Annotated in this window: 50 protein-coding genes, 1 tRNA gene, 2 rRNA genes and 3 pseudogenes (1 of these 56 running past the window's edge); 42 read left to right on the top strand and 14 right to left on the bottom strand. The window is 65.5% G+C overall.

What is annotated here, in order from left to right; genetic code table 11:
• Both C795_RS0102370 and rrf read left to right on the top strand, forming a co-directional pair.
• Positions 1–1765 (top strand): 23S ribosomal RNA (locus C795_RS0102370) (it extends 1339 nt beyond the left edge of the window).
• 142 nt (positions 1766–1907) lie between these two features.
• Positions 1908–2024 (top strand): 5S ribosomal RNA (gene rrf, locus C795_RS0102365).
• Positions 2025–2159: 135 nt separating this feature from the next.
• Here rrf and C795_RS16420 read toward each other — a convergent pair.
• Positions 2160–3158 (bottom strand): hypothetical protein, encoded by a 999-nt coding sequence (locus C795_RS16420; protein WP_157486924.1) that lies wholly within the window; start codon positions 3156–3158, stop codon positions 2160–2162.
• On the opposite strand from C795_RS16420, the gene C795_RS17380 reads away from it, so the two are divergent.
• The 19 genes and pseudogenes from C795_RS17380 (at position 3144) to C795_RS0102270 (ending at position 24042) form a co-directional block, all read left to right on the top strand.
• On the top strand, positions 3144–4226 hold the full coding sequence (locus C795_RS17380) for a hypothetical protein (protein ID WP_017792158.1): 1083 nt from the start codon (positions 3144–3146) through the stop codon (positions 4224–4226). The two genes, C795_RS16420 and C795_RS17380, sit on opposite strands and share 15 nt — an antisense overlap.
• Positions 4223–5263 carry an HAD-IIA family hydrolase gene (locus C795_RS0102355; protein WP_017792157.1) on the top strand — a complete coding sequence of 347 codons (1041 nt, stop codon included), beginning with the start codon at positions 4223–4225 and terminating at the stop codon, positions 5261–5263. Before C795_RS17380 ends, C795_RS0102355 begins: the two co-directional genes overlap by 4 nt.
• Before the next feature lie 45 nt (positions 5264–5308).
• On the top strand, positions 5309–5512 hold the full coding sequence (locus C795_RS14920; protein WP_017792156.1) for a hypothetical protein: 204 nt from the start codon (positions 5309–5311) through the stop codon (positions 5510–5512).
• Positions 5505–6383, top strand: a complete 879-nt coding sequence (locus C795_RS0102345) for a TlyA family RNA methyltransferase (RefSeq protein WP_017792155.1) — start codon at positions 5505–5507, stop codon at positions 6381–6383. Before C795_RS14920 ends, C795_RS0102345 begins: the two co-directional genes overlap by 8 nt.
• Complete coding sequence (locus C795_RS0102340) at positions 6380–7327, top strand: NAD kinase (RefSeq protein WP_017792154.1); 948 nt, start codon at positions 6380–6382, stop codon at positions 7325–7327. The genes C795_RS0102345 and C795_RS0102340 overlap by 4 nt, the downstream gene beginning before the upstream one ends.
• On the top strand, positions 7324–9009 hold the full coding sequence (recN, locus tag C795_RS0102335) for a DNA repair protein RecN (protein ID WP_017792153.1): 1686 nt from the start codon (positions 7324–7326) through the stop codon (positions 9007–9009). The genes C795_RS0102340 and recN overlap by 4 nt, the downstream gene beginning before the upstream one ends.
• 51 nt (positions 9010–9060) lie before the next feature.
• Complete coding sequence (locus C795_RS0102330) at positions 9061–10320, top strand: AI-2E family transporter (RefSeq protein WP_017792152.1); 1260 nt, start codon at positions 9061–9063, stop codon at positions 10318–10320.
• A gap of 46 nt (positions 10321–10366) precedes the next feature.
• Entirely contained in the window at positions 10367–12064 is a 1698-nt protein-coding gene (locus C795_RS0102325) for a CTP synthase (RefSeq protein WP_017792151.1), read from the top strand.
• Complete coding sequence (locus C795_RS14915) at positions 12051–12845, top strand: NUDIX domain-containing protein (RefSeq protein WP_017792150.1); 795 nt, start codon at positions 12051–12053, stop codon at positions 12843–12845. The genes C795_RS0102325 and C795_RS14915 overlap by 14 nt, the downstream gene beginning before the upstream one ends.
• Before the next feature lie 52 nt (positions 12846–12897).
• Positions 12898–13884, top strand: a complete 987-nt coding sequence (locus tag C795_RS0102315) for a site-specific tyrosine recombinase XerD (RefSeq protein ID WP_017792149.1) — start codon at positions 12898–12900, stop codon at positions 13882–13884.
• Positions 13885–13976: 92 nt separating this feature from the next.
• Positions 13977–14831 carry a ParA family protein gene (locus tag C795_RS0102310; RefSeq protein ID WP_017792148.1) on the top strand — a complete coding sequence of 285 codons (855 nt, stop codon included), beginning with the start codon at positions 13977–13979 and terminating at the stop codon, positions 14829–14831.
• A gap of 11 nt (positions 14832–14842) precedes the next feature.
• Entirely contained in the window at positions 14843–15694 is an 852-nt protein-coding gene (locus tag C795_RS0102305) for a segregation and condensation protein A (protein ID WP_017792147.1), read from the top strand.
• Entirely contained in the window at positions 15687–16304 is a 618-nt protein-coding gene (gene scpB / locus C795_RS0102300) for an SMC-Scp complex subunit ScpB (protein ID WP_017792146.1), read from the top strand. The genes C795_RS0102305 and scpB overlap by 8 nt, the downstream gene beginning before the upstream one ends.
• A gap of 201 nt (positions 16305–16505) precedes the next feature.
• Positions 16506–17234: pseudogene (locus tag C795_RS17505) on the top strand (pseudouridine synthase); the annotation flags it as partial.
• A 1346-nt stretch (positions 17235–18580) separates the two neighbouring features.
• Positions 18581–19675, top strand: coding sequence for a prephenate dehydrogenase (locus C795_RS0102290; RefSeq protein ID WP_017792144.1), 1095 nt, complete (start codon positions 18581–18583; stop codon positions 19673–19675).
• On the top strand, positions 19660–20412 hold the full coding sequence (gene cmk, locus C795_RS0102285) for a (d)CMP kinase (protein ID WP_017792143.1): 753 nt from the start codon (positions 19660–19662) through the stop codon (positions 20410–20412). Before C795_RS0102290 ends, cmk begins: the two co-directional genes overlap by 16 nt.
• Positions 20412–21998, top strand: a complete 1587-nt coding sequence (gene der, locus C795_RS0102280) for a ribosome biogenesis GTPase Der (RefSeq protein WP_017792142.1) — start codon at positions 20412–20414, stop codon at positions 21996–21998. Before cmk ends, der begins: the two co-directional genes overlap by 1 nt.
• 282 nt (positions 21999–22280) lie before the next feature.
• The gene (locus C795_RS0102275; protein WP_017792141.1) at positions 22281–23120 is read left to right on the top strand and encodes a CPBP family intramembrane glutamic endopeptidase; all 840 of its coding nucleotides are present in this window, start codon (positions 22281–22283) and stop codon (positions 23118–23120) included.
• A 19-nt stretch (positions 23121–23139) separates the two neighbouring features.
• The gene (locus C795_RS0102270; RefSeq protein ID WP_017792140.1) at positions 23140–24042 is read left to right on the top strand and encodes a DUF817 domain-containing protein; all 903 of its coding nucleotides are present in this window, start codon (positions 23140–23142) and stop codon (positions 24040–24042) included.
• Here C795_RS0102270 and C795_RS17500 read toward each other — a convergent pair.
• The 3 genes from C795_RS17500 to C795_RS0102255 all read right to left on the bottom strand — a co-directional run bounded on the left by C795_RS17500 (position 24007) and on the right by C795_RS0102255 (position 26646).
• A complete protein-coding gene (locus C795_RS17500) occupies positions 24007–24417 on the bottom strand; it encodes a DUF4190 domain-containing protein (RefSeq protein WP_017792139.1) in 411 nt (136 codons plus the stop codon). The two genes, C795_RS0102270 and C795_RS17500, sit on opposite strands and share 36 nt — an antisense overlap.
• 64 nt (positions 24418–24481) lie before the next feature.
• Positions 24482–26014: an MFS transporter gene (locus tag C795_RS0102260; RefSeq protein ID WP_017792138.1), complete on the bottom strand. Its 1533-nt coding sequence runs from the start codon at positions 26012–26014 to the stop codon at positions 24482–24484.
• 53 nt (positions 26015–26067) lie between these two features.
• Positions 26068–26646 carry a TetR/AcrR family transcriptional regulator gene (locus C795_RS0102255; protein ID WP_017792137.1) on the bottom strand — a complete coding sequence of 193 codons (579 nt, stop codon included), beginning with the start codon at positions 26644–26646 and terminating at the stop codon, positions 26068–26070.
• 228 nt (positions 26647–26874) lie between these two features.
• Here C795_RS0102255 and rraA point away from each other — a divergent pair, with 228 nt between their 5' ends.
• Entirely contained in the window at positions 26875–27357 is a 483-nt protein-coding gene (gene rraA / locus C795_RS0102250; RefSeq protein ID WP_017792136.1) for a ribonuclease E activity regulator RraA, read from the top strand.
• A 6-nt stretch (positions 27358–27363) separates the two neighbouring features.
• Here the strand turns inward: rraA and C795_RS0102245 are convergent, their stop codons facing one another.
• The gene (locus tag C795_RS0102245) at positions 27364–28278 is read right to left on the bottom strand and encodes an NUDIX domain-containing protein (RefSeq protein ID WP_017792135.1); all 915 of its coding nucleotides are present in this window, start codon (positions 28276–28278) and stop codon (positions 27364–27366) included.
• Positions 28279–28323: 45 nt separating this feature from the next.
• Between C795_RS0102245 and C795_RS0102240 the strand changes: the two genes are divergently transcribed.
• From C795_RS0102240 to C795_RS17090, 3 genes are all read left to right on the top strand, one after another.
• The gene (locus tag C795_RS0102240) at positions 28324–28761 is read left to right on the top strand and encodes a pyridoxamine 5'-phosphate oxidase family protein (protein ID WP_017792134.1); all 438 of its coding nucleotides are present in this window, start codon (positions 28324–28326) and stop codon (positions 28759–28761) included.
• A gap of 113 nt (positions 28762–28874) precedes the next feature.
• Positions 28875–28948, top strand: a tRNA-Pro gene (locus C795_RS0102235).
• 138 nt (positions 28949–29086) lie between these two features.
• Positions 29087–29212, top strand: coding sequence for a TMEM175 family protein (locus tag C795_RS17090; protein WP_017792133.1), 126 nt, complete (start codon positions 29087–29089; stop codon positions 29210–29212).
• A 196-nt stretch (positions 29213–29408) separates the two neighbouring features.
• On the opposite strand, the gene C795_RS14900 is transcribed toward C795_RS17090, so the two are convergent.
• Together C795_RS14900 and C795_RS0102220 are read right to left on the bottom strand one after the other, a co-directional pair.
• On the bottom strand, positions 29409–31037 hold the full coding sequence (locus tag C795_RS14900; protein WP_232225411.1) for a BCCT family transporter: 1629 nt from the start codon (positions 31035–31037) through the stop codon (positions 29409–29411).
• Between the two features lie 443 nt (positions 31038–31480).
• Positions 31481–31939 carry a MarR family winged helix-turn-helix transcriptional regulator gene (locus C795_RS0102220; protein WP_017792131.1) on the bottom strand — a complete coding sequence of 153 codons (459 nt, stop codon included), beginning with the start codon at positions 31937–31939 and terminating at the stop codon, positions 31481–31483.
• Positions 31940–32353: 414 nt separating this feature from the next.
• Here C795_RS0102220 and C795_RS0102215 point away from each other — a divergent pair, with 414 nt between their 5' ends.
• Positions 32354–32920 (top strand): DUF2127 domain-containing protein, encoded by a 567-nt coding sequence (locus C795_RS0102215; protein WP_017792130.1) that lies wholly within the window; start codon positions 32354–32356, stop codon positions 32918–32920.
• 148 nt (positions 32921–33068) lie between these two features.
• Positions 33069–34367, top strand: a complete 1299-nt coding sequence (chrA, locus tag C795_RS0102210; protein ID WP_026139388.1) for a chromate efflux transporter — start codon at positions 33069–33071, stop codon at positions 34365–34367.
• Positions 34368–34402: 35 nt separating this feature from the next.
• Here the strand turns inward: chrA and C795_RS14895 are convergent, their stop codons facing one another.
• Complete coding sequence (locus C795_RS14895; RefSeq protein WP_017792128.1) at positions 34403–36286, bottom strand: heavy metal translocating P-type ATPase; 1884 nt, start codon at positions 36284–36286, stop codon at positions 34403–34405.
• Between the two features lie 306 nt (positions 36287–36592).
• Here C795_RS14895 and C795_RS17795 point away from each other — a divergent pair.
• The 3 genes and pseudogenes from C795_RS17795 to C795_RS0102195 all read left to right on the top strand — a co-directional run.
• A pseudogene (locus tag C795_RS17795) lies at positions 36593–36901 on the top strand (ATP-binding cassette domain-containing protein); the annotation flags it as partial.
• Between the two features lie 6 nt (positions 36902–36907).
• A complete protein-coding gene (locus tag C795_RS17790) occupies positions 36908–37387 on the top strand; it encodes a hypothetical protein (RefSeq protein WP_408605750.1) in 480 nt (159 codons plus the stop codon).
• Positions 37384–38976, top strand: a complete 1593-nt coding sequence (locus tag C795_RS0102195; RefSeq protein ID WP_017792126.1) for an ABC transporter permease — start codon at positions 37384–37386, stop codon at positions 38974–38976. Before C795_RS17790 ends, C795_RS0102195 begins: the two co-directional genes overlap by 4 nt.
• Positions 38977–38995: 19 nt before the next feature.
• Here the strand turns inward: C795_RS0102195 and C795_RS0102190 are convergent, their stop codons facing one another.
• Positions 38996–40270, bottom strand: a complete 1275-nt coding sequence (locus tag C795_RS0102190; RefSeq protein ID WP_017792125.1) for an MFS transporter — start codon at positions 40268–40270, stop codon at positions 38996–38998.
• A gap of 243 nt (positions 40271–40513) precedes the next feature.
• Between C795_RS0102190 and C795_RS0102185 the strand changes: the two genes are divergently transcribed.
• The 3 genes from C795_RS0102185 to arfB all read left to right on the top strand — a co-directional run bounded on the left by C795_RS0102185 (position 40514) and on the right by arfB (position 42302).
• Positions 40514–41404, top strand: a complete 891-nt coding sequence (locus tag C795_RS0102185) for a formylglycine-generating enzyme family protein (RefSeq protein ID WP_017792124.1) — start codon at positions 40514–40516, stop codon at positions 41402–41404.
• A 68-nt stretch (positions 41405–41472) separates the two neighbouring features.
• The gene (locus tag C795_RS0102180) at positions 41473–41820 is read left to right on the top strand and encodes a YciI family protein (protein WP_017792123.1); all 348 of its coding nucleotides are present in this window, start codon (positions 41473–41475) and stop codon (positions 41818–41820) included.
• A 59-nt stretch (positions 41821–41879) separates the two neighbouring features.
• The gene (gene arfB / locus C795_RS0102175; protein WP_017792122.1) at positions 41880–42302 is read left to right on the top strand and encodes an alternative ribosome rescue aminoacyl-tRNA hydrolase ArfB; all 423 of its coding nucleotides are present in this window, start codon (positions 41880–41882) and stop codon (positions 42300–42302) included.
• A gap of 39 nt (positions 42303–42341) precedes the next feature.
• On the opposite strand, the gene C795_RS0102170 is transcribed toward arfB, so the two are convergent.
• On the bottom strand, positions 42342–43037 hold the full coding sequence (locus C795_RS0102170) for a DsbA family protein (RefSeq protein WP_017792121.1): 696 nt from the start codon (positions 43035–43037) through the stop codon (positions 42342–42344).
• Positions 43038–43305: 268 nt separating this feature from the next.
• Between C795_RS0102170 and C795_RS0102165 the strand changes: the two genes are divergently transcribed.
• Positions 43306–44943, top strand: coding sequence for an amidohydrolase (locus C795_RS0102165; protein ID WP_017792120.1), 1638 nt, complete (start codon positions 43306–43308; stop codon positions 44941–44943).
• A 3-nt stretch (positions 44944–44946) separates the two neighbouring features.
• Here C795_RS0102165 and C795_RS14890 read toward each other — a convergent pair whose 3' ends face one another.
• Positions 44947–45930 carry an endonuclease/exonuclease/phosphatase family protein gene (locus C795_RS14890; protein ID WP_017792119.1) on the bottom strand — a complete coding sequence of 328 codons (984 nt, stop codon included), beginning with the start codon at positions 45928–45930 and terminating at the stop codon, positions 44947–44949.
• A 250-nt stretch (positions 45931–46180) separates the two neighbouring features.
• On the opposite strand from C795_RS14890, the gene C795_RS0102155 reads away from it, so the two are divergent.
• Genes C795_RS0102155 through C795_RS0102145 form a run of 3 tightly spaced genes read left to right on the top strand, consistent with a single transcriptional unit; the run spans position 46181 to position 48065 of the window.
• Positions 46181–46666 (top strand): carboxymuconolactone decarboxylase family protein, encoded by a 486-nt coding sequence (locus tag C795_RS0102155; protein ID WP_017792118.1) that lies wholly within the window; start codon positions 46181–46183, stop codon positions 46664–46666.
• Positions 46667–46673: 7 nt separating this feature from the next.
• Complete coding sequence (locus tag C795_RS0102150) at positions 46674–47669, top strand: pirin family protein (RefSeq protein WP_026139387.1); 996 nt, start codon at positions 46674–46676, stop codon at positions 47667–47669.
• A gap of 42 nt (positions 47670–47711) precedes the next feature.
• A complete protein-coding gene (locus C795_RS0102145; RefSeq protein ID WP_017792116.1) occupies positions 47712–48065 on the top strand; it encodes a GNAT family N-acetyltransferase in 354 nt (117 codons plus the stop codon).
• Between the two features lie 71 nt (positions 48066–48136).
• Here the strand turns inward: C795_RS0102145 and C795_RS0102140 are convergent, their stop codons facing one another.
• On the bottom strand, positions 48137–49699 hold the full coding sequence (locus C795_RS0102140) for an SDR family NAD(P)-dependent oxidoreductase (protein WP_017792115.1): 1563 nt from the start codon (positions 49697–49699) through the stop codon (positions 48137–48139).
• A 241-nt stretch (positions 49700–49940) separates the two neighbouring features.
• On the opposite strand from C795_RS0102140, the gene C795_RS0102135 reads away from it, so the two are divergent.
• A complete protein-coding gene (locus tag C795_RS0102135; RefSeq protein ID WP_051053731.1) occupies positions 49941–51446 on the top strand; it encodes an amino acid permease in 1506 nt (501 codons plus the stop codon).
• A 49-nt stretch (positions 51447–51495) separates the two neighbouring features.
• Here the strand turns inward: C795_RS0102135 and C795_RS17495 are convergent, their stop codons facing one another.
• Positions 51496–52221: a GntR family transcriptional regulator gene (locus C795_RS17495; RefSeq protein WP_017792113.1), complete on the bottom strand. Its 726-nt coding sequence runs from the start codon at positions 52219–52221 to the stop codon at positions 51496–51498.
• 152 nt (positions 52222–52373) lie between these two features.
• Between C795_RS17495 and C795_RS14885 the strand changes: the two genes are divergently transcribed.
• From C795_RS14885 to phnE, 4 genes are all read left to right on the top strand, one after another.
• Positions 52374–53111, top strand: a complete 738-nt coding sequence (locus tag C795_RS14885; RefSeq protein WP_017792112.1) for an HAD family hydrolase — start codon at positions 52374–52376, stop codon at positions 53109–53111.
• An 82-nt stretch (positions 53112–53193) separates the two neighbouring features.
• Positions 53194–54141: a phosphate/phosphite/phosphonate ABC transporter substrate-binding protein gene (locus C795_RS0102120; protein ID WP_017792111.1), complete on the top strand. Its 948-nt coding sequence runs from the start codon at positions 53194–53196 to the stop codon at positions 54139–54141.
• A 126-nt stretch (positions 54142–54267) separates the two neighbouring features.
• Positions 54268–55119, top strand: coding sequence for a phosphonate ABC transporter ATP-binding protein (gene phnC / locus C795_RS0102115; RefSeq protein ID WP_017792110.1), 852 nt, complete (start codon positions 54268–54270; stop codon positions 55117–55119).
• Positions 55120–55190: 71 nt separating this feature from the next.
• Positions 55191–56936: a phosphonate ABC transporter, permease protein PhnE gene (gene phnE, locus C795_RS16410; protein ID WP_017792109.1), complete on the top strand. Its 1746-nt coding sequence runs from the start codon at positions 55191–55193 to the stop codon at positions 56934–56936.
• A 262-nt stretch (positions 56937–57198) separates the two neighbouring features.
• Here phnE and C795_RS17370 read toward each other — a convergent pair.
• Positions 57199–57671, bottom strand: a pseudogene (locus C795_RS17370) (hypothetical protein); the annotation flags it as partial.

The raw sequence follows: 57671 nt of genomic DNA, 5'->3' as shown, positions 1-57671 counted from the left end.
GCCGTGGATGCTACACGAGTGAGAATGCAGGCATGAGTAGCGAAAGACGGGTGAGAAACCCGTCCTCCGGAAGACCAAGGGTTCCAGGGTCAAGCTAATCTTCCCTGGGTAAGTCGGGACCTAAGGCGAGGCCGACAGGCGTAGTCGATGGACAACGGGTTGATATTCCCGTACCGGCGGTAAACCGTCAAAGGCCTAACGAGTAGTGCTAAGCAAACCAAGATTCACGTGGATCCTTCGGGTGATGTGTGGGTGGCGGCTGCGAACCCAGACTCGGGTGGTGAGCGTGAGGTGTGACGCAGGAAGGTAGCCTGTGCCGGGCGATGGTTGTCCCGGTGTAAGTGTGTAGGCCGAGTGATAGGCAAATCCGTCACTCATATAGGTTGAGACACGATGCGGACCCGTTTGGGGAAGCAGGTGATCCTATGCTGCCAAGAAAAGCATCGACGCGAGGTTTACTGTTGCCCGTACCCCAAACCGACTCAGGTGGTCAGGTAGAGAATACTCAGGAGATCGAGATAATCATGGTGAAGGAACTCGGCAAAATGCCCCCGTAACTTCGGGAGAAGGGGGGCCATCCACTTATTAGGACTTGCTCCGAAAGGGTGTGGTGGCCGCAGAGACCAGTGGGGAACGACTGTTTACTAAAAACACAGGTCCGTGCTAACACGCAAGTGGACGTATACGGACTGACGCCTGCCCGGTGCTGGAAGGTTAAGAGGAGAGGTTAGACTTCGGTCGAAGCTTTGAATTTAAGCCCCAGTAAACGGCGGTGGTAACTATAACCATCCTAAGGTAGCGAAATTCCTTGTCGGGTAAGTTCCGACCTGCACGAATGGCGTAACGATTCCCCAGCTGTCTCCACCGTGAACTCGGCGAAATTGCAATACGAGTAAAGATGCTCGTTACGCGCAGAAGGACGGAAAGACCCCGTGACCTTTACTACAGCTTGGTATTGGTGTTCGGTGTGGCTTGTGTAGGATAGGTGGGAGACTGTGAAGCTGTGACGCTAGTTATGGTGGAGTCGTTGTTGAAATACCACTCTGGTCATATTGGATATCTAACTATGGACCCTGATCGGGTTCTGGGACAGTGCCTGGTGGGTAGTTTAACTGGGGCGGTTGCCTCCTAAAATGTAACGGAGGCGCCCAAAGGTTCCCTCAACCTGGTTGGCAATCAGGTGGCGAGTGTAAGTGCACAAGGGAGCTTGACTGTGAGACTGACAGGTCGAGCAGGGACGAAAGTCGGGACTAGTGATCCGGCAGTGGCTTGTGGAAGCGCTGTCGCTCAACGGATAAAGGTACCTCGGGGATAACAGGCTGATCTTGCCCAAGAGTCCATATCGACGGCATGGTTTGGCACCTCGATGTCGGCTCGTCGCATCCTGGGGCTGGAGTTGGTCCCAAGGGTTGGGCTGTTCGCCCATTAAAGCGGTACGCGAGCTGGGTTTAGAACGTCGTGAGACAGTTCGGTCCCTATCCTCTGCGCGCGTTGGAAATTTGAGAGGATCTGACCCTAGTACGAGAGGACCGGGTTGGACAGACCTCTGGTGTGCCAGTTGTTCTGCCAAGGGCATGGCTGGTTGGCTACGTTTGGGATGGATAACCGCTGAAAGCATCTAAGCGGGAAGCCGGCCTCAAGATGAGATTTCCGTACACTTTCGAGTGTGTGAGGCTCCCAGTAGATTACTGGGTTGATAGGCCAGATGTGGAAGCATGGTAACGTGTGGAGCTGACTGGTACTAATAAGCCGATGGTTTGATTTCACCCCCACCTTTGGGTTGGGGGATGTAAGTTATAGATTCTGTATGTAACGATGTTCGCGTCTACTTTGTGGTTCCCAACGGACGGCCACACCCAGAAGACTCCTGTACGGGGAGTTGGGGTGGCTGGTGATGTTGATAGAGTTACGGTGGTTATAGCGTCAGGGAAACGCCCGGTCACATTCCGAACCCGGAAGCTAAGACTGACTGCGCCGATGGTACTGCACTCGGGAGGGTGTGGGAGAGTAGGTCACCGCCGGACACCTTTTATAGGGGTCGTGGGGGTTTACGCGATGATCGCGTAAATCTCTACGGCCCCTTTTTTATTTTGTAGACTCAAACTAAACAGTGTTTCCGGGAGGCACCCATGAACGAACGTCCAGATCGGCGCGATCACTCAGATCGAGGCCCCCGGAAACCCCAGAACTCGCGCGGCGACAGCGGCCAGCGTCGCGACGGCGAATTCAAGCCCCGTCGCGATGGTGAGTTCAAGCCGCGCAACGACGACCGCGGCCGCGCTCCGCGCCGTGATGGTGAGTTCAAGCCCCGTAACGATGATCGTGGTTACGCTCCGCGTCGCGATGATCGTGACCGTGGCCCGCGCCGCGACGGTGAGTTTAAGCCCCGTCGTGACGGTGAGTTCAAGCCCCGTCGTGACGGTGAGTTCAAGCCGCGCAATGACGACCGCGGCCGCGCTCCCCGTCGTGACGGTGAGTTCAAGCCGCGCAATGACGACCGCGGCCGCGCTCCCCGTCGTGACGGTGAGTTCAAACCCGGTAATGACGATCGTGGCTATGCTCCGCGTCGTGACGATCGAGATCGCGCTCCGCGCGGCGATGGCGAGTTTAAGCCCCGTAATGGCGATCGTGGCTATGCTCCGCGTCGTGACGATCGAGATCGCGCTCCGCGCCGCGATGGCGAGTTTAAGCCCCGTAACGATGATCGCGGTTACGCTCCGCGTCGCGATGACCGTGACCGTGCTCCGCGCCGCGATGGCGAGTTCAAGCCCCGTAATGACGATCGTGGCTACGCTCCCCGCCGCGACGATCGTGACCGCGGCTTTATGCCCCGCCGCGACGGTGACTTCAAGCCCCGCCGTGACGAGGGCGATCGCGGACCCCGTCGTAACGACGATCGAGGCTACGCCCCGCGTCGTGACGACCGTGACCGCGGCCCGCGCCGCGATGGCGACTTCAAGCCGCGTCGCGACGGCGACTTCAAACCCCGTCGTGATGACCGCGGCTTCGGCGACCGCCGCGACGATCGCGAGCCCAAGAAGGACTACGGCCGTGGCGGCACCCGCGGTGGCGGACGCAGCGACCGCGGTGGCGCAGACCGCGAGTTCACCGAGGCCGAGCGTCTCCAGCACGCACTGCGCCCCGTGCGCAGTGAGCACGACGATCCGGTACTGCCCGAGGAGATTCAGGCGAAGGACCTGCACCCTTCAGCACGTAACGAGCTGAAGACGCTGCAGGCTGACGTGCAGGATCGCGTTGCGAAACACCTCGCAATGGTCGCGTACCTGATCGACGAGGAGCCCGAGCTTGCTCACCAGCACGCGCTGTCGGCGAGCCGTCGCGCGGGCCGTATCCCGGTCGCTCGAGAGACGCTCGCGATCACGGCCTACCGCACCGGTGACTTCGCGCTCGCACTGCGCGAGCTGCGCACCTACCGCCGGCTGAGCGGCCTCGACGGCCACCTGGCTCTGATGGTCGACTGCGAGCGCGGTCTCGGCCGCCCCGAGAAGGCCATCGAGACGGCACAGGAAGCCGATGTGTCGAAGCTCGACACGCAGGAGCGTGTCCACCTCGCGATCGCCGTTTCGGGCGCGCGCCTCGATCTGGGCCAGACCCAGCAGGCCCTCTTCGAACTTGAGATCCCCGAGCTGAACCCGAAGAAGGCATTCCCGTGGAGCCCCGAGCTCTTCGGCGCATACGCCGCGGTGCTCGAAGATCTGGGACGCGATGCCGAGTCCGCGCGCTGGTATGCGCGCGCCGATCAGGCCGCGGGCGCGCTGCGCTCGCTCGAGGTCGGATTCGACGAGGTCGAGGTGTTCGAGGTACACGAGGAGTACGTCGATCTCGAGGACGATGCGCCCGAGGGCGAAGCTCCCGAGGTAACCGCTGTTGAGGTGTCGACTGACGAGACCGCAGAGACTCCGGCCCCCGACGAGGCTCCTGAGGTCGATCAGGCGCCGGATCAGGCTGCTGCGCAGGATCCGGAACCGACGGTCGTAGAGCCCGCTGTGGCTACCGAGGAGGTTGCTGCTGAGGAAGCTCCCCCTGAGGAAGCAGCCGAGACCGCTGAAGCGACGGAGGCTACTGACCTGCCCGATGCCTCGACTGCCACTGTGTCGGTTGAGGACGAGGTTGCCGAGTTGCTCGCCGATGCGGGCATCACGGACACGAGCGACGAGGGCGCCGACCAGGCTGAAGGGGAGTCTGGCGAGGAGGCCGCCAAGTGAGGCTCTTCGGGCCCAAGGCCACCCCACTGGGGGCTGCTCCGATCGAGGGTTTCGACCTGCTGCTGAGCGACCTTGACGGTGTTGTATACCGGGGTCACCTTGCTATTCCCGGCGCGATTGACTCCCTGACCCGGGCCGCCGAGCGTGCCCGGGTGGCCTACATCACCAACAACGCCGCGCGCACGGACGAGACCGTCGCCGGGCAGCTGCGCGGATTTGGGTTGCCGGTCACGGCCGACGACATCGTGACATCGCCGCAGGCCGCGGTCGCGTTGCTCGCAGAGACGATCGCGCCTGGATCACGCGTGCTTGTTATCGGCGGGGACGGCCTGGTCGACGAGCTCGGCAAGGCCGGGTTCGAGGTGACCCGCAGTGCCGACGACAACCCGGCCGCGGTGATTCAGGGCTTTGCCCCCGACGTAGGGTGGCCGCAGCTCGCGGAGGCAGCGTACGCGCTCGCCGAGCGTCCCGATGGCAGCCAGCTACCCTGGATCGCAACGAACACCGACTGGACTATGCCCACCGACCGGGGGCTCGCGCCTGGCAACGGTGTGCTCGTTTCTGCGGTGCACACGGCGGTACAGCGGCTGCCGGTGTTCGCCGGCAAGCCCGAGACTCCCATTTATGAGGCGGCGTTCAACCGCTTCGGCACACGCGCGGCCCTCATGCTGGGTGACCGGCTGGACACCGACACCAAGGGCGCCCGGGCCGCCGGTATCGCGTCGCTGCACGTGCTCACGGGGGTCGACCGGCCCAAGCAGCTGGTTGCAGCTTCCAAGGACATGCAGCCCGACTACATCGTCGAAAACCTCGACGGTCTGCACACCCCCTACCCGACGGCTGTGAAGCTCAAAGACGGCACAATGCAGGTCGGCACCGCCAAGGTGCGCATGGACGGACACGTCGCAAAGGTCGTTGACGAGGGCGACTCTGCTCTCAACTTGTTGCGCGCCGGATGCATGGCCATCTGGGGCTCGGGGCTCGCAATCTACGGGCTCAAGGTGCCAGAGATTCTCTACGAGGATCACTGGAACTGAGGCTCGCGCAGGCGCTGCGTCGGTGGTGCTCGTTAGGCTAAGAGCATGACAGTTCACAACGAGGCCGCTTCGGCGGTCAGCGATCTCTCCGACGAGAGCATCGCTGACCGCATCGAGCTCATTGGTGCGTTGGCGCTTGCGCAGCACGCCTCCGGCTTCTTGCAGCTGCACGACGAACTACTCGTCGAGCTTGAGCGAAGTGACGTGCCGCGATCCGGCACAGAGGAAGTAGGCAACCCGCATGCCTAAGGCAGTTTGGGAGAGCGCGCCTGCGCGCCTCGATCGTGCGCTGGCCGAGACCGGCATTGCGCGCTCACGCACGCAGGCCGCCGAGCTGATCGACCGGGGCGAAGTGCTCGTGAATGGCACCCCCGCGTCGAAGCCCAGCCTGCGCCTCGCCCCCGGTGACGAAGTCGAGGTTACCGCGACCGAACGCTACGTCAGCCGTGCAGCGCACAAGCTCGTCGCGGGCCTGAACGAGTTTCAGATCGACCCCTCCGGGCGCATCGCGCTCGATCTGGGCGCTTCGACCGGCGGCTTCAGTCAGGTGCTCGTGGAACGCGGGGCCGCGGCGGTACTCGCGATCGACGTGGGGCACGGCCAACTTGCCCCCGAGCTCGCGCACGAGACCCGCATTCGCCTGGTCGAGGGACGCAATGCACGCGACCTCGACGCCGCGAACCTGGCTCAGGATACCGGCATCAGTGAGCCACCCTCGCTGGTTGTCGCGGACCTGTCGTTCATCTCGCTGCGTCTCATCTTTCCCGCCATCGCGCGCAGCGCGTCGGCCGAAGCCGAGCTTGTGTTGCTCGTAAAGCCGCAGTTCGAGGTCGGGCGCGTGCGCGATGGGGTCGTCACCAATCCTGCCCAGTGGGCAGAGGCGCTCCAGGTCGCCATTGCTGCCGCGGCCGAGAACGGCTTCACCGTGCAGGGGCTCGCGAACTCGCCCATCACGGGCGGGCACGGCAACCGAGAGTTTCTTGCCCACTTTGCGCGCGCGGATCGCGTGGGCGAGCCGGATCAGCCAGAATGGGAGGCGCGCATCGCTGCGCTATGCCAGCGCGCATCCGCTACAGAACCTGCGGGCCCGAGCACTGCCGAGAGAAACGAGAACTCATGAGCAGGGACAGCACGAGCAAAGAACTCAACGATGCCGGCGAGGTTCGCCGGATTCTCATCGTGTCGCACACCCACCGTGATGAAGCCGTAGCTGCCACTGTGCAGGTGGTTTCTGCGCTCACCCAGGCTGGGGTGACGCCGGTCATGGATGCGCAAGACCTCGACGAGTTTTCGCCCCACATCGATGTTGAGCAGATCGAACGGCTCGGTACTGACGTCTCGGCGACGCAACTCGAGGTCGCGATTGTGCTCGGCGGCGATGGCACGATCTTGCGCGCTGCCGAACTTCTGCGTGGCTCGGAGTGCCCCATCGTGGGTGTCAACCTGGGGCACGTGGGCTTTCTCGCGGAGATGGAAAGCTACGACCTCGCCACCACGATCGAACGGGTGCTGCGCCGCGACTACACGGTGGAGGAGCGACTCACGCTCGACGTGGTGGCAACCTGCAACGGTGAAGTGATCGCCGAGACCTGGGCCCTCAACGAGGCCAGTGTCGAGAAGCGCCGCCGCATGCTCGAGGTCGAGATCGGCATCGACGGATTGCCCGTCTCCACGTTTGCATGTGACGGCATGGTGCTTGCCACCCCGACGGGCTCTACGGCCTACGCCTTTTCTGCCGGCGGCCCTGTCGTCTGGCCCACCGTGAAGGCCATGCTGATGGTGCCCATCGCGGCCCACGCCCTCTTCGACCGGCCACTCGTCACCGGCACCGACTCTGAGCTGAGCGTGCGCATCTTGCCCGAAAACATCGGCCCCGGTGTGCTGTGGTGCGATGGCCGCCGGCGCACCGAGCTGCCCGCCGGATCAATCGTCCGGGCGCGTACCTCGTCTCAGTCGGTGCGCATCGCACGTCTGAACGCCGCAGAGTTCTCCAATCGGCTCGTGCAGAAGTTTCACCTACCTGTGTCGGGCTGGCGCGGTGCGCGTCGTGAAGGGACAGTATGATCGAGCAACTCCAGATCCGCGACCTCGGAGTGATCGCGGACACCACGCTGCCGCTGGGACCGGGTTTCACCGCGATCACCGGTGAGACCGGCGCGGGCAAGACCATGGTGGTTAGCGCGCTCGGGCTCCTGATGGGGGAGCGCTCTGACGCAGGCGCGGTGCGCAACGGCGCGAAGCAAGCGCGCGTGAGCGGCATCGTGCGTACGAACGACCCCAGCGTGTTCAGTATCGTTGACGAACTGGGTGGCGACATCGAGGACGAAGAGCTCGTGCTGACGCGCACGGTGAGCGCTGAGGGGCGCAGCCGGGTGAGCGTGGGCGGCACGAGCGCGACGGTGGGCGGGCTGTTGCGACTGGCAGACCGACTCTTCGCAGTGCACGGGCAGTCCGAGCAGCTGCGGCTCAAGTCACTTGCCGCGCAGCGCGATACCCTCGATCGTTTTGGCGGAGACTCGCTCGCGACGGTCCTCGGCGACTACCAGTCCGTACACGCACGGCGTCGGGCGCTGACCGAGCAGGTCGAGTCCCTGCGCGAGGCACTTGACGAGCGTGCAGCCGAAGCGGCCCGTACCCGCGCCGAGCTCGAAGAAATTGAAGCGATCGACCCGCAGCCCGGCGAAGAGACCGAGCTTGCCGAGCGCATCGACCGGCTCAGCAACATCGAACAGCTGCGCACCGCGACCTCTGCGGCGCATGAGGCGCTCGCGAGCGACTCAGATGACCCCATGTCCCGCGACGCCGCGGGTCTCGTCGATGACGCCGTACGTGAGGTTGAGCGGGCCGCCGTGTTCGACCCGCGGCTCACCGCAATCGTCGAGGCGCTGCAGAGTGCCAGCTTTCAACTCGCTGACGCGGCGCGCGAGCTCGCGGTCTACGCCGGCGACCTCGATCAGGAGGGGCCGGGGGAGCTGGCCGCGGCGAACGAACGACTGGCCGCGCTCAACGCCCTGTTCCGGTTGTATGGCGTGGACGCCGCCGCGGTCATCGTCTATGCGCAACAGGCTGCCGCGCGCCTGGACGAGCTCGATGGCGACGACGAGCGCATCGACTCGCTCACGGCGGAGCTCTCCGAGGCAGCAACGCGCGAGACCGAGCTCGCGCGCGAGCTCACGGCGCTGCGTAGCGCCGCCGCCGAGCGCATTTCGGTGCTCGTCAGCACGGAGCTGTGGCAGCTCGCGCTTCCCGACGCCGAGTTTGTGGCAAGCGTGACCCCGCTCGACACCCTCACCGCGTCTGGCGGCGACGAAGTGCAGTTTCTGCTGGCCCCGCACCCGGGGTCAGAGCTCCGCCCCGTCGCCAAGACGGCATCGGGTGGTGAGCTCTCACGCGTCATGCTGGCGCTTGAGGTGGTCGTGGCCGGGGTCGACCCCGTTCCCACGTTTGTATTCGACGAGGTAGACGCCGGGGTGGGCGGTGCCGCCGCCATCGAGATCGGGCGCAGGCTCGCACAGCTTGCGCAAACGTCCCAGGTCATTGTCGTGACGCACCTCGCACAGGTCGCCGCATTTGCCAACAACCATCTGCGCGTGCAGAAGGACTCGAGTGGCGGGTTTACCGAAAGCAGCTGCGTGCGGCTCGAAGGGCAAGATCGGCTCGCAGAAATGGCCCGGCTGCTCTCGGGGCTGTCGGACTCGGACAGCGCGCTCGAACACGCCGCCGAGCTGCTCGCGCTGCGCGGGTGAAATTGGATCGAAACCGCCGCGACGTCTGACCCAGGTGCTACGCTCCCACACATGACCAAGATGTTTGGGCGAGCCCGTTCGCGCCGCAACAAAGCAGACGTGACAAGCGATCCAGTCACACAGGCTGAGTTTCTCGAATCGCACCCGGCGGTCGTGCACGCCGATCTCGAGCAAATGGACGCCGAGACACGCGCGATGTATCGCGAGTCGCGCGATGCGAACCGCGACGCGCAGGCTCAAGAGGCGAAGCGACTCACACGTGATTTCGTAGTGAAGAGCCCGTTCCAGCTCGGCTTCACGGTCACTCTGGGCGTGCTCGTGGCGATCCTGTTCGGCGCGATGATTAACCAGCTCAGCACCATCGTGATGTACGTGGCTGCGGCGCTCTTCGTGTCGCTCGGCCTCGATCCGGTCGTGCGCATGCTCGAACGACGCAATATTAAGCGCCCGCTCGGCATCGGCATCGTGTTCGGCGGATTCGTCGTGATCATCGGGATCCTGCTTGCGATCATCATTCCGATGATCGCGACCCAGATCAACCTGCTGATCAGAAGCGCCCCGACGCTCTTCACCGACCTCGCGCACCAGCCCTGGTACCGCGACTTGGACACTCGGTTTGGCAGCTTTGTCGACTTCAACGGCCTGCTCAATATGGGCAGAGATTTTGTCAGCAAGCCCGAGAGCTGGGCACAGCTGGCTGGCGGCGTCTGGCAGGCCGGCATTGGCATTGCGAACGGCCTTACCGCTGCGCTCATCATTCTGATTCTGTCGCTGTACTTCCTCTCCTCACTGCGCATCATCAAGCACGCGTTCTACTCGCTTGTGCCCAAGACCGGCCGCGCAAAGGTCATTGACATTACCGAGCAGGTCACCAAATCCGTGGGCGGCTATGTCAACGGCATGGTCGTGCTCGCCTTCATTAACGCGACCCTTGGGTTCATCATGATGACCATCGTGGGAGTGCCGTTCGCGGGGCTGGTCGCGGTCGGCGTATTCATGCTCGCGCTAATCCCGCTCATCGGTTCGGTGCTCGCCACCGTGCTCGTGACGATCGTCGCACTGTTCAACTCGCCGACGACCGCAATTATCGCTGCGATTTACTACCTCGTGTACATGCAGCTCGAATCGTACCTCCTCACACCCAAGGTGATGAACCGGGTGGTGTCGGTGCCGGGTGCCCTAGTCGTGATTGGTGCATTGGCTGGCGGTACGCTGCTCGGACTCCTGGGCGCACTGATTTCTATCCCTGTGACGGCCGCTGTTCTGATGATCATCAAACAGGTGTGGGTACCACGCCAAGAGCTGAGATAACCAGTTCACGCCAACCTGACGAATTCAACTGATAGGATCGAAGCCCGTGGGAACGAAGCAGAGCGCGGCACAGCCGAAAACGACCAAGCACATCTTTGTTACCGGGGGCGTTATCTCGTCGCTCGGTAAGGGCCTGACGGCCGCCAGCCTGGGTAATCTGCTCACCGCACGTGGTTTGCACGTCGTGATGCAGAAACTTGATCCATATCTGAATGTGGATCCGGGCACCATGAATCCGTTTGAGCATGGCGAGGTCTTTGTGACCGACGACGGTGCCGAAACGGATCTCGATATCGGGCACTACGAGCGGTTCCTCGGCATTAATCTGTCGCAGGCCGCCAACGTGACGACCGGGCAGATCTACTCGACCGTGATCGCCAAGGAGCGCCGCGGCGACTACCTCGGCGCCACCGTGCAGGTGATCCCGCACATCACGAACGAGATCAAGCGTCGCATGCGGCTGCAGGCGTCTGAAGACCCGCAGCCCGACGTCATCATCACCGAGGTCGGTGGCACCGTCGGCGACATCGAGTCGCAGCCCTTCCTCGAAGCCGCACGCCAGGTGCGCCACGAGCTCGGCCGCAAGAACGTGTTCTTCGTGCACGTGTCTCTCGTGCCGTTCATGGGCGCCTCGGGCGAGCAGAAGACCAAGCCCACCCAGCACTCGGTGGCAGCCCTGCGCTCGATCGGCATTCAGCCCGACGCGCTCGTGCTGCGCAGTGACCGCCCGGTCACCGACGACAACATGCGCAAGATCGCGCTGATGTGTGACGTCGAAGAGAACGCGGTCATCAACGCGATCGACGTGCCCAGCATCTACGACCTGCCCACGCTGCTCAACGATCAGGGCCTCGACAGCGTCATCGTCGAGAACCTGGGCCTGTCCGAGGTTTCGCACGACGTCGACTGGACCGGCTGGCAGCCGGTGCTCGACGCCGTACACGAGCCCAAGGGTGAGGTTACGGTCGCGCTCGTGGGCAAATACATCAACCTGCCCGACGCCTACCTCTCGGTCACCGAGGCGCTGCGTGCTGGCGGCTTCGCTCACGCCCAGAAGGTCCACCTGAAGTGGGTGCCCGCAGACGACTGCGAGACCCACGACGGCGCGAAGGCTGCGCTCGGCGATGTCCACGCCATCTGCGTGCCCGGCGGCTTTGGCGTGCGCGGCATCGAGGGCAAGCTCGGCGCACTGCGCTTTGCCCGCGAGAACGGGATCCCCACGCTGGGTCTGTGCCTTGGCCTGCAGAGCATGGTCATTGAGTACGCACGCAATGTCGTTGGACTCGAGGGTGCCTCGTCAACCGAGTTCGATCCCGAGACCCCCGTGCCCGTCATCGCGACGATGGCCGAGCAGGTCGACATCATCGAGGGCGGCGACCTGGGCGGCACCATGCGCCTGGGCTTGTACGAGGCAAAGTTCACGGCGGGCTCGCTCGCTGAGCGCCTGTACGGTGCACCGACCGCGAGCGAGCGTCACCGCCACCGCTACGAGGTAAACAACACCTACCGCGACGAGATCGCTGCGGCCGGCCTGTCGTTCTCGGGCACGAGCCTGGACGGCTCGCTCGTCGAGTACGTCGAGCTGCCCGTCGAGGTGCACCCGTTCTACATCGCCACGCAGGCGCACCCCGAGCTGCGCTCGCGCCCCGGCACGCCGCACCCGCTGTTCGCGGGTCTCGTCGAAGCCGCGATTGGCCGCCGCGAGGCCGCCCGCCTCTTCGAGGTCGAGGGTGACGACAACTAACGCACGCGATACGGGCGCGGGGGCTGAGGCTCCCGCGCCCGTTGGCGTATCTGCTGATCCCAGGGTCTCCGCTGGGCTCACGGGCGCTGCCAGCCTCACGGTGCCCGCGGGCACTACGCCGGGGGATCCGGATCGAGACTCCTCTGGCCACGAACTCTCCGATGCTCCCGCACACATCACCGTGCTTGAGAGCGAGCTGCTCGTGCGCGGAGCCGTCTGGGACGTGCGCCGCGACCGGTTCGAGTTTCGCGGCACCGAGCTGGTGCGCGACTACATTGATCACACGGGCGCCGTCGCGGTGCTCGCGCTCGATGATGCGGGTCGGGTGCTGCTCATGCGACAGTACCGGCACCCCATCGCGCACCGCGATGTTGAGATTCCCGCCGGGCTGATGGACGCTCCCGGTGAATCGGGCCTCGCCGGCGCGCAGCGCGAGCTGGCGGAGGAAGCCGACCTCGCGGCGGGCCAGTGGGATCTACTGCTCGACCTGTTTCTGTCGCCGGGGGGCTCGAGCGAGACCATGCGGATCTTCCTCGCGCGCGACCTGAGCCCCGTCGCGCACGATTTCGTGCGCGACGGCGAAGAGGCTGAGCTGCACCCTGAATGGGTGCCGCTCGAGGACGCGGTGGCCGCGGCGCTGACGGGCCGGATCGGCAACGCCGTCACCGTCAGCGCCGTGCTCGCAGCTCACGCGGCTCGCGCACAGGACTGGGCAACGCTGCGGGATCCGGAGTCTCCGTGGGTGTTTCGGGAGGGCGTGCGCGGGGAGCGCTCGCGATGAACGAAGCGCTCGCGATGAACGAAGCGTTCGCGATGAACGGAGCGCGCTCGCGATGATTACCCTCGGCGTCGATGCCGGCATCGACCGGTTCTTACGCCACGTCGCGATCGAGCGAGGTCTCGCGCAGAACAGCTTGAGCGCCTACCGGCGCGACCTCACCGCCTACGCGCAGTGGCTCGCGGAGCGCGGCATCGATGATCTCGCGCACGTCGGCCCCGACACGCTTTCGGCATATGTCGCCGACCTCGCTAGTACCGACGGCGAGCGTGCGCCGCTCGCGGCCGCGTCGATCACGCGTCGCGCATCGACCGTGCGCGGCATGCACCGGTACCTCTTCGAGGAGGATCTGCTTGAGGGGTATGCGGGGCGGGGGCTGCGCACGCCGAAGAAGGCGTTGCGGCTGCCCAAGGCGCTGGCTGTTGAAGAAGTTGAGGCGCTGCTCGCCCACGCGGGCGGGGACGACCCGGTGGGGTTGCGCGACCGTGCGCTCCTGGAACTGCTCTACGGCAGCGGGGCGCGCGTGAGCGAGGCCTGCAGCCTTGACCTCGATGACCTGCTGCTCGAGGGTGGGCGAAGCGACGCAACCAACGGGGCAGCGAGCGAGGCGACCCAACACGCGCTCGCGGCGGGCGGGTTTCTGCGCGTGATCGGCAAGGGCTCGAAGCAGCGCGTCATCCCATACGGCAGCTACGCCGGGGCCGCCCTCGCGGCCTACCTCGTGCGTGCGCGCCCCGCAATGGTAGCGAGGGGACTGGGTACCCCCGCGCTGTTCGTCGGCCCGCGCGGCGGACGCCTCTCTCGCCAGAGTGCTTGGCTCGTGATCCGGGCTGCCGCCGAACGCGCGGGCATCACCCGGGAGGTCTCGCCGCACACGCTGCGCCATTCTTTTGCCACGCACCTGCTCGCGGGCGGAGCCGACGTGCGCACGGTGCAGGAGCTGCTTGGACACTCCTCGGTCACCACCACGCAGATCTACACCCAGGTCACGGCCGACACCCTGCGCGAGCACTATCTGACCTCGCATCCGCGCGCGACCTAGGGGCGTATTGGCGAGGCGTTGATCCGGCACCGCAGATTCGCGAGCCCAGACAGCGATAGGATGAATCGTTAGTAACCCAGGAGGAGGCCTTGATGGCGAACGTGGAGGAGAAGATCGGACCGACCGGCAGGCCGGATCGGGTAATTCCGCCACCCGCTTTCCTCGAGAGCCACGGCCCCGCGCGCATCATCGCGATGTGCAACCAGAAGGGCGGCGTCGGTAAGACGACGAGCACGATCAACCTGGCCGCAGCGCTGGCGCGCTACGGTCGCAAGGTCCTCGCGATCGACTTTGACCCGCAGGGTGCGCTCTCCGCGGGCCTCGGGGTGCCCGCTCATGACGTCCCCACGATCTACGACCTGATGCTCGGCAAGGTGAAGGATCCGCGCGACGCGATCCAGGCCACCGCCACCCTCGGGCTCGACGTGATTCCCGCCAACATTGACCTGTCTGCGGCCGAGGTACACCTCGTCACCGAGGTCGCCCGCGAGCAGATTCTCGGCGGCGTGCTGCGCAAGGTCGTGGACGACTACGACGTTATCCTGATCGACTGCCAGCCCTCGCTCGGGCTGCTCACCGTGAACGCGCTGACGGCCAGCCACGGTGTGCTGATTCCGCTCGCGTGCGAGTACTTCGCGCTGCGCGGCGTTGCGCTGCTCGTCGAGACGATCGACAAAGTGAAGGACCGGCTCAATCCGGCCCTCGAGCTCGACGGCATACTTGCGACGATGTACGACTCGCGCACACTGCACGCGCGCGAGGTGCTCGAGCGCGTCGTCGATACCTTCGGCGGCAGCGTGTTCGACACCGTGATCGGGCGCACCGTGAAGCTGCCCGATGCGCAGATTGCCGCGATGCCCGTGCTCGACTACGCGCCAGCAAACCCCGCGTCAGAGGCCTACCTCAAACTTGCCCGCGAGCTCATGCAGCGCGGGATCGTCGCCTGATCGAAGCATCCATGACCCGTGCGAGCGAACCCGTCGAGGCTCGCCCGAGCGAGTTTCGGGTGAGTCTGGACGTCTTTGACGGCCCGTTCGATCTGCTGCTGAGCCTCATCGGCAAGCACGAGCTCGACATCACCGAGGTGTCGCTCAGTCTCGTCACCGACGAGTTCATCAGCTACCTGGCCGCGCTCGACGCCCAATTCGACGCCGAGCACGACCCCGCGGGCTCCCAAGCGGCGGCGCACCTCGACCGCGCCAGCGAGTTTCTCGTCGTTGCCACGACGCTGCTCGACCTCAAGATCGCGAGTTTGCTGCCGCAGGGCGAGGCCGTCGACGCCGAGGACATTGCGCTACTCGAAGCACGAGACCTGTTGTTCGCGCGGCTGCTGCAGTACCGCGCTTTTAAGCTCGCGAGCGCCTGGTTTCACGAGCGCCTCGTCGCGGAGAGCGGACGGCACGCACGCCAGCTTCCTCTTGATGCGAAGTACCGGTCAACGGGCCCCGAGCTCGACCTGCAACTTTCGGCCCATGACTTTGCGGCGATAGCCCAGCTGGCGTTCACCCCGCGCGAGATTCCGGTCGTGGGGCTCAGCCACCTGCATGCACCGGCTGTGTCCATCCGGGAACAGGCGGCGATCGTTATCTCGCTGCTGCGCACGACCGCAGCCCAGACGTTTCGCGAGCTCATCGTGGGGGTCGGCGAGCGGGGAGTCATCGTCGCGAGGTTTCTCGCGATCCTCGAACTGTATCGGCGAGACGCCGTGAGTTTCACTCAGGCCGAACCCCTGGGAGAATTGATCGTGCAGTGGACCGGCGAGAGCTGGTCTGATGACGAACTAGCCACCCTGGGGAGCGACTATGACTGAGCCCGTGCTCGAGCCGGAGCTCGACGCGATCGACGAACTCGCGACCGTGCGCGCGACCCACTCGCTCGCGCAGCAGCTCGAAGCGTTGCTCATCGTGGCCGAGGAGCCACTCGACGAATTCGCGCTCGGGGTTGCGCTCGACCGTCCGGTGCGTGAGGTGCGGGCGGCGCTCGGCGCGTTGCGCGCCGATTACGATGGCAATGAGGTCTCTGAGCCTCGCGGTTTCGAGCTGCGCGAGGTGTCTGGCGGGTTCAGATTTTATGTACGGGCTACTCTCGACCCACTTGTGGCAGACTTTGTACAGCAGGAACGCAGCGCGAAGCTTTCGCAAGCAGCGCTCGAGACGCTCGCCGTGATTGCATATCGGCAGCCCGTCACCCGCGGTCAGGTCGCCCAGATTCGAGCCGTGAACGTCGATTCGGTAGTTCGCACGCTGCTCAGCCACAACCTCATCGAGGAAGCTGGGCGGCACGAGGAGACGGGCGCGACGCTCTATGGCACGACTGCGGTGCTGCTCGACCGGCTCGGAATTGGAGACATTTCTGAGCTGCCCCATATTTCACCGTTGCTTGACGACGGTGCCGAAGGTTTTGAACATGAAGTTTTGTAGGCGCGCTTTCGCGCCAGGGTGGAAGGTATACACATGAATGGCGATAGCGGAGGCCTCGGCGGCTCGTTCTCAGTCGACGGCGAAAATGTAGAGGTTGATCTCGCGGAGTTCGGCTGGACCGGCGGCGCAGCTGCGGGCGAAGAGGATGCCGGATCCGGCGCGTACGAAGGTGAAGAAGCCACCGATCCCGATGACGGTCGCATTCGGCTGCAGAAGGCGCTCGCGCACGCGGGCGTCGCTTCGCGGCGCGCGTGCGAGTCGCTCATCACGAGCGGTCGCGTGACGATCAACGGTCAGGTCGAGCACGAGCTCGGTTCACGAATTGATCCCGCTACCGACGAAGTGCGCGTGGACGGTGTCGTCGTGCAGCTTGACGTGTCGAAGCGCTACTTCGTGTTGAACAAGCCCACGGGCGTTGTCTCGACCATGAGTGATGAGCACGACCGCTCTGACCTGCGGGAGTTCACAAAGAAGGTGAAGGACCGCCTTTACAACGTGGGCCGTCTCGACACCGACACGAGTGGTCTGCTGATTCTCACGAACGATGGCGAGCTGGCACACAAGCTGGCGCACCCGAGCTTCGAGGTTTCAAAGACCTACGTGGCGCACGTGCGCGGACGCATGACTGGCGCCGTGATTCAGCAGTTGAAGTACGGCGTCGAGCTGAAGGACGGCATGATCAAGGCCGACCGGGCTCGCATCCTCTCGGACGGCGGCGGCAAGTTCTCACTCGTCGAACTGACCCTGCACTCGGGCCGCAACCGCATTGTGCGGCGCATGCTCGCGGAGGTTGGCTTTCCCGTTATCGAACTCGTACGCCGCCAGTTTGGCCCGCTGAGCCTGGGTACGCTCGGCATCGGCGAGATGCGTGAGCTGTCTGCCGGTGAGCGCGGAGCTCTGCTCTCTGCCACGGGGGAGGCTCCCCGCGAAGAGGGTGCTGAGGCAGGTGCCGAGGGAGGCAAGCAGAGCCGTAAGGGCTGGGCGAAGAGCTCTCGGGTGAAGAACGCTGGTGCAAAGGGCGGGCGCGGCGCGGTAAAGCGTCGCGACGAGATCACGGCCGGTCGCCCCGGCGACGGCAAGGGTGCACGCGGCATGCGCGGCGTCGCCGCGCGCGGCAACCCGCACGGCCGTCGTTCGGCAGAGGATGCCGGGCAGTGGCAGAGCCGCAGCGATGCGGTGGGCGACGAGCGTCGCGCGAGCTACGAGCGCGGAGCCGGCCGTGACGCTGATCGTGGCGCGAGCCGCGGTTCAGGCTACGGTGCAGACCGCGGCAGCGACCGTGGTGCCAGCCGAGGTGCAGGCTACGGTTCGGATCGCGGCGCTGGTCGCGCAGACCAGGGACGCGGCGGGTTCGACCGCGACAACCGTGGTGCGCGTGATGCTGGTCGCGGTGGGTTCGACCGCGATAACCGCGATAACCGCGATAACCGTGATAACCGTGATAACCGCGATAACCGCGATAACCGTGGCGGCCGCAGCGGCGAGCAGCGCGGCGGGTTCGACCGGAGCGAGCGCTCCGATTGGAACAACCGCGCCGGCTTTAGCGGCGGCACTGGTAAGGCACGGGTCTGGTCCGACCGCGCTGAGCGTGCGGACCGCGGAGAGCGTAGCGATCGCAATGAGCGTCCCCGTTACGATCGCCCCCAGGGTGACCGCAACGACCGCCCCAGCCGGAGCTACGACCGCAACGATCGTGGCAACGACCGCAACTTTAGCGGACGCAACGACCGTAACGACCGTAACGATCGCAACGATCGCAACGATCGCAGCGATCGCAGCGATCGTAGTCACGGTGGCGCTCGCGCAGAGCGTGGTGGGTACTCAAACGATCGCGGTAACGACCGCAACTTTGGTAGCCGCAACGATCGCAACGACCGTGGCGATCGCAACTACGGTGGCGAGCGCGCTGAGCGCGGCGGGTACTCGAACGACCGTGGCGCACAGGGCCGCAACGGTCGCCCCGACTTCGGTCGCGGTGACTCGGCGCGGGGCGGATCAGGCGCCGGCTACAGCCGCGGCAACGCGGGCCACAAGCCCCAGCGTGGTGGCCGCGACCACGAGCGTACCGAGCGCGACGATCGCCGCGGCGGCTTCGGCGGGGAGCGCGGCGGCAACAGCCGTGGTGCCGATCGCAACAACGACCGTGGCTACGATCGCAACAACGATCGGGGCAACGACCGCAACAACGATCGGGGCAACGACCGCAACAACGATCGGGGCAACGACCGCAACAACGACCGCGGCCAGGACAACCGCGGCCCCCGTGGCGGGTCGCGATGACCGAAGCACCACTGACCGCCCGCACCGCGGGCACCGTTCACATCATCGGCTCGGGCCTGCTGGGCGCGAGCGTAGGCCTGGGGTTGCGCGAGCGTGGCGTTGACGTCACCCTCGAGGACCTCTCGCCGACCACCGTTGCGCTCGCCGCAGACTACGGTGCCGGTCGCGTGCGCGCGAGCGATGACCCCGAGCCCGCGCTCGTGGTCATCGCGACGCCGCCCGATGTGACGGCAGACGTCGTCGAGGCGGCGCTGGCGCGGTTTCCCAGCTCCGTCATCACCGACGTCGCAAGCGTTAAGCTCTCCCCGTTTCTCGAGCTGAAGCGCCGCGGCATCGATCTCACCAACTATGTGGGGTCGCATCCGATGGCGGGCCGCGAGCGGGGCGGCGCCATCATGGCGCGCGCCGACCTGTTCGTTGCTCGCCCCTGGGTGGTCTGCCGAGACAGTGAGACCCCCGCGGCGGCCCTCGCGCTCGTCGAAGCGGTCGCCCTCGATCTCGGGGCCGTGCTGCTCGAGATGACACCCGAGGAACACGACCGCTCGGTCGGGCTCGTCTCGCACCTGCCCCAGGTCGTATCGAGCCTCACGGCCGCCCGCCTCACGCAGGCGAGCGAGCAGGCAATCGGTCTGGCTGGTGGCGGCCTGCGCGACACGACTCGCATCGCGGCCAGCGACCCGGAGCTGTGGGTGCAGATCCTGGGGGCCAATCGCGGCCCGGTCGTCGAGTTGCTGGAGGCGTTTGCCGCCGATATGGCCGAGTTCGCTGAGGCACTGCGCGATCCGGATCAGCCCGGTGCCAAGCGCCGCATCGCAGATCTGCTCGCAGCGGGAAACACGGGCGTCGCGAGGATTCCCGGCAAGCACGGATCTGCCGAACGATTCACCGCGATCACGGTGCTCATCGATGATCGGCCGGGCCAGTTGGCGCGGCTGCTCACCGAACTCGGAGAACTGGGTATTAACATGGAAGACTTGCGCCTAGAGCATTCGCCTGGGGCGCAAATTGGTTTTGCCGAGATTGCCGTGCTGCCCGAAGTGGCGGAGCGCGCGGTTTCGGATTTGGTTGAACGAGGATGGAGGACGCTGTGACAGGCGCCGTGACGAACACTGCACCCGAACAGGGGGCAGCCGTCGACCCCATCCTCGTGGCTATCGATGGCCCGGCAGGCAGCGGCAAGTCGAGCGTCTCGCGCGCAGCGGCCGACCGACTGGGCTTCGGCATTCTCGATACCGGTGCAGCGTATCGTGCGCTCGCGTGGATCTCGCTGCAGGCGGGCATCGACCTCGACTCTGAGGCCGCCGTGCTGAACGTAATGGATGCATGGGCGTACGCCATCACGATGCGCGGTGAGCAGCGGGTAACCGTTGGGCTTGCGGGCACCGATCCGATTGATGCGACCGCGGCCATTCGCGACCATGCCGTGAGCGGGCAGGTGAGCCGGGTGTCTAAGCATCCGGTGGTGCGTGCGCGCCTCAACGCGATGTTCCGCGAGCTGGTTGCTTCCTCGGGTCTGCCCGGGGTTGTCATCGAGGGCCGCGACATTACGACCGTGGTCGCCCCGGACGCCCCCGTGCGCATCCTGATGACAGCGTCTGCCGATGCCCGTGCCTCACGTCGGGCCGGGGAGCTCGCGGGAATGTCGCACGAGCAGGTGCTCGCCGACATCGCCGCGCGCGACGCGAAAGACGCGCTCGTGGTCGACTTTTTTAACCCCGCACCCGGGGTCACGCTCGTGGACACGAGTGATCTGAACTTCGAACAGTCGGTGCAGGCTGTCATCGACATCGTAGAAGCGGCGCGTGTGCCCGCGGGAAAGAGCGAATAATGACGACCCAACGAAACGACGGCGACTACGCCGACGTGCCCGAGACCGAAGTGTTTGACGCTTCGGGCGTGCTGGCCGAAGAAATCATCGACGGTACCGAGTTCGCCGACATGGATGACGACGGCGACGCGTTCTACGGCGAGGTCACCGACGCTGAGCGGCTGCGCGCCATGCGCTCGAACCTCGATCAGTTCTCGCTTGAGGACGACGACGTCGCGCTCATCAGCGAAGACGGTGAGTTTCTGGGCTTCAAGGAGCAGGCCTCTGAGACGCTTCCCGTTGTTGCGATCGTCGGCCGCCCTAACGTGGGCAAGTCGGCGCTCGTCAACCGTATCCTCGGCCGCCGCGAGGCCGTCGTGGAGGACAAGCCGGGCGTCACGCGCGACCGCGTGAGCTACCGCGCCGACTGGAACGACAAGTTCTTCACGCTCGTCGACACCGGCGGATGGGAGCCCGACGCCAAGGGCATCGACGCGTCGGTGGCCTTGCAGGCCGAGGTCGCAATCGAGCTGTGCGACGTCGTCATGTTTGTGGTCGACTCGCGAGTGGGCCCCACGGCTACCGACGAGCACGTCGTACAGCTGCTGCGCCGCACGAAGAAGCCCGTCTTCCTCGTCGCCAACAAGGTGGACGATGTTGTGCTCGAGCCCGAGGCCGCACAGCTGTGGTCGCTGGGTCTCGGCGAGCCGAAGCCCGTCTCTGCTCTGCACGGTCGCGGCGTTGCCGACCTCCTTGACGAGGTCATCGCTGCGCTGCCCGAGGAGTCGGCAGTGGCCCAGCCGCGTCTGGCCGGCCCGCGCCGCGTCGCGCTGCTTGGTCGCCCCAACGTGGGCAAGTCGAGCCTGCTCAACAAGGCTGCGGGCGAAGAGCGCGCGGTCGTGAACGAGCTCGCGGGCACCACCCGTGACCCCGTTGACGAGCAGGTCGAAATCGCCGGTCGCGTATGGACCTTCGTGGACACCGCCGGTATCCGCCGCCGCGTGCACATGCACAAGGGCGCCGACTTCTACGCCTCACTGCGCACCACCGCGGCCCTCGAAAAGGCCGAGGTTGCCGTCGTGCTGATCGACGTGACGCAGGAGATCAGCGACCAGGACCTGCGCATCATTGACCTGGTGCTCGAGTCGGGCCGCGCGCTCGTGCTCGCGTTCAACAAGTGGGATCTGCTCGACGACGACCGCCGCCGATACCTCGAGCGCGAGATTGAGAAGGATCTCTCGCACGTGGAGTGGGCGCCCCGCGTCAACATTTCGGCGCGCACCGGTCGCCACCTCGAGAAGCTCGTGCCAGCGCTCGAGACCGCACTCGAGTCGTGGGATACCCGTATCCCCACCGCCAAGTTCAACGCCTTTGTGGCCGAGCTCGTGCAGGAGCACCCGCACCCGCTGCGCGGTGGCAAGCAGCCCCGCATCCTGTTCGGCACGCAGGTGCAGAACCGTCCGCCCACGTTCGTGCTGTTCACGACCGGGTTCCTCGACCCGCAGTACCGCCGCTTCATCCAGCGTCGCTTGCGCGAGAACTACGGCTTCGAGGGTTCGCCCATCGTGCTGAACATGCGTATCCGCGAGCGTCGCCCGCGCGCGTAACCGGGCCAGATTGCCGGTCTCGATCGCGTGCCGCCGCGGCCTGCGATCCGGATCAATCCACGGCGCCCCGCCCAGAACCTCAGGTTCTGGGCGGGGCGCCGTTGTGTTCGGTGTCGATGCCATTTCGGTCAATGCTGCCGCGATCCAGATTGTGGGCAACTCGCCGCAGCGTCGGTCACAGGCACTGGGCGCATGCCCGTAGATTTACACCAGGCGCCGGCAACTGGTGCTGGCCCTGCCAGGAACACCTATGGGACTGGTGAAGCAGGAAAGGATGAGAGCGTGGACGCTCCGAGAACGCCCAACCGGTGGCAGCGATTCTGGGGACGGGGAGGCTGGTGGCGAGCGATTCTGCTCGCTGTCGTCTACCTCGTGCTGTATCAAGCCGGATCGCTCCTGTTTGCCCCGCTACTTGAGGGCCTTGACGTCGACAGCCCCGGTTACATCGTTGTGACCGTACTGTTGCCGGTCTTGCTCGGATCGACCCTGCTTCTCGTGTTCTCAGGATCTCTCGGGTGGCTCGGAGTGCTCTTCGGCAAGCACCGATTGGCTGCACGGGGCTGGATGTGGATCGCGGTAGGCGCCGTACTGCTGTTCAATGTGCTGCGCATGATGAGCGTTGACTATGGCGCTGCTGGGGGAGCGACCGTCTTAGCCTGGCTGTGTGCCGGGCTGGCGATCGGTCTCGCGGAGGAACTCCTCACCCGGGGACTTGTAGTTCAACTGATGAGGCGAGCGGGCTACCGAGAATTCATTGTCGCCCTCGCCTCAGCAACCTTGTTCTCGCTACTGCATGCCAGCAACCTGATCAGCGGCCAGTCGGTGTTGGTAACGGGGATACAGCTCCTGTATACCTTCGCGTTTGGCGTCTGTATGTACCTGACGCTCCGCGTTACTGGCCGGCTCATCTGGCCGATCCTGCTCCATGCGACTACCGATCCCAGTATCTTTCTCCTGTCCGCGTATCCGACAGCGAGCCCACTTAGCGCAATTGCTGGGCTGGGAAACTTCGTCGTGATTGCCGTGGGCTTCATCACACTGTGGTGCATTCGTGGCCAGGTGACTGCGGAGTACGGGCAGTTCGGTGCGTCGCGCCAGGCGTCTGGGACGTCACTCATGTAGCTTCCACTAATCTCGAGAGATGACTGCAGAGGACCGTCAGTTCACCCGGCTCGAACTCGCAATTGACCGGGCCGCGAACCGCGTGCTCGCGGGCAGGCCCGCGACGGGCCCACGGGCTTGGCTCATCGAGTGTGCGGTGTTTGTGCTTAAGCAGGCGTGGGCGTGTGTGTTTGGTGCCCTGCTACTCGTCGTCATCGTGGCCGCGCGGCTGTGGTATCCAGACGATGCTCTGCTCGCTCGCAACGATGCGCTCACGATCGCCGCGATCCTGATTCAGATCGGCATGCTCGCATTCAAGCTTGAGAGCGGGCGTGAGCTGTGGGTGATCGTGCTGTTTCATATCACCGGCACCGCGATGGAACTCTTCAAAACTGACGTGGGGTCCTGGGCCTACGAAGCCGAGGGCGTGCTCCGGATCGGGGCCGTGCCCCTCTTCAGCGGGTTCATGTACGCCGCGGTCGGCTCGTACATGGTGCGCGTGTATCGGCTGCACTCGCTGCGGTTTACGCGGTACCCGCCGATCTGGATGACCACCATCGTGGCGACCGCGATCTACCTGAACTTCTTTGCCCACCACTTCATGGTCGACCTGCGGTGGCTACTGCTCGCGCTGGTGCTCGTGCTGTGGGGGCGCACCATCATGTACTTCCGCATTTGGCGGGTGACATTGAAGGTTCCGGTGCTGGTGGTGTTTGGCGGGGTGGCGCTGTTCATCTGGCTCGCCGAGAACATCGGCACCTGGGCGGGGGCGTGGCTCTACCCGCACCAGGAGGGCGGCTGGGAGATGGTGTCCCCACAGAAGCTCATCGCGTGGTTCCTGCTGATGATCATCTCAGTGGTGATGGTGACCTGGGTGTACCGGCCCCGCCCGCCCGAGGGCCTGCTCCTAGACCGCGAACGGCAGCGCGAACAAGCCGAGTGACACCACGATGACGAAGAACACTACCGCGAGGGCGGTTAGGGCGAGCATCGCGGCGTTCAGCCACACGCCCCACAGCGCGAGGGTGCGTTCAGTCGTCTGACGGCGCAGCGCAATGATGCCGAAGACGAGCCCAGCGACGGGAACGAAGAAGGTCCAGCCGCTCACCACAGAGGCGATGCCGAGCACGAAGCTGGTGATTGCGAACCCCCGAGTGGTATCGGGGTTCGTAGGAGCAGCGGGGTTCGTTGGGGTCTCGGGTTGCATGGCAGTAAAGTGCTGGGCGGTCGCGTGCATGGTGCGAACCTTTCTGTCGCGCGGCGAGTAGCCGCTGTCGGTGATGTCTTCAACGCTACGCACCCCAACGAAGAACGGCATCGGGCGAGGGTACCAACCCCTGCCCGATGCCGTCGTACCTAGGTACCGTCGCTAGCCGGTACTCCTAGTGCTGGGCAGCCGAGATATCGGTGCCCTTCGGGGTCATGATGAACACCGCGGCGCCGGCCACAAACATGATCAGGCCGCCGGTGATGCCCGTGATCTGCAGCGAATGGGTGAAGGCATCGCCCGCGGCGCGGGCGAGATCCGGCAGCTTCGCGTCTTCAGCAATTGCGACCGCAGCTCCCAGCGACTCGTGTGCCTGCCAGGAGAGCTTGTCCGTGAGGGGCTTGATCGCGGGGCTGAGTGTGAGCTCGGCCCGGTAGATCAGTGCTGAGATACTGCCGAGGATCGCGACGCCGAGCACGGCACCCAGCTCGTACGAAGTCTCTTCGAGGGCGCCCGCGCTGCCAGCCTTCTCTTCGGGGGAGCCCATCATGATCATGGCGGAGCCGATGGCAAGCGACCCCATGCCGACGCCGATGAGGGCGAGCGCGAGGAAGATCACGCCGATGTCGAGGCCGCCGGGGGAGATGCCGAGGATCAGCATGCCGAGACCCGCGATGGCGATGCCGCCCGCGAGCACGGCGCGTGTGCCGATCTTGCGAGCGGCCGCGGGGGCGGCGAGCGAGGCGAGCGCGCTCGTGATCGCGATGGGCAGCATCTGCAGACCGGCCTCGATGGGGGACGCGCCGTTGACGAGCTGCAGCCACTGTGCGAGCAGCAGCATCGCCGCAGCCATAGCGAACATCGAGCCGAGGGCCGCAATGATGCCGGCAGAAAACACTCGGCTGCGGAACAGCTGCAGGTCGAGCAGCGGGTTCTTGCTGCGCACCGAGCGTGCGCCGAACCAGGCGAGTAGCGCGAGGCCCGCGAGTAGCGCGATCCACGCATCGATGGCGGTGAGGCTGGCGGTCTTGCCGAACATCTTGATAGCCCAGATGGTGAGCGTCATGCCCACGAGCGCGAGCACCGCCGCGAGGTAGTCGAGGCGCCCGGGGTTCTTGACGCGTGACTCGGGCAGCAACAGCACACCCGCGATGAACGCAACAATCATGAGGGGTACGTTGACGAGGAAGGCCGCGTGCCACGAGAAATGCTCAAGCAGGAACCCGCCGAGCAGCGGCCCAATGGCGGCGCCCAGGCCTGACACAGCCGCCCAGATCGACAGCGCGGTGGCGCGCTCCTTTGGGTCGGTGAAGATCACACGAATGAGCGACAGCGTCGTGGGCATGATCATTGCGCCGCCCACGCCGAGAATCGCTCGCACACCGATAACCGCGTCGGCGGTCGGCGCCCACAGAATCAGCAGCGACGCCGCACCAAAGATGAGGTAGCCCAGCAGCAGCATGCGCTTGCGGCCCCAGCGGTCCGCGATCGCGGCGAACGGCACGAGCAGGCCCGCGAGCACGAGTGAATACACGTCGATGATCCACAGCTGCTGGTCCGAGTCGGGGTGCAACTCGGCGGCCATTTCGGGCAGCGCGATGTTGAGGATCGTCATGTCCATCATGATCACGAGCAGGCTCGCCGTGAGGACCGCGACGGCGGCCCAGCGGCGAGTGCGCGAGAGCGATTGGATGTTGGCGGAGGACATGTGCCTTAGGGCCTTTCGAATCAGCGAATTGGGGACTGCGGGGAGAAACTTGGCTAGGGGGCCGGATCCGGCATAGCCATCAGGGCTTGCACCGTGCGCTTGATCGTTTCGCGATCGAGGGGCTGCTCATGGAGGCCCGCGTGAATCGTGACGCCGTCGTAATAGGTCGCGATCGCGGTGGCACGTGCTGTACCGAGCGTGCGTGAGAGCAGCTCGATGAGCCTGTCCGTCCAACGCAGGGCAAGCGCACGCAAGTGCGGATCGGTGGTGCCCGTGGTCATGAGCGCAATGTCGGCGTTGATAGCGCGTGGATCGCTGAGGAAGTGGCAGAACTCGTCAATGAGAGGGTCGAGGTTTTCGCGCACGTGATCGATGTACAGCTCCATGCGCGCGAGAGATTCATCGATCTCGTCGGCGAGCAGCTGCAGAGCCGCCTCTCGAATATCGTCGATTGACGCGAAATGCTGAGTGGTGGATCCAAGCGGAACCCCTGCGCGCGCGGCGACGGCGCGGTGGGTGAGGCTCGCTGCGCCGTTCTCGACCACGAGCTCGCTCGCGGCGACGAGAATCTCACGGCGGCGGGCCTCGGGGTCACGACGCCGAGGGGTGGTGCGAACAGGTGTGGCATTCACTGTGGCTCCTGACGTGGTGTGTTGAGACGGTGCGCTGTCTTTGGGTATGGGCGAGCGGCAGCCCAGTGTGAGCGCGCTAGGTCTAGTGTACATGTGTACATGTACGTTTGTACATCTTGCGGAGTGTTGCAGTGCACGCTTAATCGAGTACCCGATTGTCGGCGGCAACGGGTAGCGTGGGGGCTGTCCCGCCGCAAAGCTGCGGCGCGGGAGAGGAGAGAACCTGTAATGGCCGAAATCAGCACCGCCGATCTCTACGATGAGCGTGGGCACGAGCTGCAATCGCTCGCCCTGCAGCTGCAGGACATTGGAGGTGTCACTGGATTCTCGGGCCCGGTACGCACCGTGCGCTGCTTCCAAGACAATGCACTGGTCAAAGAAGTGCTCCAGACCCCGGGTGAAGGCGCAGTCCTCGTCATCGACGGTTCGGGCTCGCTCGAGACGGCTCTCGTCGGCGACATGATTGCTGGATTCGCTGCCGACAACGGCTGGTCTGGGCTGGTTGTCAACGGCGCGATTCGTGACCGCGTAGCGATCGGAACCCTCCCGCTCGGGGTAAAGGCACTGGGGTCAAACCCCGCAAAGTCGACTAAGACTGGTGCGGGTTCGCTCGATGTGCCGGTCGAATTCGCCGGGGTCCGGTTCGAACCCGGTGCCTTCGTGTGGTGTGACGAGGACGGCGTGCTGGTTACGAAGTTAGCGGGGGAGTAGTGCCCACTACGGAGTGAGCTGAGGAAGGATGCGCAGCAGCGTCTGCGCGCCATGGATGCTCGCGGCTCCCGCGGCTCCCACGCGCACCTTCAGCTCAGCATCGCTTGTGGTGACCGCGACGAGGGCCCCGAGGGCGGCTCGTGCGTCGGTCTCGGTGACGATCGTGTCGTCGCCCAGCACATCGGCATCAACGATCCGTACATGCTCGCCCTGCGCAATGCCGCGGGCGACGCCCTCGGTGACCATGATCCAGTCGGGGAACACGCGGTCGAGGCCCGGCACGCGAGCCTCGGGTACGCCGACAAACCCCGAGCGCAGGCCGCGCGGCGACGCAGCCAAAAGGTCTAGCCGGTCGCGGAGCTTCTCGGCGGCCCCGCGACGATCCTTCCACCAGCCGTCGGGGACGCTGCCGATGACGTTTGCCGCGTCAACGATGACCGCGGGTGCTGCTGCGAGGAGCGGTTTCAAGATCTCCCAGCTCACCGCGAATGCGGGATGAAGCGGCAGGTTGGTCACCTCGTGGATGGGCACCCAGGCGAGGGCGTGGCTCTCGGCGTCGGTGATCTCGGGCTCAAAGGGCGTGGTGACCTCGGCGATGAGCGTGGTGTACGCCCAGCCGCCGCGGTCGAGAACGTGCGTGAAGCGGGGACGCAGGCAGTTGTCAGGCACGCCCGCCTCCTCCTGGGATTCCCTGATTGCCGCGTCGATGGGTGGTTCGCCCTCGTGGCGTGCGCCGCCGGGGATGCCCCAGGTGTCGCCGTGGTCGCTCCAAGTCACGCGGTGCTGCAGCAGAATTGCGCCGCGACCCTCGTCTCGCGCGTGGTCGACCGCGAGTAGGCCTGCCGCTCCAAAGCGGCCCCAATAACGACCGCCGTCTGCGGCGGTCAACCATTCATCGCCGGAGTTTCGGAGGTCGCTCATGCTTTCAGCGTAGCGGGCGCGCGGCGTTTGGGTGAGAATGAGGGCATGGACCGCAACGAAGTACCTGTCATTGTGCTCACCGAAGAGGAATGCTGGAAGCTGCTGAGCTTGGAGAGTGTGGGGCGGCTCGTGACGCACGTCGGTGACGTCGTAGACATCGTGCCATTGAACTTTGTGGTTGATGATGCCTCGCTGGTGTTTCGCACAGCCGCGGGCAGCAAACTCTCGGGGCTCACCATCAATAACTCGGTGGCGCTCGAGGTGGACCGCTTCAACGCCGAGCGGGGGTGGAGTGTCGTCGTGCACGGGCGGGCTGAAGTGGTGACTGGTGACGCAGAGCTTGCGGCCGTCGAACAATTGCCACTTGCGCCGATGGTGTCAACCGTCAAGCCGACGTTTGTGCGGATTCGCGTGGATTCGGTGCGCGGTCGACGATTCCGTTTTGGGCCCGAAGCGATGGTTGGCGACCAGCAGGAGGGGTGAGCGGTCGGACTTCTAGGCCCTGTCCGACTCGCCGGGTGGGCTCGATTTCGTCTCTGCGCCAGACGTGGGTAATATAAAAGGGTTGCCTCGAGCGGTTCGCCACTTGGGAACAACGGGTTGTGGCGCAGCTTGGTAGCGCACTTGACTGGGGGTCAAGGGGTCGCAGGTTCAAATCCTGTCAACCCGACAGTTAGGCCTGATTGGATATTCATCCAATCAGGCCTTTGTTGTTTTATGGTGCTGAATGGTGGGCCTCGCATCGTATAAAAGGGGCATGGTGGCCAACGGGTGGGCGCTCGTAAACTGAGCGTGTGAGGCTCTCACTATGACTCGAAGCGAAACGCTCCCGCCGGGTCGAATCGAAGCATTCTCCGACGGCGTGATCGCCGTTGCCATCACGCTGCTCGTGCTCGGCCTCACCAAGGTCGATCAATCGATTCTTGTGCGCTGATGTGCATCGTGGCGCTCCCGTTTGTGACCTCACTGCTCGCCACCATCAGGACCGGCCGGAGGGTGGCCACCTTGCCGTCTGCGTGATCCTGGGAATCTTTGATCTGTTGGCGCTGCCCTTAACTCGCTCACCAAAAACGTGATGGCCGTCGGCAGCATGCGCTGCCGACGGCCATCACGTCGTTTCTTGGGGGTCGTTACTCCGCGTCAGCCGTCACGTTCTTGCGTGGACCGACGATGCCCTGCTCAATGGCCAGCTTGCGCAGCATGAGGGGAGCGCCGAAGAGCGACGGCAGCATCACGAATCCGACAGGTACGGCTGTGATTACGATCGCTGACTGGAGTGCGCCGATGCCGCCGTCGCCGATCGAGATCAGCACGGCTGCGGCTGCGCCGAGCAGGATGGCCCAGGTGAGTCGCAGCTTCGGCGACGGGGCATCGTCCTTTACGCAGGACTGCGAGATCGCGAACGACATGGAGTCGGTCGTCGTCGCGACAAACGTCATCGTGAGTACCAGGAACGTAATGGCGAGGAACACCGACATCGGGAGCTCCGAGGTGATGGCCATGATGGCGGCCGGTAGCCCGGCCTCAGCGAGCGCACCCGTGATCGATCCGGGATTCTGCTGGTCCAGGTAGATGCCCGTGCCGCCCAGCACGCTGAACCAGACCGCGGTCGCAATCGGGGGCAGTACGGCGGTGCCGAGCAGCAGGTCGCGGGCCGTGCGGCCGCGCGAGATGCGGGCGACAAAGATCGCCATGAGCGGGGCATAGCCGAGGAACCAGCCAAAGAAGAAGACCGTCCAGCTCGCGAGCCATGCGCTGTCGCCCTGGTATAGGGACATTGGCACAAAGTTTGCGATGTACAGGCCAAACCCGCCGACCAGGCCCTCAATCACGTACCAGGCTGAGCCGAGTACAAGCACGAGGGCCATCAGGCCGAGCGCCATCCAAACGTTGACCCGGCTCAGGAACTGGATGCCCTTGTTGATGCCAGAGAATACGCTCACGCCGGCGACCGCAGTAAGCACAGCAATGATGATGAGCTGTACCCAGTAGACGTCCGGGATGCCGAAGAGGAAGTTGAGCCCGTATGAGATCTGCAGCCCGAGGAACCCGATGGGCCCCACCGTGCCGGCTGCCACCGAGATGATGCACACGACATCAACGAAGGCGCCGATCCGGCTCGTTGCCGCCTTCTTGCCGAGAATCGGGTACAGCAAGCTGCGGGGGCGCATGGGAAGCCCCTTTTCGGCAGCGATCATCATGACGATCGCGCCCAGCGACCCGAGAATGGCCCAGGCCAAGAAGCCCCAGTCGACGAAGCTTGCGGCGAGGGCAGCAAAGACGCCCTCCATCGAACCCTGCTCAACATCCTCGAAGAACGGGGGCACCGACATGTAGTGGTAGAGCGGCTCGGCGGCCGCCCAGAACACGCCGCCGCCGGCGAGCAGCGTGGTCATGATCATCGCCACCCACTTGAAGCGGCTGTACTCGGGCGACTTGAGGCCGCCGAGGCGGGCCTTGGCCCAGGGAGTGAAGATGAGGGCGACGGCCACAAAGAACGTGAAGAGGAGTAGGTACTGCCAGTAGAGCCCGAACCAAGCAGCGGCCTTGGTGAAGCCCACGTTGACACCCTCAGCGACGACGTCTGGGACCACCAGTGCCGCGATGACGAATGCCGCGAGGATTCCGATGCTCCAGCCCGCAACGTGCCAGTCGATGTTGCGGCCGGTTGCTACAGGAGCGCCGGCGCTGGTCTCGGGCGCGGGCTCAGTACTTGAGCTTTGTCTCGAACGCACGGTGTGCGGAGAAGGAGAAGTCAACGGGAATCCATTCTGTGGCGGGCGCATTGCCCTTGCTGCATTGCGTCGACCGCTGAATCGATGCAATACTGCGCCGGATTCATTCAGCCAACGTCAGATTGTTGTAGTTCGGTTCGTGTCATTCAGAAATGAACACTGGAGTATCGGGGCCACGGGCGTCGCCGGTGCTGTCGGGAACGGCGCAGGGTGAGGACAAAGCCATCAGGCGCGGTGCAGCGCGACGGAAACGCAGCTGTGGTGAAAATCGTCGGGTCAGCGGTCTCAGTAGAGTTCGGGCTGGAAAATATCACCTGTCGAAGATTGCTGGCAGTAAATGAGCGTAGTCGCAGCTCGTGGGCGTGCGAAATAACGCCTCGGGCTACCCTGCCCCATGCGAAGTTGCCCAACCTGTTTGCGCATGGATAGTCGTGTAGTAACGGGCGCGGGCGTTTGGCTGCCCCGCGCTAGGCCTGCACGGGCCCGACCGCGGCGATCACGGTCGAGAGTTCATTGCGCAGCGCGACAAGTCGCTCAAGGGGGAGCCCGAGGCGCTTGATGACCGCGGGCGGCACTGACAGCGCCTGCTCGCGCAGCGCCTGACCGGCCTCGGTGGTAATGAGCGCGAACGTGCGCTCGTCGCCCTCAACGGGCACGCGCTCGATCAGCCCCGCGTGCTCGAGTCGCTTCACGAGGGGCGACAGGGACGCGCGGTCGAAGTGCAGCATCTTGGCAATCTCGCCAAAGCGCAGCGGGGCATTGCCCCAGAGCGCGAGCATCACCAGGTACTGCGGGTGAGTGAGGCCGAGCGGTTCGAGGATCGGGCGGTACGCGCCGATCACGCTGCGGCTCGCTACTGCGAGCGCGAAGCAGACCTGCTGGTCGAGCTCGAGTAGATCCTCGGGAAGGGCGTCCATGCCCTCCATGCTATCTCGTTAGTGCACAAACAAGATGTGTTAGGATTTCGTTTGTGCGCGAACGAAAAAGACGACTGTGGCATGAGACTCGCTGGGACGGACTGCCGGGCTTTGGTAACGCTGTGCGTCGGCTCCTGTACCAGTTCGAGGGGGCCGCTCAATTGGGAGATCCGAACGAGCCGGCCTACGTGCCGCCCGCAAATCCCAAATGCCCGGTCTGCAGCGAACCGATGAAGGACCACTCGGTAGCGCGCGGTGGGCCCGGCAAGCCGACTCATCTGCGCTGCCCCACTCCGCTCAGCGAGACACTCGGCGAGACATCCAGCGATGCACCTAGCGCGAGCTAACCCGCGGCATTAGCTCGTCGCAGCGACGTGAGAATCATGGACCCTCTTTCGTGCGCTCGAGTGTTACGGTGAGCAGGTGGCACACCCGACGGGCGATGGCTCCGCAGCTCTCGCACACGCAGCGTCTATTCCGCTGCGCGCGCGCATCATGGACCTCGTGTTCCTGGTCGGGGTGTTTCTCAAGGGACTCGACGGGCTAGTCGAACTCATCGGCGGCACGGTGTTGTTGGTGCTGCCGCCCCAGCAGCTCCTTCACACCGCCCACGCGATCACCGCGAAAGAACTCGCGGAAGACCCCGATGACTTGCTCGCAAACCTCCTGCTGCACGGTGCCGCCCACCTGCACGGTCAATCGGCGACCTTCCTGAGCCTGTATATGCTGCTGCACGGCGTTGTGAAGCTGGCGATCGTGGTGGCGCTCGTCGTCGGTTCGAGGCGCGTTTATCCCTGGGCGATTGCCGCGCTACTCCTCTTTCTCGGCTATCAAATCTATGAAATAGTCGTCGCACCTTCGCCGTTCATCATCGCGCTCACCGTGCTCGATGCCGCAATCGTGGTGCTCACCTGGCGCGAATGGCGTAACCATCGCACGCTGCGCGACTCCCTGCGCTCGACCCAGGCGTGGGTGCTGCGCAAACACTAGCGGCGCAAATTGCCCACTGAGCAAGCGCCCGCGGGGCCAGTCACAGCGGTTCCGGATCGCGGCTGTCCCAAACCAGCGATCACGGTTCCCCAAATGTTCACCATCGCCCCCTTGTCCCTGCCTGCGCCTACCCGCGAGAATGGGCAGAATGAGCCCGGTCAACGCGCCTCCGCACGAGCATGGGAGGCACCCGGGTACGGTCGCTGAGGTGTTCTGGGCCTTTCTGAAGCTCGGGCTGACGGCCTTTGGTGGCCCGGTCGCCCACCTCGGATACTTCAGGGAAGCGTTTGTCGAGCGCCGCAAATGGCTCGACGATGCCGCATATGCGGACCTGATGGCGCTGTGCCAGTTTCTTCCCGGCCCCGCGTCGAGCCAGGTGGGCATGGCGCTGGGGCTGCAGCGCGCCGGGCTCGCCGGTTTGGTCGCGGCCTGGACCGCGTTTACCCTGCCCTCGGCGCTGTTGCTCGTGGCGTTCGCGTGGGGCGTCACCGCGCTCGGCGATGTGTCTGAAGCCGGATGGATCCATGGACTCAAGGCCGCCGCGGTCGCCGTGGTGGCGCACGCGGTGCTTGGCATGGCCAAGACCCTCACACCCGACGCAAAGCGCGCGACGATTGCGGTGCTGAGCCTGGTCGTGGTGCTGCTGGTGCCCGGCGCTCTCGCGCAGGTTGCGGCGATGGTTGCGGCGGGATTCGCTGGCTTCTTTTGGCTGCGCACCCCCATTATGAGCGAGGAACCGGCCTCTGCACAGTCACTCGCACCCGCACCCGCACCCGTACCCGCATCCACGTTCGCAGTGCGGGTGCCGCGCGCGCTCGCGGTCGCGTGCCTCGGGGCCTACGCTGCGATCCTCGCGGCCGTGCTCACGGTGCTACCGTTGCTCGCGCACGCGACCGGAAACCTCGCGCTCACCCTGTTCACGGTGTTTGCGCGTGCGGGGTCGCTCGTATTTGGTGGCGGCCACGTCGTGCTGCCGCTGCTCGAAGCCGACACCGTGCAGACGGGGCTCGTGAGCGAGAGCGCGTTCCTTGCGGGATACGGCGCGGCCCAGGCCGTGCCCGGCCCGCTCTTCACCTTCGCTGCCTACCTGGGCGGAATCGCCGGATCACCGGGGAACGAGCCAACTGCGCCCGGGATCAACCTGGTCGGGGCCGCCATCGCGCTCCTCGCGATCTTTCTGCCCGCGGCGCTCCTCGTCGTCGGCACGCTGCCGTTTTGGAGTCAGCTCAGGCGGGCTCCCCGCGCTCAGCGCGTGCTTGCGGGCGTGAACGCCGGCGTCGTTGGCCTGCTCGCGGCCGCCCTCTACACGCCCGTGTTCACCTCGGGCATCACGAGCCCGCTGTCGCTGGCGCTCGCTGCTGTCGCCTTTGTCGCGCTCCACAGGTGGCGCACTCCCGCTTGGGCCGTCGTCATAGCGGCCGGGATCGCGGGCTGGCTGCTGCTGTAGCGCGACGGGCGTGATCCGGATCAGTGCGATCCGGATCAGTGCGATCCCGATGCCTGCGCGCGCTGCAGCTGCGCCCGCGCAGCTTGGCGTGCGTCGCGCCGGCCCCCGATGGCACGCAGCGCGCTGAGGATGGCCGCGAGGTCGACGACCTCCTGGAGCAGCGCGCCCGCGGTCGCCGGGATTAGGCCAAACGCGGCGACAAACATGAGCCCCACGCTCACCGCAATGCCGAGCCAGATGCTCTGCAGTGCGATGCGCACGGTGTCGTGGCCGATCTCGACGGCCTTGGCCGCGCGCGAGATGTCGTCGACGAGAATCACGACGTCGGCCGACTCGCTCGCGGCGGTCGCGCCCTTCGCCCCCATCGCGATGCCGATGTCGGCGGCGGCGAGCACCGGCGCATCGTTCACGCCGTCACCCACCATCATTACCGGGCGTTCGGTGATGTCGCGCACCGCGTGCACCTTATCGACCGGCAACAGCTCGGCCTGTACCTCGGTGATGCCCAACTCGGCGGCGATGTGCTCGGCGGTCTCGCGCGCATCGCCGGTGAGAATCATGGTGCGCTGCACGCCCAGTTCCGTGAGCCGAGCGAGGGTGTCGCCCGCGTTTTCGCGCAGGTGATCGCGTGCGACCAAGGATCCGGCGTAGCGACCGCCGATGGCCACATACACGGCGAGCTGGCCTGGCGCGATGGCGGTGCGCGTCGCGTCCGGTGCCGCGCTCGCCACGAAGGCGAACTTGCCCACGAGCACTTCGCGGCCCTCGATCTGTGCCCGGATCCCGTTCGTCGCCTCCTCGCGCGCCCAGTCGGCCTCGGCGAGTGGCAGCCCGTGTTCGTGCGCGGCGGCAATGAACGCGGCCGCGAGCACGTGCGATGAGTACTGCTCGGCCGATGCCACGGCCGTGAGTAGTTCGCGATCGGAGAAGCCCGCCTCGGGCCGGATCTCCGCGAGCGCCGGGGCGCCGTACGTGAGGGTGCCGGTCTTGTCGAACACCGCGGTCTTGGTCGATGCTAGTTTTTCGAGCGCCCCGCCGCTCTTGACGATCACGCCGTTGCGGGCGGCGCGACTCATGCCGCCGATGAACGCGACCGGGGCCGCGATGAGCAGCGGGCACGGCGTCGCGAGCACGAGTACCTCCGCGAAGCGCACCGGGTCGCCCGACACCCACCAGGCGATGCTCGCGAGGGCGAGGGAGAACAGCGTAAACGGCACCGCGTAGCGGTCGGCCAGACGCACGACCGGAGCCTTGGTCGCGGCGGCTTCGGCGACGAGCGACACGATCTGCTGGTACTGGCTGTCGGCAGCGCTGGCCGTCGCGACGACCTCGATCGCGGTGTGGCCGTTGACCGAGCCGCTCATGAGCGGATCGCCCGCGATTTTCTCGACCGGCACGCTCTCGCCGGTGAGCGAGGACTGATCGACCGAGGCCGCATCAGCGCGCAGCACGGCGTCGACCGGCACGACCTCGCTCGGGCGCACGAGCAACAGATCACCGGGCCGCACGTCCTCTGCCCGCACCTCGACAATGGCTTGGCCTTCGATCCGGTGCGCGAGTTGCGGGGCGCGCGCCAGCAGCGCATCGAGCTCGCGCTTGGCGCGATTGTTTGCGTAGCTTTCGAGCGCCTCGCCGCCCGTGAGCATCAGCACCACGAGAACGGCTGCAATGTACTCGCCGACCGCGACAGTCGCGATGATGGCGGTGATCGCCAGAATGTCGAGCCCCCAGTGGCCGCGCAAGATGTCGCGCACCATGCTGATGCCCTGCCAAGCCGCCACCGCGAGCGCGTAGGCACTGAAGATCCAGGGGACTACGGCACCGGCTCCCGAAACCGCGAGCCCCAGGCCGATCAGCCCGATCGTCAGGGTAAGTGTGACTGCCCAGTATCGGCGTGCCAACGCCACGAAACTACCCATGTGTGTCCTCCGAGCATTGGGCGAGGTGCCTCGCGCCAGATGCGGTAAGTGCGAACGATCCTGAGACTTACCATGCCATAACTTGCACGGTCGAGCCGCCGGGCCAGTTTCGCGCGATACTAGAAGTGACCCCTTCGCGGGGCCGCTCGGAAGCAGATTTCGCCTCGACGATGAGGGAGCAACGTGAGTAGCGTGAACAGCGACGCAGTGGTCGAGGTAGCGGCCCTGACAAAGTCCTTTGGCAAGTATCGTGCCCTAGATGGCCTCGACCTGGTGGTCGAGCGCGGCACTGTTCAGGGGTTCTTGGGACCCAACGGTGCTGGTAAGTCGACCACGATTCGCGTGCTGTTGGGGTTACTGCGACCTGACAGTGGCAGTGTGCGGCTGTTGGGCGGTGACCCCTGGCGCGACGTGGTGAGCCTGCATCGTCGCCTCGCCTACGTTCCAGGGGACGTGTCGCTATGGCCCGGCATGACGGGCGGTGAGGCCATCGATCTGCTCGGTGCGCTGCGCGGTGGGCTCAACGAGCGGCGGCGCGAGGAACTGATCGATCGGTTCGAGCTTGACCCGTCCAAGCGCGGCCGCCAGTATTCGAAGGGCAACCGGCAAAAAGTTGCGATTGTGGCGGCGCTCTCGTCTGATGCTGAGTTGCTCATTCTTGACGAACCGACCAGCGGGCTCGACCCCCTCATGGAGAATGTGTTCCAGGAGGCCATTGGCGAGGCCAAAGATCGCGGAGCCTCGGTGCTGCTCTCGAGTCACATCCTCGCCGAGGCGGAGTCGCTGGCCGACCGGGTCACGATCATTCGTGACGGGCGAGTCGTGCGCGAAGGCACCCTGGCCGAATTGCGCGGTCACAGCCGTTCCCGGCTGCACGCGACGCTGCAGCGGCTCCCGGCCCACGCGGATTTCTCGATGCTGCACGATGCGCAGCTTGACGGGAACCGGCTGACGGCGACGGTCGAATCACCTCGAATCGGCGAAGCAATGGCGCGATTGACCGGCTTCGGAATTGACTCGCTCACTGTCGAGCCGCCGTCGCTCGAAAGCCTGTTCCTCAGCCTCTACGAGGCTGAGGGTGATGAATCGGCAGACCGATGACCGCGACCCTTGCCGGTACCGGGCCGCTCCTGAAGGCGACGGTCAAACAGGACGGTCGAAGATTTGCACCCTGGATTCTCATCTTGACTGCGCTGTCGACCTCGTCGGTGCTGGTCTATCCGTGGGTGTTTCCCACCGCGCAGGACCGTGCGGGGCTGGCGGCGGGGATCGGCGCGAACCCCGCCATCGGGCTGATCTTCGGGCCCGCGTTCGATCTGAGCACAACGGACGGGTTTAACGCGTGGCGCTCGCTCGGGCTCGGCGGGTTTCTCGCAGCGCTCGGCGCCATCTTTGCGGTTAGTCGGGCGACCCGCGCACAGGAGGACTCGGGGCAGGCCGAGCTTCTGGCCTCGGGAGTGCTCGGGCGCACGAGCCGCTTGCTCACCGGGGTGTGTCTGGGGCTCATCGGCTCCGTGCTCGCCGGGGGCATCGCCGGGATCGTGACGGTGTGGTGCGGCGGGGGCTGGGAGGCCTCGATGCTGCTGGGGGCGACGTTTACCGCGACCGGGTGGATGTTTGCCGCGGTGGCCGCGATAGCTGCGCAGCTGGGATCCGATGCCCGCACCGCCAACTCGATCGCGGTGGGCACGCTCGGAACCCTGTTTCTGCTGCGCGGCTTCGCCTACTCGGTTGACGCACCATCCTGGACAATCTGGGCGAATCCGCTCGGCTGGATGACCGAAACCAAGCCGGCCTCGGGCAGCCACTGGTGGCCGCTCTGGTACGCCCTCGCGTTCACGGTCGCTGCCCTCGTGGTCGCGTTCGTGTTGCAGTCACGGCGCGACTTTGGGCAGGGCGCGTTCGCCCCGCGGCCGGGACCCACGCGCGGCAGGACCACGGGGGTGTTTGGCCTGGCGCTGCGGCTCAACCGTGCACCTCTCATCACCTGGACGATTGCCTTCGTGGTGCTGGGGTTCGTGTTCGGGTTCTTCGCGACCTCGATCAAGGACATTCTGGGTGCGGATAGCGCGGTGGCGCACATCCTTGCTTCGGGCGCGACCACGCCGGATCACCTCGTCTCGGCGTTCCTCGTCACCATCTTCAGCCTGCTCGGCATCATCGCGTCGGTGCCGGGCGCGCAAATCATGCTCAAGGTGCGCATCGAAGAGGAGGAGGGGAGGGGCGAACCGTTGCTGGCAACGGCGCTGGGGCGTGCGCGCTATTACGGCAGCAATGTGCTGCTGGCGCTGGTCGCGTCGTCGGTGTTTCTGATGATTGCGGGGACGCTGGTGGCGGCGCTCGCCTCAACCGCGAACGTCGGCGTGAAGTTTGGTGACGCCGTCTCGCAAGCCGCCGTCACCGTGCCCGCGATCTGGGCCGTGATCGCGGTCGCGGTGCTCGTCGTGGGCGCGCGCCCGGCTGTGTCGATTGCGGCATGGGCCGGCGTGCTGATCTCGTTCGCGCTGACACTGCTCGGGCCCACGTTCAAGCTGTGGGACTCGATTCTCGCCATCAGCCCGTTCTGGCATGTGCCCAACGTCACCCTGGCCGACGCGAACGGGTGGGGTCTGCTCGGGGTCATCGCGGTGACCGCGCTGCTGATCGCGATCGGGTTTGCGGGGTATCGGCGCCGGGACCTGGCGACGTAGGGCGACTAGCGACTAGCGACTAGAGGCCCGCGACGCTCAGATCGCGGGGGCGCTCCTCCATGGACACCTGCGATTCGGCTTCGCGTTCGGCCGCGCGCACGAGCGCCCGCTCGGCCTTCGTGGAGATGCGGGCGACCATCACCGCTGGGATCGCGATGCCCCAGCACACGAGCGAGATCACGATGCCAAATCCTTGGATGCCCGCGGTCTCCGCCAGCCACGCGCCAAAGAGCGGCGCGAAACTCGACCCGACGATGTAGGCGCTCGTCAGCGGTGCCGACCAGCGGCCGCGGGCGTCGAGACCCGCGCCCGTCGCAATGAACATCACCATGGCGACGCCAAAGTTGGCGTTGTCAAACGCGATCAGCACCGAAATGGTGGTGGGGTCGGTGCTGAAGGCGATGAGCAGCTTCGACAAGCCCGCGAGGCCGAGCGAAATCGCGAGCGGTAGCGCGCGGCCGATCTTGTTGCCTACGAGCAACAGGATGCCGGTGATGATGGCGCCGACGACCGAGGCGATGCCGAGGATCGCGCCAAACTGCTGCTCGGTGATCCCGCGCTGCTCGGTGATGACTCCCGTCATAGCAAATACGGAGTCCTCGCTCATACCCCACAGCGGGAAGATGATCAGCAGAACGATGCCGGCGACCTTGATGCGCTTGGGGGCTGCGATGCTGAGCGTCATGGTGACCTCGGCTGGCTCCGCGAGCTGGGGAGTGTTTGGCAGCCAGATCACGAGCGCCAGGCCAGCGATCGCTGCGATCGCGAGTGCGCCGAACACGGTGAACTGGGCGAGGCCGATGAGGGGGAGCGTGACGAGGGCGATCATCACGAGCACCCGATTGAAGAATCCGTAGGCGGCTGAAACGCGGTTGGGGTTTCGAATCGCGGCCATGGCCGCTCCGGAGCTCGACAGCGCGGCTCCGGATCCGAATCCCGCGATGATGAAGTCGGCAATGACGACCTCGGGGGCGCTCGCGATGGCCGCTGCGCTGTAGCCGATGGCAGCGACTGAGAGGCCAATCGCCCCGATGGGCCTGCGACGCTCGCCCGCGGCCCAGCGCGCCGTACCGAGTCCGACGATTGCGGAGCCCGCGAGGCTCCAGGTGATGATCTGCCCCGCCGTGATGAAGCTGAACCCGAGGCGGTCGGTGAACACTGTCATGACGAGCGGCACAATGTTGGCCGTCAAGACGCCGACGATGGCGATCACAAATGTCGCGCTGCCATTGCGTACGCCCAGGGGTACGCGTGGGTTGCCGTCGTGCGTCTGGGTTGTCGCTTCGCTGCTCACCAGGATTCCTCTCGGGTTCGGCATCGGTGCCGGGACCAGGGACGGGTCATTCCATCCCTGAGGTGGAGCACTTGCGCCACGCCACTTGTCATGATCCATGACAAGTCACTTGACTGTCAAATTCATGGTCTCACCCCGCTACGCTGGAGCCATGGATTCAAGGATGATTCACCGCCCGGCCACCGGCAGACGCACGGTTCAGGCCCGAGCATGAGCAAGAGCGCAGCGCGGCCAGGCCGCGACATGGTGCTGATCAGCGGTGGCACCACCCGCATGGGGTCCGAGCGGTTCTACGCAGATGAGGGCCCGGTACACGAGCGTGTGATCGAGCCGTTTTGGATCGACCGCTACGAGGTCACCAACGCCGAGTATGCGCGATTCGTCGATGACACGGGGTATGTCACCGTGGCAGAGCGGCCGCTCGACCCGCAGGACTTTCCCGGTGCGAACCCCGCCGACCTGGTGCCGGGGGCCATGGTGTTCACGCCGACGGCCGGCCCGGTCAACCTGGCCGAGTGGCGCAACTGGTGGCGGTGGCAACCGGGAGCCTACTGGCGGGCGCCATTCGGGCCAGGAACCGCGGCGAGCGACCGCCCGGAACATCCGGCGGTGCACATCGCGTACGAGGACGCCGCGGCGTACGCCGCATGGGCGGGCGCGCGGCTCCCCACGGAGGCCGAGCACGAGTATGCGGCGCGGGGTGGCCGCGAGGGCGCTGAGTTCGCCTGGGGCGACGAGCCGTACCCGGGCGGAGTGCCGCAGGCAAACTCCTGGATCGGGCGGTTCCCCTACGACAACCAGGGCGACGGCGGCACCGCCCCCGTCGGCTCCTACCCGGCCAACGGCTACGGCCTCTTCGACATGATCGGCAACGTGTGGGAGTGGACGAGCGACTTCTATGCCCCGCGGCACATTCTGCACGATCGGATCGGGGCGGATGCGGGCGGGCGCACGAATCTGCTGGCGGCGACAGAGACCGGGGCCGGCGCTGGCCCAACCCGGCGCGTGCTCAAGGGCGGATCGCACCTGTGCTCGCCCGACTACTGCCTGCGCTTTCGGCCCGCGGCGCGCTCGCCGCAGACCGAAGACACGGGCATGTCGCACATTGGGTTTCGCTGCGCCAGGGACGCGTAGCCCGACAACGAAGCCCGTCGCGCAAGGGGGTTGAGTGACGCGTCGCCGGAGGCGAGAATGACGTCATTATGACGAACTTTCTCATCTCGTTTCCCGCCGCGGCGATGACGCTCACGGGCGAGGCGCTGCAGCGCTCAGACACAGAGTCCCGCAAGGTAGTGGCGCAGGCCAAGGCCGCTGGCGTCTGGGTCTTCGGCGCGGGCATCGACGAGGGCGTGGCGCCCGAGCTGATTGGTGCCGACGGCACGGTCACACCCGGCGGCTACCCTGGGGCGCCGCCGATCACGGGTGGCTTCGCGGTGTTCAATCTGCCGACGCGGGCCGACGCCGTCGTCTGGGCGACGCGCCTCGCGGACGCCTGCGGTTGCCCGCAAGAGCTGCGCGAGTTCCTTTACGACCCAGAAAGCCTGCCGTGAGCGATTGATCCGGAGCAGGATCAGCGTGAGAGGCTTGGAATCCGTGCGAACCTAGAGACATGGATCTTGAGGTCACTTCCGCGCTCACCCTCCCCGCCGGGGAACTGGGGTGGCGGTTCTCGCGGTCCTCGGGTCCGGGTGGCCAGCACGTCAACACGTCGGACAGCCGCGTCGAACTGACGTGGAACGTCGCGGAGTCGGCGGCGCTGTCAGACGCGCAGCGCGAGCGGTTGCTGACGCGGCTGGATCAGCGCCTCATCGGTGGCGCCATCACCGTGACCGCGTCGGAGCAGCGTTCTCAGCTGCGCAACCGCGAGATTGCGCTCGAGAAGCTCGCCGACCTGGTGCGCGAGGCACTCGCGCCCGACGGGCCCAAGCGCCGAGCGACGAAGCCCACCCGTGGCTCGAAGCGTCGACACCTGGCCACGAAGACGCGCAGATCCGAGACGAAGAAGCTGCGGCAACGCCCGCGGGGCGAGTAACTCGCGGCTAGGATCAGGCGGTCTCAGCGCCCGAAGCAGCTACTTCGCGAGCGACGCGTCGATCGCGTCGGGCAGATCGTCGGGGGTGGTGAGCGACAGCTGCTTGCCGTCGAGGAAGAACGTGGGGGTGCCCGTCACGCCGAGCGCGGTGCCGGCATCGAGGTCCTCCTGCACGCGCGCCTCGGTCGCCGGGTCAGCGATGGCCGCGTCGTACGCGGCCATGTCGAGGCCGAGCTTCTCTGCGTACCCGCGAAAGCGCGGAGCCTCGGAGGTCTGCTTCTCGCCCCAGTCGGCCTGCGACTGCAGCATCTCGTGGAACATCTCCTCGAACTTGCCCTGCTGAGCGGCGGCCTCAACGGCGACGGCCGCGTTCATCGAGTTGAAGTGTCCACCGAGCGGGAAGTAGCGGACGACATAGTTGATCTTGCCGTCGTAGTGCTCGCGCACATCCTCGATGTAGGGGTAGAGCGCGCCGCAGGCCTCACACTCGAAGTCCAGAAACTCGACGAGCGTGGGAGCATCGTCGCCGACCTCATCGACCACGTGCGAATTCTCGGCTACGGTCTCGGGAACCCCCGCCGCGGTCTGCGGAACAGGGACCGGCACCGGTCGGCTCGCGAGAGACATCGAGATGGCGAGCGCCGCAATGATGAGCACCGCAGGCACCGCGATGATCAACGATTTCATTGACGTGCTGAGGCGTTGCCACCACGACTGCGAAGCTGGCTGGGTCATCGTGAGAAATCTCCTGAGGTCGTGCGGGCGTTGGGCACCCGATCCGGCGACGGCATTGCTGCGATTCCCAACATTAGGTCACCGAGATATGAGGATCCCGCGAGGCTCGGAGAGCGGGCCTCGGTCACGCGGCGCTCGCCGCGAAATTGCCCGTTTGATCCGGATCAAAATTCGTGCTGCACAATGCCGCATCCCTGTGGCACACTTGCGAGGGTAACTGCGTAGGGGTGCGCTGGGGCACACAGGGGTGCCACACGAAAGGAATGACGTGAACGCGACTCTGTTTGTAGGCGCAGTGGTGACGATGAATGACGCGACGCCCCAGGCAGGCGCCGTACTTGTGCGGGATGGCCGGATCGCGGCCGTCGGCAGCGAAGACGAAGCGCGGGCCGCTCTCGAGCCGGATGAAATCGCCTCGCTTGAGGTCATTGAACTGGGCGACCGCGTGCTGCTCCCCGGCCTTATCGAGCCGCACGGCCACCCGACCTCGAGTGCGGTGCTCCTGAGCGACCATGTCGTCGACATTCGCCCCGTCATCGTGCCCGATGCAGGCGACGTGATGCGGCTCATTACTGACGCCATCGCGCAGCGGCCGGGCGGGGTGCTCGCGAACGGGTGGGATCCGCTGCTGCAGCGCGGGCTGCAGGACCCCACGCGGGAAAGCCTCGACGCCCTCGCGGGTGACGTTCCCGTCGTGATCTTGCACAATTCGGGACACACGGCGTTCTTCAACTCGGCCGCGGCGAGGCTCGCCGGGCTCGACCGCGATACCCCTGACCCGGCCGGATCATCGTACGTGCGTGACGAAGCGGGCGACCTCACAGGCGTTGCCCTCGAAACGGCCGCGGTGTACTCGGTGGTGGGGCCGCTGATCGGTGGCGCATATGCGGAGTTTGGGGCGCTGGTGGCGGCCGAGCTGCGCCGCGCGAGCGCCGCCGGTGTCACGACGCTGGGCGACCTGTCCTGGGAACCCGATCGGGCGCCGCTCATCGGGGCGGCGCGCGCCACATTCGGGCTCACTGCGCGGCTGCGCGGCTACGAGATGTCCAGGCCGGGAGGTTCTGCATCGGTGGCGCGTGACAACGGCGACGATCTCGTGCGCCAGATTGGGATCAAGACCTGGGCCGACGGGTCGCCCTGGGTGGGCAACGTTGCGACATCGTTTTCGTACCTCGACAACGCGACGACGGCGGCGATGGGGCTCGCCCCGGGGCACCGCGGCGCGGCCAACTTTTCGGCGGAGCAGCTGCTCGAGATCTCACGCGCATACGCGCACGAAGGGTGGCAGCTCGCCTGCCACGCGCACGGCGACATCGCGATCGATACCGTGCTCGACGTGTGGGAACAGGTCATTGACGAGTTCCAGCTCACGGACCACCGGTTTCGGCTCGAGCACGTGGGGGCGATGACCCCGGCTCAGTTTGAGCGCGCTGCAGCGCTCGGGGTCACCGCGAGCGTGTTTGTCGACCACGTCCACTACTGGGGTGACGTGCTGGTCGATGAGCTGTTTGGTGCGCCGGGCGCGCGCTGGGCCGACGCGCAGGCGGCATTTGCGGCGGGCATGCGTGCGACGTTTCACAACGACGGCACGGTGACCCCGCTCGAACCGTTTCGCAACATGTCGGTCGCGATGACCAGGTTGAGCAACACCGGCCGCGCGCTCGACGGCGCGAAGGGCGTCTCCCGCGACGATGCGCTGCGCGCTCACACGGTCAATGCGGCCTGGCAGCTGCGGTCCGAGAACCACATTGGCAGCATCGAGCCCGGCAAGTACGCCGACCTGATCGTCGTCGATCGTGACCCCTGCGTCGTCACGCCCGAGGAACTCGCCGCAACGCGGGTGCTCGCCACCTATCTCGCCGGGGACCTCGTGTTTGAGCGCGAGCGTGTTGCGGTGAGCGGATAGAACCTAAGGCGTCTCGGGAGCCGGCTCGTCGGTGAATCGGGTCACGATTGCCTTGTGATCGCTCGCACCCGCCGGCAGCACGCGGCTGTCGGTCGCGGTGAGTCCGCGCTCAAAGATATGGTCAATCCGTGCGATGGGCGCCGCGGCCGGCCAGGTGAACCCCCACGACAGCCCCGAGGTGCGCGGCTCGCTCACGGTCTCCAGCAGTGGCCCGAGCGCCGGATCAAAGGTGGTCGCGTTGAAGTCGCCCATCACGATAAGGCGCTCGCTGAGGTCCTGCGGCACCAGCTCGCCCAGGTTACGGAGCATGGTGTCCCGTTCGGTCTGAAACCCCGGGCGAAACGAGGCCGCGTGCACGACGTACACGCTGACGGTGCCGCCGGGGGCCAACACATCGGCTGACAGTGCGCGCTTCCATCCGAGGCCAAGGTCGAGGGGTTTCTCCTGCTCGATCGGGTACTTACTCCAGAACCCAACGGTGCCCACTTGGTACGAGTAGGGGTGGCTCGCCGCGAGCTCGGCCGCGGCTCCCTCGCGCTCCTCGCTCGTGAGCTCGACGAGCGAGATCAGGTCGGCGCCCTCGGACGCGAGCGTGCGGGCCGACTCGATGGCGGTTCCCTCGCCGCCGCGCACGTTATGGGTCGCGACCGTGAGCGGGCTTGACTCGGATACAGATCCGCCTGCCTCGCCGAGCGGCAAAGCCGCGGGTGCCACCAGCAGCGACCAGGTAAGCGCGGGGACGAGCGTGATGATCCAGGCCCGACGGCGCCGAGTGGCCAGCGCGCCGATTGTGAGCGCCGGGAGTAGCCAACCGAGCCAGGGAAGCACCGTGGCGGTGAGAGTGCCGAGAGATCCGGGCAGCACGGAGTGGAGCGCGATCGTGAGCGTCAATACGACCGAGACAACAGCGATGGTTCGCGCCCAACGTGTGCGGCGGGCACGGCTGCCCTGCGGGGGATTGGCCGGGGCACGGTAAGAATCTGGCATTGAGGCGATCGTACAAAACTGGTTTGAAAAACTGCCCAACGGGTCGTCAGCGCACAGGTTCGTCGGCGCACAGGTTGGTCGGTGCAACGATTCGTTGGCACGTTTCGGCTGCTGGAAAACTACCGACAAGCCCATCCTTCAGATGCACGCTTCGGTGGCAAGTGAGAAGATGAGCACAGGTTGATCAGTGTCGGGCAGCCAGGGGGCTCTCGGCGAAGGACTGACGACGAATGACGAGCGAGGGAGCGCCATGCGGCCGTATATCGACAAGGTGATGCCGGATGCGTGGAACGCGGCGCAGAACTTTTCGGCCGAGATTCGCACGGCCGCGCTGAAGCGCGGACTGACACCCGCCGAGTTCGAACTGATTAACGTGCGCGCCTCCCAGCTCAACGGCTGCGCGTTCTGCCTCGACCTCCACTCACGGCAGGCGCGCCAAGCAGGTGTGCCGCAGCAGCGACTCGACCTGATCTCTGCCTGGCGCGAGACCTCGATCTTTACCGAGCGAGAAACCGCGCTGCTCGCGGTGGCCGAGGCCGCGACTCAGTTGCCGTTGAACGAGGACGCGAAGGCCGACCTGGCCGGCGCACTTGCGGTGCTCGGGGAAGACGCATTTGTCGCCGCAGAGTGGGTCGCGATTGCCATCAATGCGTTCAACCGTGTATCGATCTTGAGCGAGCACCCGGTGCGCCCGCGTGACGCTAGCGGCAAAGTGGTCCGTCAGGCCGAGGCATAGGCACGCGGTGAGTAATCTCGATCCGCGCCCCGAGGAGACCATGCTGGGTCCCGGCGAGCTATGCACCAGCGTTGAGGTGCTCGAGCCGCGACTCGTGCCGCTGGGCGGGCTGCGCGCCATGACCGTATATCGAACGCTACCCCAGAGGCAGCGTTCGCTCGTGGGGGCCTGGTGCTTCCTCGACCACTACGGGCCCGACGACGTCGCCGACACCGGGGGAATGGAGGTGCCCCGGCATCCCCACACGGGGCTCGCGACTGTGTCGTGGCTGTTCGCAGGGCGTATCGATCACCTTGACTCGGGCGGCACGGCGGCTTGGGTGCTGCCCGGCGAACTCAACCTGATGATCGCGGGCCGCGGCATCACGCACCAGGAGATCAGCGCCCCCGGCACGACCACGCTGCACGGCGTGCAGCTCTGGTACGCGCTACCCGACGGGACGCGACACCGTGAGAACGAGTTTGTGCACTACGCGCCCGAACCAGTGGAGCTCGCGGGCGCGACGGTGCGCGTGTTCATTGGCGAGCTCGCGGGCGCGGCGTCGCCTGTAGAAACACTCACGCCAGACTTGCTCGGTGCCGAGCTGTTGCTTGAGCCCGGGGCTCACGTAACGATCGCGATCCGGCCCGATTTCGAGCATGCTGTGCTTGCCGAGAGCAGCGCGCTACTCGTGAACGGGGTGCCGGTCGCACACCGCGAGCTCGGCTATGTGCCGCTGGGTTCCGATACGCTAACGCTCGCCGCGGGCCCCAACGGGACCCGGGTGATTCTGCTCGGCGGGGTGCCACTGGGCGAGCCGATCGTGATGTGGTGGAACTTCATTGGCCGAGACCACGACGAGATTCTCGAGTACCGCAGGCGCTACCAGGCGGAGCTGGGCTTCGAAGCTCCGGATCCGCGTGACGTCGGGAAGCGGCCCCTGTTTGGCGTGTTTCCGCCGGGGGAGCGGCCCCCGCTGCCGGCACCGCCCACCCCGATCGCGCGGCTGAAGCCGCGCGGGTAACGCCGATTCAGCCCGAGAATGTGTGAGAGAGAAGGAGACCCCGTGAAGACGAACGAACGATTTGTTGTCGAGCATCGCGCCGCCGACCGCGAGTATGCGTTGATCGATCGCGGCGAGAGCGGCGGCGACGCCAAGCACATCGGGGAGGAATCGTATGTCGATCTCGCTGCCTCCACCGAGCGGGTGATGTACCACACGGGCGTTCTGGCAGAGTATGGCGGGCAGGGGCTCGCGGGCGTGCTCGTGCGGTTCGCCATCGACGACACGATCGCGGCGGGATACAAGATTGTGCCGGTGTGCCCATACGTCGCGGTGTGGGTGAAGAAGCACCCCGAGGTAGCGGATCACGTGGTCGAACCGCGGCCCGAGCACCTGCGGGCAATCAAGGCGCTGTAGCGCGCACCGCGAAACGCGCCGATCATGACAAACCGGGCCCGAGTGACCGGGCCCGGTTAATCGAGCGTGATTTACCAGGGGCTCGGTTCGTAGTCCTTCAGGAAGCGACCGTAGACGTCCTCGCCAGCCTCGCCGCGCACGATCGGGTCGTACACGCGGGCCGCGCCGTCGACGAGGTCGAGCGGGGCGTGGAACCCCTCCTCGGCAAGCCGCACCTTGGTGAAGTGGGGGCGCTCGTCGGTGATCCAGCCGGTGTCGACGGCGGTCATCAGAATGCGGTCGGTCTCAAACATCTCGCCCGCGCTGGTACGGGTCAGCATGTTGAGGGCCGCCTTCGCCATGTTGGTGTGCGGGTGACCAGGACCCTTGTAGCGCCTGGAGAACTGCCCCTCCATCGCCGAGACGTTCACGATGTAGGTGCGGCGCGCGTTGGCCTGCGCCATCGACGCCCGCAGTCGGCTGATCAGTAGGAAGGGCGCGGTCGTGTTGCACAGCTGTACCTCGAGCATCTCGAGCGGGTCGACCTCTTGCACGTGTTGCACCCAGCTGTTCGAGTGGGTGACGTCGGGCACGAGCCCGCCGGCGTCGATGGCGCTGCCGTCGGCATGCTTCTCGAGTGAGGACGATCCCGGTGCCATTGCGAGCGCGGTCAGGTCACCGGCGGTGAGGGTCTGCGCGAAGCCCTCGGCCACGGTACCCGCGAGCCCCGCGGTCGAGAGGGCTGCGGTCGAGAGCGCCGATTCTGCAAGATCCGGATCGGCATCGACCGATGCCTGCAGCGCCTGGGGGTGCAGCTGCGCGGTGCGCCCAAACGTTTCGATGGGAGGCATGGGGCCGTCGGGCAGTGGCTGCAGTTCGGCGTCGGCGAGCAGCGAGTAGGAGCCGGGTGAGCGGCGCACGGTCTGCGCGGCGTTGTTGATCAGGATGTCAAGCGGGCCTGCTGCCGCGACCGAGTCGGCGAGCGCGGTGACCTGCGAGGGGTCGCGCAGATCGATGCCGACGACCTTGAGCCGGTCGATCCACTCGGCGGAGTCGGGGAGGGACGCGAAGCGACGGGCAGCGTCCTTGGGGAATCGCGTGGTGATCGTCGTGTGGGCGCCATCGCGCAGCAGACGCAGCGCAATGTGCATGCCGATCTTGGCTCGGCCGCCCGTCAGCAGCGCGCGCTTGCCCGTGAGATCGGTGCGGGCGTTGCGCTTGCCGTGGCTGAACGTCGCGCACGCGGGGCACAGCTGATGGTAGAACGCATCGACGCGGGTGTAGGGCTGCTTGCAGATGTAGCAGTTCTGCGGCTTGATGAGTTCGCCCGCGGTCGGCGCATCGGTGGGGGACTCGAGGTCAAACCCCTGCGTCTCGTCGTCGATGCGATCGGGGGCACCAGTTGCGGTGTTTGCGATGACCGCGCGGTCCGCGTTCAAGATTGCGTCGCGTTCCTTGCGGCGGCGTTCCTTGCGCACAACCTTGTACATGGTTGAGGTGGCGTCGCGCACCGTCAAGAAGTCGGGATGGTCCTCGGGCAGAGCCGGCACTGCTGCAAGCACCCGCAGGGCCACCGCGAGATCGTCAGGGTTGATTCGGCCCGCGCTGCCGGTGGAATCTGACGTCTGAGCTGAATCGCTCGAAGAATCGATCATTGGGCCTATTTTACGCCAGCGAGCTAGCGGCCATTCTCAGGCTCAGGGGGCGCGGGGTAAATGCGACCGCATTCAGCGCTCGCACCGGGCGAAACCCACGCCTGTGGCTTATCAGTTTTGGGCGTCAAGTTCCATGAATTTTTGCTGTGATTTCCGTTTGGGGGATGTTGCGTTTAGGCTGTGCAAGTTCTTTCCGGCGACCGCGAGAGCGGCCCGGCACGCCAACAGAAAGCAATGCTGCATGGACTCCTCGCCTCGTAACCCGAGCGACGCCTACTCAAAACCGGTCTCCCCAGAAACCTCTGCGGGACTGGTGACTGCGCCTAAGAAGCTGCGGTCCCGTCACGTCACCATGATTGCCCTGGGCGGCATCATCGGTGCAAGCCTGTTCGTCGGATCGGGCGACATCATTCGCCAGATCGGCCCAGCCGCCCTGCTTTCCTACCTGCTGGGTGGCCTACTCGTCTTCCTCGCAATGCGCATGCTCGGCGAGATGGCTGCCGCCCGCCCCGCGATTGGCTCCTTCATGGAGTACGCCCGCGTGGGCCTCGGCAACTGGGCCGCGTACCTCGTGGGCTGGCTCTACTGGTACTTCTGGGTGGGCGTGCTCGCCTACGAAGCGGTTCTCGGCGGCGAGACCATGGGCGTGTGGTTCCCGTTCATTCCGGGCTGGGGCTGGAGCCTCATCCTGATCGCCATCTTCATCGGCACCAACCTGATCTCGGTGCGGGCATTCGGCGAGGTCGAGTTCTGGCTGGCGGGCATCAAGGTGATCGCCATCGTCGTGTTCATCGGCGCGGGTCTGCTGTTTGCATTTGGTCTGTGGCCTGAGTCGACCTTCTCGGTGCAGAACCTCTGGGTGCACGGCGGCTTTGCTCCAAACGGTATGGGCGTTGCGCTCACCGGTGTTGCGCTTGTCATCTTCTCGTACTTCGGAACTGAGATCGCCGTCATGGCGGCCGCTGAGTCCGAGGATCCCGCGAAGGGCATCAAGCAGGCAACGAGCACCGTGATCTGGCGCACCCTGCTCTTCTTCGTCGGGTCGATCCTGATCATCACGATGATCGTTCCCTGGAACGAGCTGCCCGAGCCGCTGAGCGTGGCGTCGGCACCGTTCACCTACGTGTTCTCGCTGCTGGGTGTTCCCGGCGCGGCGATGATCATGCAGATCATCATCTTCACCGCCGTCATCTCGGTGCTGAACTCGGGCCTCTACTCGGCTTCGCGCATGTTTGCGGCGCTCGCTGACGAGGGGTTCGCGCCCAAGATTATTGCGAAGCGTTCGAAGAGCGGCGTGCCCGTGTTCGCGCTCCTCGCATCGACGAGCGGCGCCGTGATCGCCACGATCGTAAACTTCGCAGCCCCCGAATCGGGCGTGTTCCAGTTCATCATGAACTCGGCAGGCCTCGTCGCGCTCTTCGTTTACGTGTTCATCTCGCTCACGCAGATGCGCATGCGCCAAAAGATGTCGGCCACCGAAGTTGCTGCCCTCAAGCTCAAGATGTGGCTGCACCCGTGGCTGAACATCTTGCTGTTCGTGGCTATCGCGTTCGTGCTCATCGTGATGCTCACGACCGAGTCGGGTCGCAGCCAGGTGCTCGCGAGCCTCATCGCTACCGGTGCGCTCGTAGTGTTCTGGCCGCTCGTGCGCAAGAACCTTGCGAAGCGTGACGCGGCGGCACTTGCAGCCGCCAATGCCGAGAACGAGGCAGAGACCGCGGGCGAGGTCAGCACCAACGCCCAGTAATACCCGAGCGTAGCTCGGTGATCGGCGCGGTAGTGGGGAACGGCCCCCACTACCGCGCCGAGAACTCGTCTCGGGTGAGCGGATTCACGCCACCTGAAGCCTGCACCTGAAACGTGACCGTATCGGGCAGGTAGCGGTCTTCACCGTATTCAATGGCTTGCCCGCCGCTTGTGAAACTCACCCGGCGTACCCGCAACAGCGGGCTCGACCGGCGCACGCCGAGCAGTGACGCATCGGCGCTCGATGCGGGCACCGCGTCAATCGAATGATCAGCGTGCGCGGTCGACACCCCAAACTGCTGGTTCATGATGTCGACGACTGACGTTTCGTTCCAGTCGATCTCAGCGATGCGATCGGCAATCCAGTCGGGGTAAGTGGTGCGCTCCAGCATGACGACCCGGCCGTCGAGCGAGCGCGTGCGGGTCACGCGCAGCACGCGGCTGCGGGCCGCGATCCGGAGCTTTCTCGCCTCGCTCGCGCTCGCCTCTCCAAGCTCCGAGACATGCACGAGCCCGCCGGGCGTCATGCCCTTGCCTCGTGCCCACTGCGCGAAGGAGCGCAGTTCGGCGAAGCTCTGCGTGCGTAGCGTCGACTGAACGATCCAGCCAGCGCCCTGCACTGGGCTCAGCATGCCGCGGTCTTCGAGGCCCGCGAGGGCGTTGCGCACGGTGCCGCGGGCGACGCCGTAGTGCTCGGCAAGCCGCAGCTCGGACGGCAGCGCGGATCCGGGCGCAAACTCCCCGTCGACGATGCGGGCGAGGAGATCGCGCTGCACGTCGCGATGGGAGTTTATAGGGGCCTGGTTCACCAAATCAGCGTATGCCGTGAACCGCGCCCGAGTGGACAGGAGTGCGCAGTGGTCCGGGGCATTCGCCGCCGGGTCCTCAACTGTTCAGGCTGCGTTCACCGGAGCGTTCGAGGCCGTCCATGACCGCACGCGGTAATGATCAGGTGAACATCATTACTGCGGTCTCAGCGCCTCGCTCCGAGCAACCCCACACCGGCACGATCGAGGTTGGCGTGATGTGCGATCTCGATGGCACGCTCGTCGATACTGAGCGGTCGTGGCTCGATGCCGTGCGCCGTAGTGTGCGCGAACTGGGCCATGACATCGATGATGCCGCTCTGCTGCAGTACGAAGGTGCCACGCTCGAACAAGCGAGCAGCCGGATCATTGCTGCGTACGAGGTTTCACGGTCTGCGGCCGCGATTGCCGAACTGCTCGAAGACACGACGCTCGCGGCACTCGAGGGCAACATTGAGTGGCGCCCGGGCGCCGAAGAAATGCTGCGTTCGCTTGCTGGATCAGAGGTGCCGCTCGCGCTCGTGACCAGCTCGACCCGGCGCTGGGTCGACACCGTGGCACGCCACGTCGACCTTACGATGTTCGCCCATTTCGTGACCGCGAACGACGTGACCTTCACCAAGCCGCACCCGAGCCCCTACCTGCGTGGCGCCTCGCTACTGGGCCTTGCCCCTGAAGACTGCGTCGTCTTCGAAGACTCGCGCGTCGGCACCGAGGCCGCGCTCGCCGCGGGCTGCGTCAGCGTGCTGGTACAGCCGACGACCGAGAGCTGGGGCGAGGGCGTCCACGCGACCGCCCCGACGTTCACGGGCATTGACCGCGACTGGGTTGCCGGGGCGCTGAGGCTCGCGCGCGACTAGGTTGCTCCAGACCTTCCACTTTCTTTCCCAAATTTTCACAAGACCCCCAGATTTATCAGCTTTACCAACCGAAAGGCACACGTTGAAGTCAACACTTACCCGCTCGCTCGCACTTGTAGCCGGCGTTGCACTCATGGGCACCCTGGCAGCTTGCTCAGCGCCCGCGACCGCGGACGGCAGCTCGTCGAGTGCCGCTGTGGAGGGTTTCGCGAAGGACGAGAACACGCTCGTGATGGGCATGGTGCCCGATCAGCAGTCAGTTGAGAGCAACTTCCAGCCGCTCGTTGACTACATTTCGGCAAAGACCGGCAAGGAGGTCGAGCTCGTGCAGTCGACCGACTACGCGGCGCTCGTCGAGGCCACGATCGCTGGCCGCATCGACATCGGTAACTTCTCGGCGTTCACCTACGTGGCCGCCACGAACGGCGGAGCAAAGCTCGACCCGGTCGGCGTGACGGTCACCCAGGAGGGCGAGGAGCCCGGCTACGAGTCGCTCCTGGTCGTGCCCAAGGGATCCGACATCAAGTCGGTCGCGGATCTCAAGGGCAAGAAGGTGTGCTTCGTCGACCCGGGCTCAACCTCGGGCTACCTGTACCCGAGCGCCGAGCTGCTCGCTGCCGGTCTTGACCCCGAGACCGACGTCACGCCCGTGTTCGCGGGTGGCCACGACGCCTCGGCTCAGAAGACGGCTCAGGGCGTCGAGTGTGACGCGGGCTTCGCGGAGGACGCGGTCGTTGAGACCACGGGAATCGCTGACGGCCTCTTCAAGGAGGGCGACCTCGAGGTCATCAACCGCGTGACCGTGCCGGGCGCCCCGCTCGTCATGTCGACGAACCTTCCCGCTGACGTGCAGAAGTCACTGAAGGAATCGCTGAACAGCATCACGCGTGACGACATCCAGGCCGAGGGCATCGAGGTGACCGACGCGTTCGCTTCGTTCTTCTACGAGCTCGTGCCCGTCGAGGACTCGTACTACGACAGCGTGCGCAAGGTCTGCGAGGAGACCGGCGCCGCTCAGTGCCAGCCGTAACCCACGGGCCCTAGTCGGAGTGGGCGCGCACCTGTCATGCGCCCACTCCGGCTAAAGCGGCTCGGTGCGAGAGCGCCGAGCCGCTTTCCCACGACGTACACCGACTCCCAAGGAGCACCCGCACTCATGACCGCTACACCGGCCATCCAGCTCACTGACATCACCAAGAAATTTGGCGACAACACCGCGCTCAACTCCGTCTCACTGAACGTCGAAGCGGGTGAGGTTGTCGTGTTGCTGGGGCTCTCGGGCTCGGGAAAATCGACGCTGCTGCGGCATATCAATGGTCTCGAGGTTCCTACCGCGGGTGCGGTGAGCGTGCTCGGGTCACGCGTCTCGGGCACCCGAGGACGCGCGCTGCGCAAACTGCGGAGCCGGATCGGCTTTGTGTTTCAGCAGTTCGAGCTGGTGGGCCCCCGCACGGTGCTGGAAAACGTGCTGAGCGGTGCTCTCTCCACGCTGCGTGGCCCGCGCCTCGGGCTCCTGAGCTACCCGAAGGCGCTGCGCGTGCGCGCGCTTGATCTACTGGAAGAGGTGGGTCTCGAGGAGCGTGCATTCCAGCGGGCCGATACCCTCTCGGGCGGCCAGCAGCAGCGCGTCGCGATCGCCCGGGCACTCATGCAGAACCCCGATATTCTGCTTGCGGACGAACCGGTGGCGTCCCTTGATCCGGAGTCCTCGAAGCAGGTGATGAACCTGATTCGCGAGATCGCCGTGCGCCGCGGGCTCACGGTCGTGTGCAGCCTGCACCAGGTCGAGATTGCGCTCGCGTGGGCCGACCGGATCGTTGGGCTGCGTCACGGCGAGGTGGTGCTCGACACGGTGGCTGCCGGGCTGGCCGAGAGCACCGTCATGGACATCTACAGTCAGGTGGCCGTGGACGACGAGCCGCTCGACCTGGACTCGCTTCCTTCGCTTCCTTCGCTTTCTTCGCTTTCTGAGGTGCCCGGCCTGCACATGAGCGGGGTGCGACTGTGACGATGCTTACGAGGCCGCCAAGGCCGCGGCTGACCCAGCGACCCACCTTGCCGGCGCCGAATCGTGACGGGGTGACCGCTGCGATTCTGCTCGCGGCCCTGCTCGCAATTGCGCTGTGGTCCTTTCGGGGGGTTGGGCTGTCCTGGGATCAGATGGTCAAGGGTAGCGAGTATGCCGCCTCCTTCCTGGGGCGCACGGTTCCGTTCGTGTGGCCCTCGGTGGGGGAGATTGTATGGCTGAGCGCGCTCACCCTCGCGATCGTGTTTTGCGGCACCGCGATGGCCGCGGTGATCTCGATTCCCGTCGCCTACTTGGCCGCGCGCAACACGACCCACAACCGGCTGACCGGTCTGATCGGGCGGTTCGTGGGGGTCACTTCGCGTGCCGCTCCGGATGCAATCATGGCGATGATCTTCGCCCTCGTGATCGGTCAGGGAGCGCTCGCGGGCGTGCTCGCGCTCGGGATTCACTCGATCGGCATGATCTCGAAGCTGACGGCTGACGCGATTGAGCAGATTGACCCGGGGCCGGGCCGCGCCTTGCGGGCCGCGGGGGCAACCCGGATGCAGGAGTTCTGGGGTGCGACCTGGCCACAGATTCTGCCGGCCTACATCGCGATCGTGCTGCACCGCACCGACATCAACCTGCGCGTCTCGGTGATCCTCGGATTCGTGGGGGTCGCGGGCCTCGGCCAGCAGCTCAGCATCGCGATGCAGACGCTGAACTACCGCGAGGCGATGCCGTTCGCGATCATCATTTTCGTGCTGTGCGTGGCGTTCGAGGTGGTGTCGGCGCTGATCCGGCGCTCGCTCCTCGGACACCAGCCCACGGGCCGCGGAATTGGGCAGCGCCTGGTGCGACGGTTCACTTCGGATCCGGAGCAGGCGTCGGTCCATGGGTCGGTGCGGGACTCTGTGCGTGCTGACGGTCGTGCTGCATCCGGTGTCGAATCCCGTGCTGAGTTCCGTGCCGGGTCCCGTGCTGGGTCCCGTGCTGCCAAGCAGGCCGCGCGCCCCACGCACGCGCAGCTGGGTCGCGCGGGCAAGATCCCCTGGACCCCTGAGCGCGTGCAGCAGTCCGCGCTCGTGTGGAGCACGGTCGTGGTCATGGTTTCCTCGGCCATCATCGCGGGAACCCAGGGGTCGTCGTTCGCGAACTTCTGGCTCAACTTGGATATCGCCGTCGGTCGGTTGTGGCCGCCGTCGCTCGCACCCGAGAAGTGGGAAGCGACCGCGCTTGCGCTGCTCGAAACCGTGCAGATTGCGTTTGCGGCGACGCTGATCGCCGTCGTGTTCTCGCTGCTGATTGGCACATTCGCGGCGCGCAATGTCGCCCCGAACCCAGTCGTGCGTGGTGGGGCACGGTTCCTGCTCGTGGTGATTCGCGGCTTGCCGGAGCTGCTGCTCGCGCTCTTCTTCATCATCTTGACCGGACTTGGGCCGGGGGCTGCGGTGCTGGCGCTGGGGATCGGCGGAGTGGGTCTGCTCGGCAAGCTGGTCGCCGATTCGCTCGAGGAAGTTCAGCCCGGGCCGGAGCGTGCGCTCTCGACCGTGGGGGCTACCCGCATGCAGGTGTTTGCGGGGGCAACGGTGCCGCAGGCGATCCCGTCATTTGTGGGGCACACGCTCTACCTGCTCGACACCAACATCCGCTCGGCTACGGTGCTCGGCATCGTGGGTGGTGGAGGTATCGGGTACATGCTCTCGAGCGCGGCCCGGATCAACCAGCACGAGCTGCTGTTCTTGCTGCTGTGCGTGCTCGTGATCGTGTTCGCGATCGAAGCGCTGTCCTCGTGGCTGCGTAAGCTGCTGTCGTAGCTGTCGTAGCTGTCGTAGCTGTCGTAGTTGTCGTAGTTGTCGTACGCTGTCGATTCTTGTAATTCGTCAGTAATCCTGGTGATCGGGGTGGGTCAGTGGCCCACCCCGATTTTCTGGTTTGGTGCGCCGAAATCAGAGCGCTGATGCTGATGCCGGTGCCGGTGCCGGTGCTGAAGCCGAAGCCGAAGCCGACGCCGTAACGAGGATGTTTCAGTTCATAGCTCCATGGACATAGCGGATCGGATGTGTGTCTGTCGGACTGCTAGAACGGTGGCGGCCCACTACCCGGACTACTGGTCTGTCTCTGGTTCAGGTTCAGGCTCTGGCTCTGGCTCAGGCTCAGGCTCCGGCTGTGACGTTGGCCTGTCGTTTGGCCCAGTTCACCCTGTCGCTGTGCGGACGTCTCGGATGTTTCGGATGCTTCAGGTGGTTCAGGTGGTTCAGGTGGTTCAGGTGGTTCGGGTGGATTGTCCCATTCGGTGGTGCCGTAGGGGTGTTGTTTCAGGTTGTCGGGTAGGCGGGTGTGGAGGTCGGGTTGGGTGATGGCGGTGGTGAAGGTGACTTTGCTGGGTGGTTTGGTGGAGTATTTGCGGCCGGTGGGGAGGGTCCAGGTGAATTCGCCGTGGTTGTTTTGGGTGGGGAGGAATCCGCCGTGGTGTTTCATGGTGTGGTGGCCGCGGCAGAGGTATCCGAGGTTGTTGGTGGCGGTGGGGCCGCCGTTTTCGGCGGCGATGG

Origin of the sequence: Leucobacter salsicius M1-8 (assembly GCF_000350525.1) — a bacterium.
In the GTDB taxonomy this organism is placed as follows: Bacteria; Actinomycetota; Actinomycetes; order Actinomycetales; family Microbacteriaceae; genus Leucobacter; species Leucobacter salsicius.
This window is presented reverse-complemented; position numbering and strand designations above follow the sequence as displayed.

Bases quoted from the DNA above. Each gene is read 5' to 3' on its own strand.
- C795_RS0102310 (WP_017792148.1), top strand. From the start codon at position 13,977: ATGGCGAACGTGGAGGAGAAGATCGGACCGACCGGCAGGCCGGATCGG.
- C795_RS17090 (WP_017792133.1), top strand. From the start codon at position 29,087: ATGACTCGAAGCGAAACGCTCCCGCCGGGTCGAATCGAAGCATTCTCC.
- C795_RS0102195 (WP_017792126.1), top strand. From the start codon at position 37,384: ATGACCGCGACCCTTGCCGGTACCGGGCCGCTCCTGAAGGCGACGGTC.
- C795_RS0102245 (WP_017792135.1), bottom strand. From the start codon at position 28,278: ATGAGCGACCTCCGAAACTCCGGCGATGAATGGTTGACCGCCGCAGAC.
- C795_RS0102315 (WP_017792149.1), top strand. From the start codon at position 12,898: ATGATTACCCTCGGCGTCGATGCCGGCATCGACCGGTTCTTACGCCAC.
- C795_RS14890 (WP_017792119.1), bottom strand. From the start codon at position 45,930: ATGCCAGATTCTTACCGTGCCCCGGCCAATCCCCCGCAGGGCAGCCGT.
- C795_RS17500 (WP_017792139.1), bottom strand. From the start codon at position 24,417: ATGCCGTTCTTCGTTGGGGTGCGTAGCGTTGAAGACATCACCGACAGC.
- C795_RS0102180 (WP_017792123.1), top strand. From the start codon at position 41,473: ATGACGAACTTTCTCATCTCGTTTCCCGCCGCGGCGATGACGCTCACG.
- C795_RS14920 (WP_017792156.1), top strand. From the start codon at position 5,309: ATGACAGTTCACAACGAGGCCGCTTCGGCGGTCAGCGATCTCTCCGAC.
- C795_RS0102290 (WP_017792144.1), top strand. From the start codon at position 18,581: ATGACCGAAGCACCACTGACCGCCCGCACCGCGGGCACCGTTCACATC.
- C795_RS0102240 (WP_017792134.1), top strand. From the start codon at position 28,324: ATGGACCGCAACGAAGTACCTGTCATTGTGCTCACCGAAGAGGAATGC.
- phnC (WP_017792110.1), top strand. From the start codon at position 54,268: ATGACCGCTACACCGGCCATCCAGCTCACTGACATCACCAAGAAATTT.
- C795_RS14895 (WP_017792128.1), bottom strand. From the start codon at position 36,286: ATGGGTAGTTTCGTGGCGTTGGCACGCCGATACTGGGCAGTCACACTT.
- rraA (WP_017792136.1), top strand. From the start codon at position 26,875: ATGGCCGAAATCAGCACCGCCGATCTCTACGATGAGCGTGGGCACGAG.
- recN (WP_017792153.1), top strand. From the start codon at position 7,324: ATGATCGAGCAACTCCAGATCCGCGACCTCGGAGTGATCGCGGACACC.
- scpB (WP_017792146.1), top strand. From the start codon at position 15,687: ATGACTGAGCCCGTGCTCGAGCCGGAGCTCGACGCGATCGACGAACTC.
- C795_RS0102305 (WP_017792147.1), top strand. From the start codon at position 14,843: ATGACCCGTGCGAGCGAACCCGTCGAGGCTCGCCCGAGCGAGTTTCGG.
- C795_RS0102340 (WP_017792154.1), top strand. From the start codon at position 6,380: ATGAGCAGGGACAGCACGAGCAAAGAACTCAACGATGCCGGCGAGGTT.
- C795_RS0102220 (WP_017792131.1), bottom strand. From the start codon at position 31,939: ATGGAGGGCATGGACGCCCTTCCCGAGGATCTACTCGAGCTCGACCAG.
- cmk (WP_017792143.1), top strand. From the start codon at position 19,660: ATGGAGGACGCTGTGACAGGCGCCGTGACGAACACTGCACCCGAACAG.
- arfB (WP_017792122.1), top strand. From the start codon at position 41,880: ATGGATCTTGAGGTCACTTCCGCGCTCACCCTCCCCGCCGGGGAACTG.
- chrA (WP_026139388.1), top strand. From the start codon at position 33,069: ATGAGCCCGGTCAACGCGCCTCCGCACGAGCATGGGAGGCACCCGGGT.
- C795_RS0102330 (WP_017792152.1), top strand. From the start codon at position 9,061: ATGACCAAGATGTTTGGGCGAGCCCGTTCGCGCCGCAACAAAGCAGAC.
- C795_RS0102185 (WP_017792124.1), top strand. From the start codon at position 40,514: ATGGTGCTGATCAGCGGTGGCACCACCCGCATGGGGTCCGAGCGGTTC.
- C795_RS0102140 (WP_017792115.1), bottom strand. From the start codon at position 49,699: ATGATCGATTCTTCGAGCGATTCAGCTCAGACGTCAGATTCCACCGGC.
- C795_RS14885 (WP_017792112.1), top strand. From the start codon at position 52,374: ATGACCGCACGCGGTAATGATCAGGTGAACATCATTACTGCGGTCTCA.
- der (WP_017792142.1), top strand. From the start codon at position 20,412: ATGACGACCCAACGAAACGACGGCGACTACGCCGACGTGCCCGAGACC.
- C795_RS0102170 (WP_017792121.1), bottom strand. From the start codon at position 43,037: ATGACCCAGCCAGCTTCGCAGTCGTGGTGGCAACGCCTCAGCACGTCA.
- C795_RS0102270 (WP_017792140.1), top strand. From the start codon at position 23,140: ATGACTGCAGAGGACCGTCAGTTCACCCGGCTCGAACTCGCAATTGAC.
- C795_RS0102155 (WP_017792118.1), top strand. From the start codon at position 46,181: ATGCGGCCGTATATCGACAAGGTGATGCCGGATGCGTGGAACGCGGCG.
- C795_RS0102345 (WP_017792155.1), top strand. From the start codon at position 5,505: ATGCCTAAGGCAGTTTGGGAGAGCGCGCCTGCGCGCCTCGATCGTGCG.
- C795_RS0102260 (WP_017792138.1), bottom strand. From the start codon at position 26,014: ATGTCCTCCGCCAACATCCAATCGCTCTCGCGCACTCGCCGCTGGGCC.
- C795_RS0102135 (WP_051053731.1), top strand. From the start codon at position 49,941: ATGGACTCCTCGCCTCGTAACCCGAGCGACGCCTACTCAAAACCGGTC.